Origin of the sequence: Pseudorhodobacter ferrugineus DSM 5888 (assembly GCF_000420745.1) — a bacterium.
Classification (GTDB): Bacteria; Pseudomonadota; Alphaproteobacteria; order Rhodobacterales; family Rhodobacteraceae; genus Pseudorhodobacter; species Pseudorhodobacter ferrugineus.
This window is the reverse complement of the sequence record NZ_ATVN01000020.1, coordinates 1-56592: the sequence shown is the minus strand read 5'-3', so window position 1 is coordinate 56592 and position 56592 is coordinate 1. Positions and strand designations below refer to the sequence as shown.

55 protein-coding genes, 2 tRNA genes and 4 pseudogenes (1 of these 61 only partly in view) are annotated in these 56592 nt (G+C 59.8%); 39 read left to right on the top strand and 22 right to left on the bottom strand.

Features of this window, described 5'->3' with window-relative positions:
• From G560_RS0115660 to G560_RS21100, 9 genes and pseudogenes are all read left to right on the top strand, one after another.
• A protein-coding gene (locus tag G560_RS0115660) for an SDR family NAD(P)-dependent oxidoreductase (RefSeq protein ID WP_022705244.1) crosses the window boundary here: on the top strand, positions 1-713 show its 3' portion. Its footprint begins 52 nt before the window's first position; 713 of the gene's 765 nt are visible here — the last part of the coding sequence; its start codon lies beyond the left edge, outside the window; the stop codon is at positions 711-713.
• Entirely contained in the window at positions 713-1726 is a 1014-nt protein-coding gene (locus G560_RS0115655; protein WP_022705243.1) for a LacI family DNA-binding transcriptional regulator, read from the top strand. The genes G560_RS0115660 and G560_RS0115655 overlap by 1 nt, the downstream gene beginning before the upstream one ends.
• A 2-nt stretch (positions 1727-1728) precedes the next feature.
• A complete protein-coding gene (locus tag G560_RS0115650) occupies positions 1729-2742 on the top strand; it encodes a nuclear transport factor 2 family protein (RefSeq protein WP_022705242.1) in 1014 nt (337 codons plus the stop codon).
• Entirely contained in the window at positions 2739-3707 is a 969-nt protein-coding gene (locus G560_RS0115645; RefSeq protein WP_022705241.1) for a nuclear transport factor 2 family protein, read from the top strand. Before G560_RS0115650 ends, G560_RS0115645 begins: the two co-directional genes overlap by 4 nt.
• Positions 3708-3782: 75 nt before the next feature.
• The gene (locus G560_RS0115640) at positions 3783-4748 is read left to right on the top strand and encodes a cupin domain-containing protein (RefSeq protein WP_022705240.1); all 966 of its coding nucleotides are present in this window, start codon (positions 3783-3785) and stop codon (positions 4746-4748) included.
• 93 nt (positions 4749-4841) lie between these two features.
• A complete protein-coding gene (locus G560_RS0115635; protein ID WP_022705239.1) occupies positions 4842-5969 on the top strand; it encodes a cobalamin-independent methionine synthase II family protein in 1128 nt (375 codons plus the stop codon).
• Positions 5966-6655 (top strand): alpha/beta fold hydrolase, encoded by a 690-nt coding sequence (locus tag G560_RS0115630; RefSeq protein ID WP_028914169.1) that lies wholly within the window; start codon positions 5966-5968, stop codon positions 6653-6655. Before G560_RS0115635 ends, G560_RS0115630 begins: the two co-directional genes overlap by 4 nt.
• The gene (locus G560_RS0115625) at positions 6655-7347 is read left to right on the top strand and encodes an RraA family protein (protein ID WP_022705237.1); all 693 of its coding nucleotides are present in this window, start codon (positions 6655-6657) and stop codon (positions 7345-7347) included. The genes G560_RS0115630 and G560_RS0115625 overlap by 1 nt, the downstream gene beginning before the upstream one ends.
• Before the next feature lie 127 nt (positions 7348-7474).
• Positions 7475-7969: pseudogene (locus G560_RS21100) on the top strand (IS3 family transposase); the annotation flags it as partial.
• 206 nt (positions 7970-8175) lie between these two features.
• On the opposite strand, the pseudogene G560_RS21725 reads toward G560_RS21100, so the two are convergent.
• Together G560_RS21725 and G560_RS0115615 are read right to left on the bottom strand one after the other, a co-directional pair.
• A pseudogene (locus G560_RS21725) lies at positions 8176-8352 on the bottom strand (DUF6538 domain-containing protein); the annotation flags it as partial.
• 82 nt (positions 8353-8434) lie between these two features.
• A tRNA-Thr gene (locus tag G560_RS0115615) sits at positions 8435-8509 on the bottom strand.
• Positions 8510-8620: 111 nt separating this feature from the next.
• Between G560_RS0115615 and G560_RS19495 the strand changes: the two genes are divergently transcribed.
• From G560_RS19495 to G560_RS0115525, 17 genes are all read left to right on the top strand, one after another.
• Entirely contained in the window at positions 8621-8812 is a 192-nt protein-coding gene (locus tag G560_RS19495; RefSeq protein WP_022705235.1) for a hypothetical protein, read from the top strand.
• Positions 8813-10081, top strand: a complete 1269-nt coding sequence (gene murA / locus G560_RS0115605) for a UDP-N-acetylglucosamine 1-carboxyvinyltransferase (RefSeq protein WP_022705234.1) — start codon at positions 8813-8815, stop codon at positions 10079-10081.
• Positions 10078-10551, top strand: coding sequence for a DUF2948 family protein (locus G560_RS0115600; RefSeq protein WP_022705233.1), 474 nt, complete (start codon positions 10078-10080; stop codon positions 10549-10551). The genes murA and G560_RS0115600 overlap by 4 nt, the downstream gene beginning before the upstream one ends.
• A 231-nt stretch (positions 10552-10782) precedes the next feature.
• Positions 10783-12084 (top strand): histidinol dehydrogenase, encoded by a 1302-nt coding sequence (gene hisD, locus G560_RS0115590; RefSeq protein ID WP_022705232.1) that lies wholly within the window; start codon positions 10783-10785, stop codon positions 12082-12084.
• Between the two features lie 87 nt (positions 12085-12171).
• Positions 12172-12648 carry a UPF0262 family protein gene (locus tag G560_RS0115585; RefSeq protein WP_022705231.1) on the top strand — a complete coding sequence of 159 codons (477 nt, stop codon included), beginning with the start codon at positions 12172-12174 and terminating at the stop codon, positions 12646-12648.
• Positions 12648-13112, top strand: a complete 465-nt coding sequence (locus G560_RS0115580; RefSeq protein WP_028914168.1) for an arsenate-mycothiol transferase ArsC — start codon at positions 12648-12650, stop codon at positions 13110-13112. The genes G560_RS0115585 and G560_RS0115580 overlap by 1 nt, the downstream gene beginning before the upstream one ends.
• Positions 13109-13504 carry a ketosteroid isomerase-related protein gene (locus G560_RS0115575; RefSeq protein ID WP_022705229.1) on the top strand — a complete coding sequence of 132 codons (396 nt, stop codon included), beginning with the start codon at positions 13109-13111 and terminating at the stop codon, positions 13502-13504. The genes G560_RS0115580 and G560_RS0115575 overlap by 4 nt, the downstream gene beginning before the upstream one ends.
• Positions 13501-14085 carry a GNAT family N-acetyltransferase gene (locus G560_RS0115570; protein ID WP_022705228.1) on the top strand — a complete coding sequence of 195 codons (585 nt, stop codon included), beginning with the start codon at positions 13501-13503 and terminating at the stop codon, positions 14083-14085. The genes G560_RS0115575 and G560_RS0115570 overlap by 4 nt, the downstream gene beginning before the upstream one ends.
• A gap of 12 nt (positions 14086-14097) precedes the next feature.
• Positions 14098-14964, top strand: coding sequence for a carbon-nitrogen hydrolase family protein (locus G560_RS0115565; protein WP_022705227.1), 867 nt, complete (start codon positions 14098-14100; stop codon positions 14962-14964).
• 241 nt (positions 14965-15205) lie between these two features.
• On the top strand, positions 15206-16213 hold the full coding sequence (locus tag G560_RS0115560; protein ID WP_022705226.1) for a substrate-binding domain-containing protein: 1008 nt from the start codon (positions 15206-15208) through the stop codon (positions 16211-16213).
• A 64-nt stretch (positions 16214-16277) separates the two neighbouring features.
• On the top strand, positions 16278-17534 hold the full coding sequence (pstC, locus tag G560_RS0115555; RefSeq protein ID WP_022705225.1) for a phosphate ABC transporter permease subunit PstC: 1257 nt from the start codon (positions 16278-16280) through the stop codon (positions 17532-17534).
• Positions 17531-18865 carry a phosphate ABC transporter permease PstA gene (gene pstA, locus G560_RS0115550; RefSeq protein ID WP_022705224.1) on the top strand — a complete coding sequence of 445 codons (1335 nt, stop codon included), beginning with the start codon at positions 17531-17533 and terminating at the stop codon, positions 18863-18865. The genes pstC and pstA overlap by 4 nt, the downstream gene beginning before the upstream one ends.
• A 19-nt stretch (positions 18866-18884) precedes the next feature.
• Complete coding sequence (gene pstB, locus G560_RS0115545; RefSeq protein WP_420835080.1) at positions 18885-19673, top strand: phosphate ABC transporter ATP-binding protein PstB; 789 nt, start codon at positions 18885-18887, stop codon at positions 19671-19673.
• Between the two features lie 32 nt (positions 19674-19705).
• Entirely contained in the window at positions 19706-20422 is a 717-nt protein-coding gene (gene phoU / locus G560_RS0115540) for a phosphate signaling complex protein PhoU (RefSeq protein ID WP_022705222.1), read from the top strand.
• On the top strand, positions 20419-21108 hold the full coding sequence (gene phoB / locus G560_RS0115535) for a phosphate regulon transcriptional regulator PhoB (protein WP_028914166.1): 690 nt from the start codon (positions 20419-20421) through the stop codon (positions 21106-21108). Before phoU ends, phoB begins: the two co-directional genes overlap by 4 nt.
• Before the next feature lie 75 nt (positions 21109-21183).
• A complete protein-coding gene (locus tag G560_RS0115530) occupies positions 21184-21762 on the top strand; it encodes a nitroreductase family protein (RefSeq protein ID WP_022705220.1) in 579 nt (192 codons plus the stop codon).
• The gene (locus tag G560_RS0115525; RefSeq protein WP_022705219.1) at positions 21747-22460 is read left to right on the top strand and encodes an EI24 domain-containing protein; all 714 of its coding nucleotides are present in this window, start codon (positions 21747-21749) and stop codon (positions 22458-22460) included. Before G560_RS0115530 ends, G560_RS0115525 begins: the two co-directional genes overlap by 16 nt.
• Here the strand turns inward: G560_RS0115525 and G560_RS0115520 are convergent, their stop codons facing one another.
• Both G560_RS0115520 and mce read right to left on the bottom strand, forming a co-directional pair.
• Complete coding sequence (locus tag G560_RS0115520) at positions 22461-22745, bottom strand: DUF1467 family protein (protein ID WP_022705218.1); 285 nt, start codon at positions 22743-22745, stop codon at positions 22461-22463.
• Positions 22742-23146: a methylmalonyl-CoA epimerase gene (gene mce / locus G560_RS0115515; RefSeq protein WP_022705217.1), complete on the bottom strand. Its 405-nt coding sequence runs from the start codon at positions 23144-23146 to the stop codon at positions 22742-22744. Before mce ends, G560_RS0115520 begins: the two co-directional genes overlap by 4 nt.
• Positions 23147-23328: 182 nt before the next feature.
• On the opposite strand from mce, the gene G560_RS0115510 reads away from it, so the two are divergent.
• Positions 23329-24063: a response regulator gene (locus tag G560_RS0115510; protein ID WP_050525252.1), complete on the top strand. Its 735-nt coding sequence runs from the start codon at positions 23329-23331 to the stop codon at positions 24061-24063.
• 2 nt (positions 24064-24065) lie between these two features.
• Here the strand turns inward: G560_RS0115510 and G560_RS0115505 are convergent, their stop codons facing one another.
• The 6 genes from G560_RS0115505 to rpoN form a co-directional block, all read right to left on the bottom strand.
• Complete coding sequence (locus G560_RS0115505; RefSeq protein WP_022705215.1) at positions 24066-24767, bottom strand: GNAT family N-acetyltransferase; 702 nt, start codon at positions 24765-24767, stop codon at positions 24066-24068.
• A 97-nt stretch (positions 24768-24864) separates the two neighbouring features.
• Positions 24865-26073, bottom strand: coding sequence for a DUF1501 domain-containing protein (locus tag G560_RS0115500; protein ID WP_028914163.1), 1209 nt, complete (start codon positions 26071-26073; stop codon positions 24865-24867).
• Positions 26074-26077: 4 nt separating this feature from the next.
• Positions 26078-27424, bottom strand: a complete 1347-nt coding sequence (locus tag G560_RS0115495; protein WP_022705213.1) for a DUF1800 domain-containing protein — start codon at positions 27422-27424, stop codon at positions 26078-26080.
• Between the two features lie 125 nt (positions 27425-27549).
• Positions 27550-27626: transfer RNA gene (locus G560_RS0115490), tRNA-Met, on the bottom strand.
• A gap of 116 nt (positions 27627-27742) precedes the next feature.
• A complete protein-coding gene (locus G560_RS19490) occupies positions 27743-29797 on the bottom strand; it encodes a hydantoinase/oxoprolinase N-terminal domain-containing protein (RefSeq protein ID WP_022705212.1) in 2055 nt (684 codons plus the stop codon).
• 117 nt (positions 29798-29914) lie between these two features.
• A complete protein-coding gene (gene rpoN, locus G560_RS0115480; protein WP_022705211.1) occupies positions 29915-31210 on the bottom strand; it encodes an RNA polymerase factor sigma-54 in 1296 nt (431 codons plus the stop codon).
• Between the two features lie 181 nt (positions 31211-31391).
• On the opposite strand from rpoN, the gene selD reads away from it, so the two are divergent.
• Positions 31392-33584 carry a selenide, water dikinase SelD gene (selD, locus tag G560_RS0115475; protein WP_022705210.1) on the top strand — a complete coding sequence of 731 codons (2193 nt, stop codon included), beginning with the start codon at positions 31392-31394 and terminating at the stop codon, positions 33582-33584.
• A 1-nt stretch (position 33585) separates the two neighbouring features.
• Here selD and G560_RS0115470 read toward each other — a convergent pair whose 3' ends face one another.
• A complete protein-coding gene (locus tag G560_RS0115470; RefSeq protein WP_022705209.1) occupies positions 33586-34548 on the bottom strand; it encodes a zinc ABC transporter substrate-binding protein in 963 nt (320 codons plus the stop codon).
• A gap of 91 nt (positions 34549-34639) precedes the next feature.
• Between G560_RS0115470 and G560_RS0115465 the strand changes: the two genes are divergently transcribed.
• The 5 genes from G560_RS0115465 to G560_RS0115440 all read left to right on the top strand — a co-directional run bounded on the left by G560_RS0115465 (position 34640) and on the right by G560_RS0115440 (position 40289).
• The gene (locus G560_RS0115465; protein WP_022705208.1) at positions 34640-35122 is read left to right on the top strand and encodes a Fur family transcriptional regulator; all 483 of its coding nucleotides are present in this window, start codon (positions 34640-34642) and stop codon (positions 35120-35122) included.
• Complete coding sequence (locus G560_RS0115460; RefSeq protein ID WP_022705207.1) at positions 35119-35922, top strand: metal ABC transporter ATP-binding protein; 804 nt, start codon at positions 35119-35121, stop codon at positions 35920-35922. Before G560_RS0115465 ends, G560_RS0115460 begins: the two co-directional genes overlap by 4 nt.
• The gene (locus G560_RS0115455) at positions 35915-36706 is read left to right on the top strand and encodes a metal ABC transporter permease (protein WP_022705206.1); all 792 of its coding nucleotides are present in this window, start codon (positions 35915-35917) and stop codon (positions 36704-36706) included. Before G560_RS0115460 ends, G560_RS0115455 begins: the two co-directional genes overlap by 8 nt.
• Before the next feature lie 347 nt (positions 36707-37053).
• The gene (locus G560_RS21095) at positions 37054-37608 is read left to right on the top strand and encodes a hypothetical protein (protein WP_162140875.1); all 555 of its coding nucleotides are present in this window, start codon (positions 37054-37056) and stop codon (positions 37606-37608) included.
• 182 nt (positions 37609-37790) lie between these two features.
• Complete coding sequence (locus tag G560_RS0115440) at positions 37791-40289, top strand: GcvT family protein (RefSeq protein ID WP_022705203.1); 2499 nt, start codon at positions 37791-37793, stop codon at positions 40287-40289.
• Positions 40290-40371: 82 nt separating this feature from the next.
• Here G560_RS0115440 and G560_RS0115435 read toward each other — a convergent pair whose 3' ends face one another.
• The 11 genes from G560_RS0115435 to G560_RS0115385 all read right to left on the bottom strand — a co-directional run bounded on the left by G560_RS0115435 (position 40372) and on the right by G560_RS0115385 (position 49449).
• A complete protein-coding gene (locus G560_RS0115435) occupies positions 40372-40644 on the bottom strand; it encodes a hypothetical protein (RefSeq protein ID WP_022705202.1) in 273 nt (90 codons plus the stop codon).
• Positions 40645-40757: 113 nt separating this feature from the next.
• Entirely contained in the window at positions 40758-41429 is a 672-nt protein-coding gene (locus G560_RS0115430) for a PspA/IM30 family protein (protein ID WP_022705201.1), read from the bottom strand.
• A 102-nt stretch (positions 41430-41531) separates the two neighbouring features.
• Complete coding sequence (locus tag G560_RS0115425; protein WP_022705200.1) at positions 41532-42149, bottom strand: TetR/AcrR family transcriptional regulator; 618 nt, start codon at positions 42147-42149, stop codon at positions 41532-41534.
• A gap of 56 nt (positions 42150-42205) precedes the next feature.
• On the bottom strand, positions 42206-43441 hold the full coding sequence (locus G560_RS0115420; protein WP_022705199.1) for a mandelate racemase/muconate lactonizing enzyme family protein: 1236 nt from the start codon (positions 43439-43441) through the stop codon (positions 42206-42208).
• Between the two features lie 80 nt (positions 43442-43521).
• Positions 43522-44745: a TCR/Tet family MFS transporter gene (locus G560_RS0115415; protein ID WP_022705198.1), complete on the bottom strand. Its 1224-nt coding sequence runs from the start codon at positions 44743-44745 to the stop codon at positions 43522-43524.
• Positions 44742-45413, bottom strand: a complete 672-nt coding sequence (locus G560_RS0115410) for an alpha/beta fold hydrolase (protein ID WP_022705197.1) — start codon at positions 45411-45413, stop codon at positions 44742-44744. Before G560_RS0115410 ends, G560_RS0115415 begins: the two co-directional genes overlap by 4 nt.
• Positions 45414-45479: 66 nt before the next feature.
• Positions 45480-46268, bottom strand: coding sequence for an alpha/beta fold hydrolase (locus G560_RS0115405; RefSeq protein ID WP_028914161.1), 789 nt, complete (start codon positions 46266-46268; stop codon positions 45480-45482).
• A 91-nt stretch (positions 46269-46359) separates the two neighbouring features.
• Positions 46360-46674: a hypothetical protein gene (locus tag G560_RS0115400; protein WP_028914160.1), complete on the bottom strand. Its 315-nt coding sequence runs from the start codon at positions 46672-46674 to the stop codon at positions 46360-46362.
• 166 nt (positions 46675-46840) lie between these two features.
• Positions 46841-47818, bottom strand: coding sequence for a threonine ammonia-lyase (locus G560_RS0115395; protein WP_022705194.1), 978 nt, complete (start codon positions 47816-47818; stop codon positions 46841-46843).
• A gap of 108 nt (positions 47819-47926) precedes the next feature.
• Positions 47927-48766 (bottom strand): alpha/beta fold hydrolase, encoded by an 840-nt coding sequence (locus G560_RS0115390; protein WP_022705193.1) that lies wholly within the window; start codon positions 48764-48766, stop codon positions 47927-47929.
• A complete protein-coding gene (locus G560_RS0115385) occupies positions 48763-49449 on the bottom strand; it encodes a haloacid dehalogenase type II (RefSeq protein ID WP_022705192.1) in 687 nt (228 codons plus the stop codon). The genes G560_RS0115390 and G560_RS0115385 overlap by 4 nt, the downstream gene beginning before the upstream one ends.
• Before the next feature lie 131 nt (positions 49450-49580).
• On the opposite strand from G560_RS0115385, the gene G560_RS0115375 reads away from it, so the two are divergent.
• From G560_RS0115375 to G560_RS0115350, 6 genes and pseudogenes are all read left to right on the top strand, one after another.
• Positions 49581-51365: an ABC transporter transmembrane domain-containing protein gene (locus tag G560_RS0115375; protein ID WP_022705190.1), complete on the top strand. Its 1785-nt coding sequence runs from the start codon at positions 49581-49583 to the stop codon at positions 51363-51365.
• Between the two features lie 152 nt (positions 51366-51517).
• A complete protein-coding gene (gene lysM, locus G560_RS0115370) occupies positions 51518-51958 on the top strand; it encodes a peptidoglycan-binding protein LysM (RefSeq protein WP_022705189.1) in 441 nt (146 codons plus the stop codon).
• Between the two features lie 173 nt (positions 51959-52131).
• The gene (locus G560_RS0115365) at positions 52132-54021 is read left to right on the top strand and encodes an acyl-CoA synthetase (protein ID WP_022705188.1); all 1890 of its coding nucleotides are present in this window, start codon (positions 52132-52134) and stop codon (positions 54019-54021) included.
• Between the two features lie 742 nt (positions 54022-54763).
• A pseudogene (gene tnpC, locus G560_RS20045) lies at positions 54764-56081 on the top strand (IS66 family transposase); the annotation flags it as partial.
• The gene (locus G560_RS0115355; RefSeq protein WP_022705187.1) at positions 56081-56377 is read left to right on the top strand and encodes a hypothetical protein; all 297 of its coding nucleotides are present in this window, start codon (positions 56081-56083) and stop codon (positions 56375-56377) included. The pseudogene tnpC and the gene G560_RS0115355, both read left to right, overlap by 1 nt.
• An 8-nt stretch (positions 56378-56385) precedes the next feature.
• Positions 56386-56592, top strand: a pseudogene (locus G560_RS0115350) (IS3 family transposase); the annotation flags it as partial.

The following is a 56592-nucleotide window of genomic DNA, read 5'->3' as shown; positions in this document are numbered from 1 at the left end:
TCACAGGTGCGTCGTCGGGTATCGGCGAAGGCTGCGCCGTGGCACTGGCCGAGGCGGGGGCCGAAGTGTGGCTGGCCGCGCGGGGGCTTGATAAACTCCATGCGCTTCAGGCCGAAATGGCCGCCGAAGGCTGGGTCACGCATGTGCTGGCAATGGATGTCGCCGATGTTGCCACCACGGACTCCCAGATCGCCGAACATGGTCCCTTTGACATTCTGGTCAATTCCGCAGGCCTCGCCCGCCACTCCCCCGCCGTCGATACCACGCTGGAAGATTACAACCAAGTCACCGACCTGAACGTGCGCGGCGCCTATTTCCTGACCCGCGCGGTGGCGCGCGGCCTGCTGGCGGCCCAAAAACCCGGCAGCCTGATCAATATCTCCAGCCAGATGGCCCATGTCGGCGGCATAGATCGCGGCGTCTATTGCGCCACCAAACACGCGGTTGAAGGGTTCACCAAATCCATGGCGATCGAATGGGGCTCCGCCCGCATTCGCGTCAACACCATCTGCCCCACCTTCATCCGCACGCCATTGGCCGAACAAACCTTGGCCATCCCCGAACGCCGCAAATGGATCGAGGAAAAAATCAAACTGGGCCGCGTGGGGGAAGTCACCGACATTATGGGCGGTGTCATTTATCTCGCGTCTGACGCCTCCGCATTGGTGACAGGCTCCAGCCTGCTCATCGACGGAGGTTGGACGGCAGACTGATGGGTGAGACAAAGATCACCAGTCAAGACGTGGCCCGCCTTGCAGGCGTAAGCCAATCAGCGGTCAGCCGCGTCTTTACCCCCGGCGCATCGGCCAGCAAGGCAACCATCGCCAAGGTCCGCGCCGCCGCCGAACAATTGGGCTATCGCCCCAACCCTTTGGCCCGTGCGATGATTACGGGCAAAAGCCGGATCATCGGCTTGGTCGTGGCCTATCTGGATAATCAATTCTACCCGTTGGCGCTGGAACGTCTGTCCAACGCGCTACAGGCCAAAGGCTACCACATTTTGGTCTTTACCGCCTCGAATTCCCAAGACGGGATTGAACGGGTAGTGCATGATCTTATGGATTATCAGGTGGATGGCATCATCACGGCCTCGGTCGCGATGTCGTCAAACCTGACCGAACGCTGTGCCGCGGCGGGCATTCCTGTGGTCATGTTCAACCGTGGCCAGCCGGGGGCAGGGCTGTCTTCGGTCACCTCGGCCAATGTCGAAGGCGGGCGCAAGGTGGCCGCGTTTTTGCTGGCAGGTGGTCACAGCCGCATCGCCCATATCGCAGGCTGGCAAGGGTCGAGCACCGGACGCGATCGCCAACGCGGCTTTGTCGAAGGACTGGCCGAAGGCGGGGCCGCCCCACATGCCCTTGTTGATGGCATGTTTGACCGCATCATCGCAGCACAAGCCGCGAAAGACATGATCGACAGCCCCACCCCTCCCGATGCGATTTTTGTCGGCAACGACCACATGGCCTTTGCCGTGATTGATCAGCTCCGTTCCAGCGGTCTGCGCGTGGGCACGGACGTGTCGATCATCGGCTATGATGATGTGCCATTGGCGGCATGGGGCGCTTATGATCTTACAACCGTCCGCCAACCGCTGAACCGCATGGTCGATGCGACCGTTGACACGCTGCTGGCGCAAATAAACGACCCCACCCGCGCCCCGCAAAAGATTGAAATCGATGGCCCGCTGATCCTGCGTTCCTCAGCCCGCTTACCGAAAGGACATTAGGCATGAAAGGCTTTGACCCGAAATGGCGTGACGTGCCACATTATATCAACGGCATTACACATGCGATTTGGGAACAGCGCCAAATCGGCAGCCTGCGAACCCTTTACGCACCCGGCTTGATCGTGCGCTCCCCTGCTTCGGTGGTGGTCGATAATTCCAACGTCATCGCCGCCACTATGGCCACGCTGGCCGAATTCCCCGATCGCGAACTGCTGGGCGAGGATGTGATTTGGTGTGACGACCCAGCGGGTGCGACTGCCACGTCCGATGCCTTTTTGTCCTCGCACCGCTTGATTTGTACTATGACCCATAGTTACGCAGGCGCATACGGCGCCGCGACAGGGGCGAACCTGCGCTACCGCATTCTGGCCGATTGCGCGATCCGCGATGGGGCAGTGTATGACGAATGGCTGGTGCGTGACCAATCGTCGATTGTGCGGCAAATGGGATATGACCCCAAAGATTGGACCCGCGACCAAATTGCGCGCGAGGGTGGCGCAGAAAATTGCGTGAAACCGATGACCCCCGCCAATGATGTGGCAGGGCCATACTCGCGCCAAGGCAATACAGATCAATGGGGGCAGCGCTATGCCGACACTCTGACGCGAATCATGGCCGCCGAAATGGACGTGATCCCACAGGCCTATGACCGTGCTGCAAACCTGCACTATCCCGGTGGGCAGGACGCTCTGGGTTGGCACGGTGCCGATCGGTTCTGGATGGGTCTGCGCGCGGCGTTTCCAACCGCCAGCTTCAAAATCGACCATGTAATTGGCCGAGAGGATCCTTTGCTACCACCCCGCGCGGCGCTTCGCTGGTCGCTGCATGGTACGCATTCTGGCTGGGGTCGCTTTGGCAGGCCCACAGGGGCGCAGATCTATATCATGGGCATTTGCCACGCCGAATACGGCCCCTACGGCCAAACCGGTAAGGCCGCCATCCGGCGCGAATACGCGCTGATCGACGAAACCGCGATCTGGAAACAGATTCTATTGGCCACAGGTGACCACCCATGAAGGGCTTTTCCAATCAGTTCCGCAACCTTCCCGACTATATACTGAAAATCACGCAAGAGATTTGGGAAGATCGCGGCCTTGCCACCCTCCACCACTATTATGCCCCCGATATCCCGATGCGTTTTCCATCCGGCCTTGCGCGCGGCAATCAAGGCGTGATCGACGGCACGCTTGCGACCCTCGCCGAATTCCCCGACCGTCAATTGCTGGGTGAAGATGTGATTTGGTCGGGTGATGCCGACACGGGCTTTCTGTCGTCACACCGCATCGTCACCACGGGCACACATACCGGGCATGGCGCATTTGGCCCCCCCACGGGCAAACGCTTTACCATCCGTGCGATGGCCGATTGCGCAGCGATAAACGACCAGATCAACGATGAATGGTTGGTGCGCGATGTCGGCGGAATTGCCCGCCAATTGGGCTTTGATCCGTCCGATTACGCCCGCCTGCAAATCTTGGGTGAGGGTGGCCCGGACAAAGCCATCCGCCCGTTCCACCCCAGCCACGACGTGCAAGGCCCCTACACAGGCCGTGGCAATGAAAATGAATGGGGCCAGCGGCTTGCCGATATCCTGACCCGCATCATGGACAAGGATTTCACCGTCATTCGCGCGGAATACGACCGCGCCGTGCGCACCGAACATTGGGGCACCCAAGGCGGTTGGTCGTGGGCGTTCCCAGAGACCCAGTGGATGCGCCTGCGGTCTTCCTTTCCCGCGGCAACGTTTGAGGTTCACCATCAAATCGGCCGCAACGATCCCGGCACCCCAAACCGCGCCGCCGTGCGCTGGTCACTGACCGGCAAGCATTCCGGCAACGGCTATTTCGGCGCGCCCACGGGGGCCGAAGTCCATGTGATGGGCATCACCCATGCCGAGTGGGGCGAGTGGGGCCTGCGCCGCGAATTCACCCTGATTGATGAGGTGGCAATCTGGAAACAGATCCATCTGCATGCTGGATAACGCACCCCCTAACGCGCGCCGGAATTGAGTATTTTTTGCAAAGATGAAGCCCAAAGTGGCTTAAGGAGACAGAAGATGACGCTGCAAGACATGGAATCCCGCATTGTTCGCTACGGCGATCTGCACCCTTGCAAAACCGCCTTTATTGATGCCCACACTCCGGGCAGCAACCAAAAGGAAAACTTCACCATCATCGGCGGCGGCGTGTCGGAAAGCCCCGATCAGCACGTGCATATCGCCATCCCGCACGGCTTCAACATCGGGGCCGCTGGCCAACCGCCAAAATGCCGCAACAGCTTGCACTCCCACCGCACCGCCGAGGTGTTCTTTGCCCTCAAAGGCCGCTGGCGGTTTTTCTGGGGCCGTCACGGCAACGCAGGCGAGGTGGTGCTGGAAGAAGGCGATATCATCAACATCCCCACCGGCATTTTCCGTGGCTTTGAAAACATCGGCACCGATTACGGGATGATCATGGCCGTTCTGGGCGGCGATGATGCCGGCGGTGGCGTGATCTGGGCACCGCAGGTCATTCAGGATGCGGCGGGCCACGGGCTTGTTCTTGGCCAAAACGGCAAGCTTTATGACACCAAAAAGGGCCAGACCTTGCCCGAAGGCGTGGCCCCCATGCCGCTGCTGACCGAAGACGAACTCAAGGCCTATCCCGAACCCACCACACATGATGTCGTGCCCCATTACGTCGCCCGTTATTGGGATCTTTACGCGATGGCCGACCGCAAACCCGCCATTGTGATCGGCGAAAACGGCAAGCTGCGTGACAAACCGGGGTTTGAGGTCAGCTTCGTCACCCGCGCCTCCGCCAGCGAGGACATGCACAGCCATCCTCACCCATCTGTCCTGATGCCGATGCGCGGCCATTGGCGGGTGACGTGGGCGGACGGCTCTGCCACCCTTGCGCCGGGCGACACAATGTCGGTGCCCGCCAACTTGGCCCACACCGCCGTGCCGTCTATGACTGGCGAGGCGTCGATGTACCACGTCGTCGCCACGTCCGATCCCGCTGGCCCCACTTGGAAAGGCTGATCGCCGCCCAAACCTGAAAGCAACCCGTATGTACAGATGTAATACGGATAACATACGGGTTGCATACACCGTTTTTGACAAGGATTTCTGACCATGACCGCCATTTTGACAACCCATGTCGGCTCTCTTCCCCGCACGCAGGAAGTGGTGGATTTCATCTTTGCCCGTGAACGCAACACGCCGTTTGCGCCAGTCGATTTTGATGCGGCGATGACCCGCGCCGTGTCGGAAACCGTTAAAAAACAAGTGGATGCAGGGGTGGATATCGTCTCGGACGGGGAAACATCCAAGATTAGCTACGCCACCTATGTCAAAGACCGCTACACCGGCTTTGATGGCGATAGCCCGCGCAATGCGCCCGCCGACCTGAAACTGTTCCCCAAGTTCTTGGAAAGATTGGCAAATGATGGCGGCACCCCCAAATATGCGCGCCCCATGTGCGTGGGTGAGGTGCGGTCAAAAGGCCAAGGCGAGCTGGAAAAAGACATCGCGAACCTAAAGGCCGCGATGGCCCAACACGGCGCCAAACGCGGCTTTATGAACGCCGCCAGCCCGGGTGTTATCTCGTTGTTTTTGCAGAATTCCTTTTATAAAAGCCGTGAGGCCTATCTGGCAGCCCTCGCCGATGCGATGAAGGCGGAATATGAAACCATCGTCGCATCCGGCCTTGATTTGCAGCTCGATTGCCCCGATCTCGCCCTGTCGCGTCATATGTTGTTTACCGATCTCAGCGATGCTGAGTTTGTCAAAGTCGCGAACAGCCATGTGGAGGCGCTGAATCACGCTTTATCCGGCATTCCCGCCGAAAAGGTCCGTATTCACATTTGCTGGGGTAATTATGAAGGCCCGCATGTCTGCGATATTCCGATGTCGAAAATGTTCGACACGCTGATGTCGGTGGATGCGCAGTATTTGTTGTTCGAAACCTCGAACCCGCGTCACGGGCATGAATGGGCCGTGTTCCGCGATCGGGCAGCCGATATTCCCGATGGTAAAGTGCTGTTTCCGGGCGTGGTCGATACGACGACGAATTTCGTCGAACACCCCGAACTTGTGGCGCAACGTCTTGAAAGATTTACGAATATTGTCGGCCAAGACCGTGTGATCGCAGGGTCTGACTGCGGCTTTGGCACCTTCGCTGGCTTTGGCTCGGTCGACCCCGATGTCGCCTATGCCAAGCTGTCCGCCTTGGCCGAAGGGGCGGCGCTCGCGTCAAAATGACCCCGCTTGTCCTCCTTCCCGGCATGATGTGCGACGGGCGTCTTTTTGGCCCGCAAATCGCAGCATTCGGAGCACGGCCCTTGCATCTGGCCCCCCTGACGGGGGCCGATACGGTGCAGGCTTTAGCGGCCCAAATCTTGGCGGATGCCCCCCCGCGTTTTGCCCTTGCGGGCCTGTCGATGGGCGGGATCGTGGCAATGGAAATCATGGCCCAAGCCCCTGATCGCGTTACACATTTGGCGCTGCTCGATACCAATTCACGCGCTGAACTGCCCGAGGTTCAGGCCCGCCGCGCGCCTCAAATAGCATCGGTTCACGCGGGTGGGCTCGACGCGGTGATGCGCGATGAGATGAAGCCGAATTACCTGACCGACGGCCCCAACCGCGCGGCCATTCTGGACCTGTGCATGGACATGGCCCTTGCCCTTGGCCCACAGGTATTTGTTAACCAATCGCTTGCCCTGCGCGACCGTCCCGACCAGCAAGAAACCCTTGCCCGGGTCACCGTTCCCACCCTTATCCTCTGCGGCCGCCAAGACATACTTTGCCCCGTTGAACGGCATGAACGCATGCACGAACTCATCCCCCAATCCACCCTGCATGTCGTTGAAAACGCAGGGCATTTGCCCACCCTTGAACAACCCGATGAAACCACAGCGGCCCTGCGCCGATGGCTGGAGGCCTAATGGATACTCAACTGCTAAACCTGCTTCGCAGCGTCGACACCCCTACCGTTTGCAATGCAATAGAGGTGGCCCAAGGCAAGCGCGGCTTTAACGCTTTTACCCGCGGCACGATGCAGGCCAGCGACCCGAAAGGCGTAATGGTTGGCTATGCCGTCACCGCCCAGATCGCCGCTCTTGCTCCGCCAACCGAGGATGCCGCAACCATCCGCACTCGCCGTATGGCCTATTACAAAGCGATGGCTGAGGCCCCTAAGCCCTCGGTTGCAGTGGTCGAAGATCTTGATGGCCCCAATGCCATCGGCGCTTTTTGGGGTGAGGTAAACACGACCATCCACAAAGGGTTTGGCATGTCGGGCGCGCTGACCAACGGGGTGATGCGCGACCTTGGTGACATGGCACCGGATTTCCCTGTCGTCGCGGGCAGCATCGGTCCCAGCCACGGATTTGTGCATGTTCGCAGCGTGAACCAGCCCATCCGCATCATGGGTATGGATGTGCGGACTGGCGATCTGATCCACGCCGACCGCCACGGCGCAGTTGTGATTCCGCCTGATGTGATTGGCCAACTTGCAGCTGCCATTGCGAAAATGCAAAGCACCGAGCGCCTTGTCCTTAATCCCGCCCGCGCGCCGGGCTTTGACTTTGCCGCATTTGAGGCGGCTTGGGCCGCGTTTGAGGCTGCGCGGGTGTAATTGCCAAGAGCCCCTGCGGTGCGGGGGCATGTGTCTCGCCCTTGTGCGTGGCAGGTCTGACCGCTGGGCCTGATGTGAATAGTCCCTTGTTTGCCGGAGACCTTCAACCTGACTAAGGATGAGGGCTATGGAAAAGAGTAAGATATCAAATCGTTATTCACCTGAGGTGCGGGCGCGCGCCGTCCGCATGGTGCTGGAGCATCAATGCTCCTATGAAACGCAGTCTGCGGCAGTCGCTGCGATTGGCCCCGCTGCCCGGCAGCGTATGTTTACATGCGCGAGAGGGGAAGATCATCGCGTGGTCCATGGAGTCGAGTCGATCTGCAGGGTGCTGCTGATTGCCCCATCCACTTACTACGCCTGCCTCGTTGTGCGCGCCGATCCGTCTAAGGCCTCGGCACGCCAGCAGCGGGATACGGTGTTGCGGCTCAAAATCCGATGCGTCTGGGATGCCAACTGGGAGGTTTACGGTGCCCGTAAAGCCTGGCGACAGCTGTGCCGTGAAGGTGAAGCCGTGGCGCGCTGCATCGTTGCTCGCCTCATGAAAGGTATGGGTTTACGCGGAATCGTTCGAGGAAAGGCCATGAAAACAACGATCGGGGCCTCTAGCCCTGCGGCAAGAAGAAGCGCGTCGGCTTCCTTGCCTTGCCATTTTTCAAGAGCAATCGGGTCTGCGCCGTTTGCGGTTTGAAGCTTCAAGACGGAATCCCATATACCGACTTCACCGGGTTCCTCGTTCAACATAGTATCGAGTTGTCTGCGGTACTCGCCAACAAGTGCCATGATTTGCTTGTGGGGCAGTGCGCTGGGCGTGGCGCGTAGAGACTGCCAGACTTTGGCTTGCTTCAAGACGGCCTCGGCATTGCGAATGATTGCTTCGCTCTCGACCTTCGTCGCTAGCGTCCAGCTGACTTCCGCTTTTCCGAACTTTTGGCGGAGGTCTGCAGGTGTTTTCTGCCGGAAATAGAAGACTCCTGTTTTGGGGTGTTTGTAAGGTCGGGGCATTTGTAAAACCATAGTGGTGTAGAACCGAGTCCAATCCAAACCACTGATAGCGCGTGTCTTTTTGATATAGAAGGAAAAAATATGGTGCTGTGAGAGAGGATTGAACTCTCGACCTCACCCTTACCAAGGGTGTGCTCTACCACTGAGCTACCACAGCATCTGGCGCGAACCTTAGGTATTGGGTTGGCGTGGCGGCTGATTAGTCGGAAAAAACAGATGGTGCAAGGGTAATCTGGACCCTTTTTGCTTTGCGTTGTAAGGAGGGGCCATGAATAGCGAAAAACCGAACATTGGCGGTACCGGTACGACTGGCGAAAAGCGCCAAAAAACCGGTGCCGAATTGCGGGAAGCGCGCCAGAAGGCAGCGCTCAAGGCCAATATGGCGCGGCGCAAAATGCAGGCAAAGGCCCGGATGGGCCAAGGCACAAACACAGACAACGACAAAAGTCAGGGGCAGTAAATGGATTCGATTCTGGTACGCGGCGGTGGTGAGTTGAACGGGGTGATCCCGATCGCGGGGGCAAAGAACGCGTGTCTGACGCTGATGCCCGCAACATTGCTGACAGAAGAGCCGCTGACGCTGACCAACGCGCCGCGCTTGTCCGATATTCGCACGATGACCGAGCTTTTGGGGTCATTGGGGGCTGAAGTGGCCAGCCTTCAGGGTGGTCAGGTCTTGGCGATGAGCAGCCATAACATCCACAATCACACCGCCGATTATGACATCGTGCGCAAAATGCGGGCGTCGATTTTGGTGCTGGGGCCGATGCTGGCGCGTGATGGCCATGCGATTGTGTCGCTGCCGGGTGGCTGTGCGATTGGCGCGCGGCCTGTCGATTTGCACCTGCAAGCGCTGGAGGCACTGGGCGCCGAGCTGGAGCTGCGGGACGGTTATGTCCATGCCAAGGCGATGGGCGGGCGGCTGCGCGGCGGGGTCATTGATTTCCCGCTGGTGTCGGTTGGGGCGACTGAAAATGCGCTGTTGGCTGCGACTTTGGCCAAGGGCACAACCGTGATCAAGAATGCCGCGCGCGAGCCGGAGATTGTGGACCTTGCCCAATGCCTGCGCCGCATGGGCGCGCAGATTGACGGCGAGGGCACCAGCACAATTACCATTCAAGGCGTGGACAGATTGAACGGTGCCACGCACCCCGTTGTCACCGACCGGATCGAACTTGGCACCTATATGCTGGCCCCTGCGATTTGTGGTGGCGAAGTGGAATGTTTGGGCGGGCGCATCGACCTTGTTGGCGCGTTTTGCGAAAAACTGGACGCGGCTGGCGTGTCGGTGGAAGAAACCGAGCGCGGCTTGAAGGTAAAGCGCAAGAACGGTCGCGTGAACGCTGTGGATGTAACGACCGAGCCTTTCCCGGGCTTTCCCACCGATTTGCAGGCGCAGATGATGGCGCTGCTGTGTACCGCCAATGGCAAAAGCGTTTTGGAAGAAAAGATCTTTGAAAACCGCTTTATGCATGCGCCCGAATTGATCCGCATGGGCGCCAAGATTGATGTACACGGCGGTCATGCCACGGTGACGGGCGTGGACAAGCTGAAAGGCGCACGGGTTATGGCGACCGATTTGCGTGCCTCCGTTAGCCTGATTTTGGCGGCAATGGCGGCCGAAGGCGAAACCGTGGTCAGCCGCGTCTATCACCTTGATCGCGGCTATGAGCGGGTTGAGGAAAAGCTGGGCGCGTGTGGCGCGCATATCGAACGTATCGCGACATGAGCGATGCAAAGTTTGAAGAGGGATCGGACGCGCCACTAGCGCTATTTGCCACGGATGCCGAAGATCTGGGCATCCTGTCCGCGCTGGTGCAAGACGCGGTGTTGGTGGCGTCGGATATGCGCTATGTCGCCAAGCGGCGCGAATTTGCCCTGCTTTTGAACCGTTTCCGTTGGGAAGACGGTGCCGCCGCCGAACGCGCAGGGCGCGCCTATGAGCGCGTGCGCTGCTTGCTGGTGTTCAATGATGTGCTGAGTGTGAAGTCACAAGGTGTGCATCAGCATGAGGCGGATACGGTGTTGTCCTTGTTGTCTGTAGCCTTTGAGCCGCGCGAGGATGGCATGGGGCGTGTGGTTCTGACCTTGGCCGGAGACGGTGAGGTCGCGTTGGAGGTTGAAAGCCTGAACGTCACGGCGCGCGATGTGACAAGGCCGTACCTCGCGCCATCACGTAAGATGCCCGAGCATCGGTAAGGGGGCGGGGGCGTAGCCCCCCTGCGCCTTGAGGCGCATTCACCCCCCTTGGCGATGGGTCTGTTGAGACGCGTTAGGTATTTGAGCCAAGATGAATGTGGGCGATGAGCGTTTTGCGGGCTGGTTCGGATGTTTCTGTGATTGGGTGCGGGCTTGAGGTGGCAGGCGTGGCGCGCTAAGTCGGTACCGAACGCCGACCGGAAACCACCCACACCATCGAAAGGGCACGTCATGCCTTTCTTTTTGTCTACCACTGATATGGATTTTGAAACGCGATTTGCCGCCCTTTTGGGGGCCAAGCGCGAAGACAGTGTGGACGTGGATGATGTCGTTGCAGGCATCATCGCCGATGTGCGGGCGCGGGGCGATGGGGCTGTGTTGGAGCTGACAGAGCGCTTTGACCGCTTGGCGTTAACGGCCGAAACCATGCGCTTTACCGCTGCCGAGATTGACGCGGAATGCGCCAAGGTTTCCCCCGAAGATCGTGCCGCCCTTGAACTGGCAGCGGAGCGTATCCGCGCCTATCACGACCGCCAGAAACCCGAAGACGCCATGTGGGAAGACGCTACCGGCGCGCGTTTGGGCTGGCGTTGGACGCCGGTTTCGGCGGCGGGATTGTATGTGCCGGGCGGGCTGGCGAGCTATCCGTCGTCTGTTTTGATGAACGCCATTCCTGCGCAGGTGGCGGGCGTGGAACGCCTTGTCATTTGCTGCCCCACGCCGGACGGGGTGGTGAACCCGTTGGTTTTGCTTGCGGCCCAAATTTCCGGCGTGGATGAGATTTACCGCATTGGCGGCGCGCAGGCGATTGCGGCGCTCGCGTATGGCACAAAAACCATTGCGCCGGTCGATAAAATCACCGGCCCCGGCAATGCCTTTGTGGCGGCAGCCAAGCGGCGGGTGTTTGGGCGTGTGGGTATTGATATGATCGCTGGGCCATCAGAGATTTTGGTAATCGCCGACCGCGATAATGACCCTGACTGGATCGCGCTGGACCTGTTGTCGCAGGCCGAACATGATGAAAGCGCGCAGAGCATTTTGATCACGGATGATGCGGCTTTTGCCGCGGCTGTGACGCAAGCCGTTGAAAAACGTCTTGAAACGCTGGAACGCCGCGCGATTGCGGGGGCCAGTTGGCGCGACAATGGCGTCGTAATCGTGACCCGCGATCTGGCCGAAGCTGCTACCCTGTCAAACCGCATGGCACCCGAACATCTGGAGCTGTGCGTGGCCGATCCCGAAGGCCTGTCGCAGCAAATCACCCATGCGGGGGCGATATTCTTGGGCCAATACACCCCCGAGGCGATTGGCGATTATGTCGGCGGTCCCAACCACGTGTTGCCCACGGCGCGCTCGGCCCGGTTTTCCAGCGGGCTTTCGGTGCTTGATTTCATGAAACGCACCACGCTGGCGCAAATGACGCCTGCCGCCTTGCGCGCGATTGGCCCCGCTGCCGTGCGGCTGGCAAAGTCCGAGAGCCTGCAAGCGCATGGCCTATCGGTGCAGGCACGGCTGGATCGGTTGAACGATTAACCCTAGTACTGGCCCCAGCATTGGCCCCCTTGCACCCATCCGCGCAACAGGCCATCAATTAGCCTTACCTGCCATGGAAATGATCCGATGACCCGCATATGCCACATCGAAATTGACGAAACCGGCCTTGCAGCCCCCACGCCCGAGATCGAGCAGGAGCGCAAAGTCGCGATCTTTGATCTGCTTGAAGAGAACAGCTTTGCCTTGCCCAAACGCGATGGCAAATCCGTGTCCGATGGCCCTTACCGGCTGGGATTGGCCATCCGTGAGGGACGTTTGGTGTTTGATATCACCACCGAAACTGCCGAAAAGGTGGGCGAGTTTCACCTGTCGTTGGGCCCGTTTCGGCAAGTGGTCAAAGACTATTTCCAGATCTGCGAAAGCTATTTCGAGGCGGTCAAACGCCTGCCGCCCAGCCAGATCGAGGCGATTGATATGGCACGGCGGGGCATCCACAACGAAGGCGCGCGCGTGCTGCAAGAGCGGCTGGACGGCAAAGCCGCCGTCGACATAGACACCGCCCGCCGCTTGTTCACCCTGATTTGCGTTTTGCACTGGGGGTGATGGTGGCGGCTTTCCCCCAATCGGTGCTGTTTTGCTGCGATCACAACGCTGTCCGGTCGCCCATGGCCGAGGGGTTGATGAAAAAGATGTACGGCCAAAAGGCCTATGTGCAATCGGCTGGCGTGAAAAATGATATGGAGATTGATGGCTTTTCCATCGCCGTTTGTCAGGAACTGGGGATCGAAATTTCGCGCCACCGCAGCCGGTCTTTCGAGGAAATGCAGGAATGGGGCGATGACCTGTCGCAGTTTGATCTCATCATCGCCCTGTCGCCCGCCAGCCAACGCATGGCGCTGGAATTGACCCGCTTTCACCATCTGGATATCGAATATTGGCCGATCCTTGACCCCACGGGCCTAGGTGACGCACGCGAGGCGAAACTTGCCGCATATCGGCAGTCACGCGACCAGATCCGTGCCAGAATGTTGGACCGGTTCGGCCCGCCAATAGAGGAAAACCCATGAGCAAAGATCTGATTTCACGCTATTATTCCGCGTTTAACGCAGGTGATGCGGCTGGCATGTTGGCCTGTGTAACTGATGATGTGGAACACCGCGTCAATGAGGGCGGCATCCGCCACGGCCGCGAAAAATTTGCCGAATTTTGCAGCCATATGGGTGTCAGCTACCGCGAGGAATTGCGCGATATTGTGGTTTTTGCCAGTGAAGACGGTAGCCGCGGGGCAGCGGAATTTGTGGTCCACGGCACCTATCTGCAAACCGATCCGGGCCTGCCGCAGGCGAACGGCCAAACCTATATCCTGCCCGCAGGCGCGTTTTTTGACCTGAAAGGCGGCAAAATCGCCCGCATTACCACGTTTTACAACCTCAACGACTGGATCGCCCAAGTCTCGTGACCCAGCTTCGCACCTTGACCGGCGCGGCATTGGATGCGGCGCTTGACGATGTCGCCGCCTTGCGCATCGCGGTGTTTCGCGACTGGCCCTATCTTTATGATGGCAGCCTTGACTATGAACGCCGCTATCTGGAAACCTATCGCACCAGCCCCAACGCCATTCTGGTCGGTGCGTTCGATGGCACGGCGCTGATCGGTGCCGCCACCGGCACCCCGATGGAAGATCACGCGGCTGAATTTTCCGCCGCTTTCGCAGGTCTGAACATCCCGCTGTCCCAAATTTTCTATTGCGCCGAATCCGTCCTGCTGCCCGCCTATCGTGGCCAAGGCATAGGTCACGGGTTTTTCGACCACCGAGAGGCGCACGCCCGTGCCTTGGGCCGCAGCCATATGGCGTTTTGCGCCGTGATGCGCCCTGATGACCACCCGCTGCGCCCCGCCACTGCGCGGTCAAATCATGCATTCTGGCGGGGCCGTGGCTATGCGCCCTTGCCGGGTGTTGTGGCCGAATTTGACTGGACGGATGTGGGCGAAACCGCCCCCATCCGCAAACCGCTCCAATTTTGGATGCGACTGTTATAAAAGGATTTTTACATGAAAATCGCTGCCGCCGCCTATCCCTTGACCTATTTCAACAGCTTTGCCGAATACGCCGCTAAAATCACAGCTTGGGTCGCCGATGCGGCGGGGCAGGGGGCGGATTTGCTGGTGTTCCCCGAATACGGCGCGATGGAACTGGCAAGCCTTGGTGGCCGTGATGTGGCCGCCGATATTGAGGCGGCGCTGCATGAGGTCGCGCGCCACGGTGCAGCAGTTGATGCGCTTCACAGCCAGCTTGCCGCACAACATGGTGTCTATATCCTTGGTGCGTCCGCCCCCTATTTCGCAGGAAAACGCCCTGTAAACCGCGCCACATTCTATGGCCCGAACGGCATAATCGGTTATCAAGACAAACAAATCATGACACGGTTTGAACGCGAGACATGGGATGTCGTGGCAGGCGCAGGCCTGCCCGTATTCGACACGCCCATCGGCAAAATCGGCATCGTCATCTGTTATGACAGCGAATTCCCCTTGCTCGCCCGCGCGATGGTCGAGGCGGGGGCCGAAATCCTCCTCGCCCCGTCCTGCACCGACAGTTTCGCAGGCTTTACGCGGGTGCGGGTTGGGTCCATGGCGCGGGCGTTGGAAAACCAGTGCATCGTGGTCCATGCGCCCACTGTGGGCGATTGTGATTTTTGCCCTGCGGTCGATGAAAACATCGGGTCCGCCGCGATTTATGGCCCACCCGACCGCGGCTTTCCCTCCAACGGGATTTTTGTTGAAACCCCGCTGAACGCCCCCGGCTGGGCCGTGGCCGAGCTGTCCCTTGCCGCCATCCATGACCTGCGCCGCGATGGTGGTGTTTTGAACCACCTACATTGGGCCGAACAAGCCGCCCGAATCGCGCAGGCCAAGTAAGAATCGGCAGCTTTAGAACGCAGCATGATGACGACACCGCCAGAGATTTGTGGTGTTTGTGTCAAAATCCTTAATTTGCGCGCCATATCATACCCGTTATAAATCAATAACTTAATCGCATAACCGCCATGCGCCCACCCTTCTATGTCATACCCTTGTTACAAAGGTTTCGCATAGCTGTCACAGCCCGCCGTTAGGCATCGCTCAAGCCAAACAGGCTGCCATTTGACAGGAGACGTCTATGAAAACCGCAATGCTCACCTCGGCAATCGCCATCGCCGCCCTTTCCGCCACCGCCGCCGTTGCACGCGATCAGGTGCAGGTCGCAGGGTCCTCGACCGTGCTGCCCTATGCCACCATCGTGGCCGAAGCCTTTGGCGAAAACACCGATTTCCCGACACCTGTTGTCGAATCCGGCGGTTCTTCGGCTGGTCTGAAAAAGTTCTGCGAAGGTGTCGGTGAAGGTACAATTGATGTGGCCAACGCCTCGCGTCCAATGAAGGACAGCGAAGTTGAAGTGTGCAAAACCAACGGCGTGACCGACATTTTGGAAGTGCGCTTTGGCTATGATGGCATCGTGTTTGCGTCCGATATCGCAGGCAACGCTTTCGCTTTCACGCCAGAAGATTGGTACAAAGCCATGGCTGCCGAAATCGTTGTCGATGGCAAGATCGTCGCCAACCCTTACACAATGTGGAACGAAGTGAACCCAGCACTGCCCGAGCAGGAAATCATGGCTTTCGTACCAGGCACCAAGCACGGCACCCGTGAAGTGTTTGAAGAGAAAGTCGTCATCGCTGGCTGCAAAACCACCGGCGCTGCTGACATTGTCAAAGCCGAGCGTGGCGATGAAAAGGCCTGTTCCGCCCTGCGCACCGATGGCCGCGCGGTTGATATTGATGGTGATTACACCGAAACGCTGGCACGGATTGAAAGCAACAAGAACGGGATCGGCGTGTTCGGTCTGTCGTTCTTTGAAAACAACACGGACAAGCTGCAAGTGGCCACGATGGGCGGGGTTATCCCGTCGACCGAAACCGTGGCCAGCGGCGATTACCCCGTGTCGCGCCCGCTGTATTTCTATGTGAAATCCCAGCATATCGGCGTGATCCCGGGCCTGAAAGAATACGCTGAATTCTTTGTGTCGGATGAGCTGGCAGGCCCCGATGGCCCGCTGGCCGCTTACGGGTTGGTCTCGGATCCAGCACTGGCCGATACTCAAGCCGCCGTTGCCGCCGCAGGCAACTAAGCCCTGAAAAACAGGGCAGTCCGGATTACGGGCTGCCCCTTTTCCTTTGCAGACGGACCCGCCTATGTCGCCCTTGATGATGCTGATTTCGGTTCTGGCCTTTGCGATTGCAGGCTATGTGATCGCCCGCAAACGTGCTGTCGGCATGGCAGGGGGTGACAGCCGGAAACTTGCCTCTCTGCCCGGATTTTACGGCCAGAACGCCGCCTATGCCGCCTTGATCCCTGGCTTTGCGGTGTTTCTGGCAGGCTCTATCCTGACCCGAATTTCCCTGAAAAATGATATGTTTGGCCTCTGGGCTGATTTGGTCACGCGCTTGCCCAACCTTGTCCCAACGCTGGCGGTGCTGGCCGCAGGCGCGGGCCTTGCCCATGCGATTTACCGCACCCGCCCCGAATTTCGCGCCCGTGTCGCGGCTGAATCTTGGGTGATGATCCTACTGATTGCCGCCGCGTCCGTGGCCATTCTGACCACCGTGGCTATTGTCTTTTCGATGCTGTTCGAAACCGTAAATTTCTTTGGCCAATACACTTGGACCGAATTTCTGTTCGGCACCACTTGGGCCCCCGATTTTCGCGGCAATTCCGCCCTCGGCATCCTGCCGCTCTTGTGGGGTACGCTTTATATCTCCGTCATCGCACTCCTCTTTGCCGTCCCCGTTGGCCTGTTTGCTGCGATCTACCTGTCGGAGTATGCCGGCCCCAAACTACGCGCTGTGGCCAAGCCGATGATCGAAATTCTGGCGGGCATCCCGACCATCGTTTACGGCCTGTTCGCCCTGATCACCGTGGGCCCGATGATCCGTGATTGGCTGGCCTTGCCCATGGGCCTCGGCTCCTCCGGCTCCTCGGTCCTGACCGCAGGGTTGGTCATGGGGGTAATGCTGATCCCCTTTGTGTCGTCGCTGTCGGATGACATCATCAACGCGGTCCCCCAAGCGATGCGCGATGGCAGCCTTGGCCTTGGTGCCACCAAATCCGAAACCATCCGACACGTTGTCATCCCCGCTGCCCTTCCCGGTATCGTCGGCGCGGTGCTGCTTGCCACCAGCCGCGCGATTGGCGAAACGATGATCGTGGTCTTGGGGGCAGGGGCCGCCGCCGCCCGCCTGAACCAAGGCCTCGGCGAAATGGTTAACCCGTTTGAGGCGATGACAACCGTCACCGTGAAAATTGTCAGCCAGCTGACCGGTGACACCGATTTCGCCGCGCCAGAAACGCTGGTCGCCTTTGCGCTGGGCCTGACGCTGTTCACCATGACCCTTGGCCTGAATGTCGCGGCCCTTATCATCGTGCGAAAATACCGGGAGCAATACGAATGAACACCCCCCGCAAAGGGTCGCTTTTGGTGCAAGACGCCCGCACCAAACGCCGCAACGCCGCCGAGGCGCGGTTCAAGGCTTATGGCCTGACCGCCATTGCCGTGGGCGTGTTGGCGCTGATTGTCCTTGTCACCTCGATCCTTGGCAACGGTCTTTCGGCCTTTCGCCAAACCGAGATTATGCTGACGGTGGAACTGCCCGAATCCAAGCTCGATAAATCCGGCACCCGTGATTTGGACGTGATGAAAAAGGTCACAACCCTGACCTATGGCCCCATTCTGGCCAAGGGTTTGAAAGATGTGATCGCCGCAAATGGTATTGAAATTGAAGGGCTTACCGCAAAAGATGTAGATGCCATGATTTCAAAAGAGGCATCTGCACAGTTGCGTGACCGCGTGCTGGCCGACCCGTCACTGGTGGGGCAAACGGTTGAAATCACCGTCCTCGCCTCGGGCCGGATTGATGGCTATTACAAAGGCCGCGTCAGCCTTGCCAGCGCCGAACTTGACAGCAATGTCACCCCCGCCCAGCTTCGCCTTGCCGATGCGCTCAAGGACAAAGGCATCCTTGTGACGAAACTCAACCCCGCCTTTATCACCGCCCCCGACGCATCTGACCAACGCCCCGAGGCAGCGGGCTTGGGCGTGGCCATCCTTGGCTCGGCCTATATGATGATCGTGGTTTTGGTACTGGCACTGCCCATCGGTGTCGCGGCCTCGATCTACCTTGAAGAATTTGCGCCGAAAAACCGCTGGACCGATCTGATCGAGGTGAATATCTCCAACCTCGCCGCCGTCCCTTCCATCGTGTTCGGCATCCTTGGCCTTGCGATTTTCATCAACTTTGGCGGCCTGCGTGCCTCGGCCCCTATCGTGGGCGGGCTGGTGCTGACGCTGATGACCTTGCCGACCATTATCATTTCCACCCGTGCTGCGCTTAAATCCGTACCGCCCTCTATTCGCGATGCGGCGCTGGGCGTGGGGGCATCAAAGATGCAGGCGGTGTTCCACCACGTACTGCCCCTTGCAGCCCCCGGTATCCTGACCGGTGCCATCATCGGGTTGGCGCAAGCTTTGGGCGAAACCGCGCCGCTTTTGCTGATCGGCATGGTCGCCTTTGTGCGCGAATATCCCGCCGCGTATTCCGCTGCCGATGGGTTGTTTGGCGAACCCTCGACCGCGCTGCCGGTGCAGGTGTTCAACTGGACCCAACGCGCCGACCCCGCGTTTTTTGAACGTGCCTCGGGGGCGATTATCGTGCTGTTGGTGTTTTTGCTGATCATGAACGCCGTGGCGATTATCCTGCGCCGCCGCTTTGAACGCCGCTGGTAAGGGGATACAAATGGATGACATGCGATATTTGGAGATTGATGTGACCGCCCAAACCAACAAAATGACCGCCCGTGGTGTGGATGTGTTTTACGGCGACACCCATGCAATCAAAGCGGTGGATGTGGACATCCTTGATAAAACTGTGACCGCCTTTATCGGCCCGTCGGGTTGCGGCAAATCCACCTTTCTGCGCTGCTTGAATCGGATGAATGACACGATTGATATCTGCCGCGTCAAAGGCACCATATTGCTGGACGGCGAAGATATCTATGACCCAAAGGTCGATTCCGTGCAACTGCGCGCCAAGGTCGGCATGGTGTTCCAAAAACCAAACCCGTTCCCCAAGTCGATCTATGACAATGTGGCCTATGGCCCCAAAATCCACGGCCTGACCCGCAATAAGGCCGAGCTGGATGAGGTGGTTGAGACATCGCTCCGCCGCGCCGCGATCTGGGATGAGGTAAAAGACCGCCTTCAATCCCCCGGCACCGGCCTGTCGGGTGGCCAGCAACAGCGCCTGTGCATCGCGCGCGCCATCGCCACCAGCCCCGAGGTGTTGCTGATGGATGAACCCTGTTCGGCGCTTGACCCCATCGCCACCGCACAGGTTGAAGAATTGATTGACGAACTCCGCAGCCAGTTTTCCGTGGTGATCGTCACCCATTCTATGCAACAAGCCGCCCGCGTCAGCCAGCGCACCGCGTTTTTCCACCTTGGAAACCTCGTGGAATACGGCGAAACGGGCCAGATTTTCACGGCCCCCAAAGACCCGCGCACCGAAAGCTATATCACGGGCCGCATCGGTTAAATTTGGGCTGAATTGGTTAAAGGATAGATACCATGCAAAAAGACCCCCATATCGCCCGCGCCTTTGACCGCGACCTAGAGGCCGTGCAAGCGCTGGTTCTGAAAATGGGCGGGCTGGTCGAGGCGGCTTTGCTCGACGCCGCCGTGGCCTTAGAGACCCGCGATGATGAACTCGCCGCCGCCATCCGCGCCGGTGACAAAGCCATCGACGCGCTGGAAGAACAGATTAACGTTGAGGCCGCGCGCATTATCGCCCTGCGCGCCCCCACGGCAGGCGATCTGCGCACCGTGCTGACGGTGATGAAAATCGCGGCGTCCTTGGAACGCTGCGGCGATTATGCCAAAAACCTCGCCAAACGCTCGGTCGTTCTGTCGCAAATGCCCCAAATCGGCGGGGCCGCAGGGGCAATCCGCCGTATGGCCAAGGCCGTGGAATCGCAGCTGAAAGACGCGCTCGACAGCCTGATCCAGCGCGATGTTGAACTGGCCGCCAACGTGCGCGCCCGTGACGCCGAGGTGGACCAGATGTATAACGCCCTGTTTCGCGAATTTCTGACGCATATGATGGAAGATCCGCGCAATATCAGTGCCTGCATGCACCTGCATTTCATCGCCAAAAACATCGAACGGGTGGGCGACCATGCCACGGGCATCGCCGAACAGGTGATCTATCTGGTCACAGGCGCGCTGCCCGAAGAGGCCCGCCCAAAGGCCGACATGACAACCAGCGTTAAAGGGGTGCAAAGCTGATGGCCGAAAAGCCCACCGTTTTACTGGTCGAGGATGAACCCGCCCAACGCGAAGTGCTGGCCTATAACCTTGCGGCCGAAGGCTTTACCGTGATCCAAGCCGCGGATGGCGAAGAAGCCTTGATGCTGGTCGCCGAATCCCCCCCCGACCTGATCGTGCTGGATTGGATGCTGCCGCTTGTGTCGGGGATAGAGGTGTGCCGCCGCTTGAAAGCTGCCCCCGAAACCCGCGCCATTGCCGTTATCATGCTATCCGCCCGCGCCGAGGAAGTGGACCGCGTGCGGGGGCTGGAAACAGGGGCGGATGACTACGTCGTCAAACCCTATTCGGTGGTCGAACTTATGGCGCGGGTGCGGGCAAACCTGCGCCGCGCGCGCCCCGCCACGATGGGCATCGTGCTGGAATATCAAGATATTAGGCTGGATGCCGAAACCCACCGTGTTTACCGAGGTGACAAGGTGCTGAAACTCGGCCCGACCGAATTTCGGTTGCTGTCCACCTTTATGGAAAAACCGGGCCGTGTGTTTGCGCGCGATCAACTGCTTGACCGCGTTTGGGGCCGCGATATTTACGTCGATACCCGCACGGTAGACGTGCATGTCGGCCGCTTGCGCAAAGCCTTGTGCCAACACGGCGGCGATGACCCTGTGCGCACCGTGCGCGGGGCGGGCTATGCGCTGGGCTAACGGCCTAGGCACAGCAGCCCCTTGACCTGCCGCCCGTAAACCCCGACATCAAGGGGGCAAAGTAAAGGGCGGCACATGGCACAGACAGACATCACAGCAACCAATTTCCTGCAAACCCGCCGCTCGGTGCCTGCCAAAATGCTGGGCCTACCTGTGCCCAACCGCGCGGCGCTGATGCCATTGCTCACCGCCGCCTTGCGCGTGCCCGATCATGGCAAGCTGGAACCCTGGCGGCTTTTGGTGCTGGAAAAAGGCGCTTTGGCGCGGATTGCAACCCTTGCCACGGCCCGCGCTGCCACATTGGGTTATGACGCCGAAAAAACCGCCAAGGGATCGGCGCAGTTCGAAACCGGAAACCTTGCGGTTGCCGTTATTTCCAGCCCCAAACCCTCCGATAAAATCCCCGCCGTCGAACAGGTCTATTCCGCCGGTGCCGTGTGCCTGTCCTTACTGAACGCGGCACTGGCCGCTGGTTGGGGCGCGAACTGGTTGTCGGGTTGGCCGTCACATGACGCAGGTTTCACCAATGCCGCCTTTGGTACAGCCCCCCATGAAACCGTCGCAGGCATCATCCACATCGGCACCCCCACCAACATGCCCCCCGAACGCCCGCGCCCCGACCTTGGCGCAGTGGTCGAATGGGTGGCCCAGTGATCTTTTCCGATTTCCTCAAGGCGCTCGGCCAACTTTCCGCCCCCCGCTTTCGCCGCGTCCTTTTGTGGGGCTTGGGCCTAACGCTGGCGCTGCTCATAGGCGTTTACGCGGGCTTCCTTGCGGCCATCCAAGCCTTTGTCCCTGACAGCATCACTATCCCCTTTGTCGGCCCCGTCGCGGGCGTCGACACGCTCCTCAGCTGGGGCTCGGCACTGCTGATGATCGTGCTCTCGGTTTTCCTGATGATGCCCGTCGCCTCGGCCTTTACCTCACTGTTCCTCGATGACGTGGCCCAAGCGGTCGAGGATGCGCATTATCCCGCCCTTGGCCCCGCGCAAAAGCAAGGCTTTGGCGATGCGGCCATTGATACGCTGAATTTCTTTGCCCTACTGGTCACCGTCAACGTGCTGGCGCTGATCCTCTACGCTTTTGCGGGGCCGTTCATCCCTGTGGTGTTTTGGGCGGTGAACGGGCTGTTGCTGGGCCGTGAATATTTCACTCTGATCGCGGCACGGCGCATGGGGCGACAGGCCGCAAAAGCGCTGCGCAAACGCCATTGGCTGACGGTGTGGTGGGCAGGCGGGCTGATGGCCGCCCCCTTATCCATCCCCTTCGTCAACCTGCTGATCCCGGTGTTGGGCGCCGCAACCTTTACCCATCTGTTCCACCGCTTGCACGCGATGGAACAGCAACGATAATCAGTTCAGCGTCGTCGCGGGTGGCATCCGGTCCATAAAGTCGAAATCGCGCACCGAAATTTTGCCCGACAGGATGATGGCGCACAAGATCAGCCAGATCACGGTGGCGGCAATGGTGGTGATCCATGCTTTGCGCTTCACCACAAATCCGGCAGGCGCGCTGGCGGGCGTTCCGGGCACGACAACCCCTAGATCTCCTTGCGATTTGAACCGCAGCGGTAACACGACGAAAAACGTCATGAACCAACACACGGCAAACATAACGATGGCGGCGGAAATGCTCATACTTGCTCCAGTTCGACCAGACAGCCGTTAAAATCCTTGGGGTGCAGGAATAGCACAGGCTTGCCATGTGCGCCAATCTTTGGCTCTCCGCTGCCCAAAACCCGCGCGCCGCTGGCTAGCAGATGATCACGCGCGGCCAGAATATCATCCACCTCATAGCAGATATGGTGAATCCCGCCGCTCGGGTTTTTTTCCAAAAACCCGTTGATGGGCGAGTTTTCCCCCAAGGGATACAGCAACTCGATTTTGGTGTTGGGCAAGGTGATAAACACCACCGTCACCCCGTGGGCGGGTTCATCTTGTGCAGGGCCCACAGTGGCCCCCAGCGTGTTGCGATACTGCGCCGCAGCCGCGTCCAGATCGGGCACAGCTATGGCAACATGGTTTAGTCGTCCAATCATAGGGGGCTCCGTGGTGACGAATGTCCTCGCTTTATGCGGTTTGTGCGGGCGCAGGGCAAGAGGGCGGACTGCCGCAGGAAACCTTGTGACCAAAGTCGTTTTTTTTGGGATTGATTCACCAATCCTTAGGGGGTTTGGGCGTCAGATAAGCGGGTGGTTTCCCAATGGCGAAGGATCTAAATATGCCATCTCCGCTCCCGTTCTCGCTGCCCGCAGGGCCTGGCTTTGCCGCAATCCGTCCTGCAAACCTGTTGCCTTTGTCTGGCGTCACTATGCTTGCGGTCGAAGACAGCCGTTTCGCGTCTGAGGCGTTGCGCCTTTTGTGCCAGCGCAGTGGCGTGCGATTGCGCCGTGCCGAAACACTGGCTGCCGCGCGCCGCCATCTGGCTGTCTACCGCCCCGATGTGGTGCTGGTCGATCTTGGCTTGCCTGATGGTAACGGTGTCGATCTTATCCGCGAGCTTACGAAGCACGACGCAGGCGCATGTGTCGTCTTGGCGACCAGCGGCGACCCCGATGGTTGGTCAGGTGCCATGCGTGCAGGGGCTGCGGGGTTCTTGGAAAAGCCGTTGGACAGTCTGGCAGGGTTTCAAAGCGCGGTTTTGCAACATCTGACAGGGCAGGTACCGCCACCCGCACCGCTGGCAAAACAAACCATCCACCCCGACACCCAAGCGTTGCAAGATGATCTGATCCATGCTGCCGACATGGTCGCAAATGGCGTTCTTGGCCCGAAAAGCTATGTCATGAATTTCATCCGCGGTATTGCCCGCAGTTGCCACGATACGGCGCTTGAAGGGGCTGCCGCACAGGCCCAAACCTCGGATGCGGCATTGGCAGGCTTGGGCCATATCTTGCAGCAAAGAATCCGCTCGCTCGGCGATCCTTTTGCCGCAAATCCAAGCGACCCGTTATAGGGTCAGCCGCGCAAACCCGGGTCATCATTGGCCCGCACCAACCGCGTCAAGTCGCTCAGGCTTTCACGCTGCTGGCCGTTTGGGCCAAAATTCGACGGGGCAAGCCAAGCCAAAAACGCCTCGCGCAGCGCTGGCCATTCGCTGTCGATCACCGAAAACCACGCGGTGTCACGGTTGCGTCCTTTAATCACGGCCGCTTGCCGGAAAATCCCTTCATAGGAAAACCCGAACCGCTGTGCCGCGCGGCGTGACGCCATGTTGGCCGCGTTGCATTTCCATTCGTACCGCCGATAGCCCGCATCAAACGCCCATTGCATCATCAAAAACATCGCCTCGGTCGCATGAACCGATTTTTGCAGTTCGGGGCTGATGCAGATATGCCCCACCTCGATTGATCCCGCCGCAGGGGTAATGCGCAAATAACTGGCAATCCCGCCGCAATGGCCCGTGGCCACATTGCGCAACACATAAAAATGCGGGTCGTCCAGCGCCGCCATTTCCTTGGCCCAACGGTGATAGGCTGCTGCAGATGTAAACGGCCCGTAAGGCATATAATCCCACAGCGCATCATGGCCGGTAAAGGCGCGGTGCAAATCGGCCGCGTGCAAATCGGCATCCAACCGCTCCAACACCACATGCGGCCCTGTCAGCATGGCCCCCGCAGGGGCCGCTGGCGGCACCCAATTTGAAAGGTCTTTGGTCATGAAATGCGCGCCCCGTACACAGGAAAGGTGCCATCGTTATGCGGCGCAGGCGCCCAAACGACAATAGCCATCTGCGCCACCTGACCGTTGGATACGGCTATAAAATCAACTTGGGGTCCGCCCCCATATCCAGCCCCGGAAACACAGCGCGTTCCAACACAGCGCGCTCCAGCCCGAACAGCCCGCGCATGGACCACGCAGCCCAGGCCCGCACGTCCGACGTCGGCATCAGGTCACGGCGGTCATAGAGGGCAGCCTCAGACAGCCCGGGCCAATCACCATAAACCGACCCGCCGCGCAGCGCACCGCCCGCCAGCACCATCGCGCCGCCTGTGCCGTGATCGGTTCCGCCCGTTCCATTTTGCCGCACGGTGCGGCCAAATTCGGTCATCGCAATCAGGGTCGTTCGGCCCCAAACATCGGCCCCCATCTGCGCCTGCATCCGCAAAATAACCCGCTGCAACCGCGACAAGGGCCGCGCAATTGCGCCGTTCTGGTTGCGGTGCGTATCCCATCCTGCCAATGAGAACGCCGCGATCCGCGTGTCACCCACCAACCGGCCAGCAGCAAAATCGACCAACCCGTCGATATCGGGCCACGCGCGGTCCTCGCCCAATCCCTTGCCACCCGACACTTCGCGCGCGGCGCGCGGCGCACGGCCCGACAGCTCGGACGACAGCTCCAAAGCCTCCATCCCCGCCTCGCGGAACAAATCATCTTCGTGGTAAATATGGTCCAGCAACCCCTGCGCCTGCGACGACAGCACAAGGCTGACATCCGGCGTCCAGGCGCGGCTTGGGCCCCGCCCCGCCAGCAACGGCAACGCCTCTCGTCCCACCGCATAGGCGGTTTCCGCCGATAATCCAGGCACCGTTTGCAGCATCCGGTTCAACCACCCATCGCGCTGCGCGCCCAATGCCACATCCATGCCTGTGCCCGCTTCCAGCAGCGATTGCCCGTCAAAATGGCTGCGTTTGTCGCGGTAAGGCGTTGATGTTGCCTGTACAAACCCCAGCTGCCCCGCCTGCCACAACCCTTGCAGCCCGCCCAGCGCAGGGTGCAGCGCGAATGGTCCGCTTAACATCATCGCACTGGCGGGCAAATCCGGCCGCAGCCCCGCGAAATCACGGTCGCCCACAGGCTGTACCACATCCAACCCGTCCATCGCCCCGCGCAAAATGACCACCACAAGCCGGTTTTCCCCCAAACCGCGCCCCGTCGCCAAAGTAACCGAGGTCAAAAGCGGATGCGCCGCTGCCGAACACCCCGCCACCGTCATTCCGCGCAAAAACTGGCGTCTGTCCACAGCCCTACCTCCGGTTAAACGCGGGCGCGGCAAGGACCAGCCCCACCCCTTCGCGCGTCGATTCCGCCCGTGCCACGGCCCACAGCACCCGCTCGTCTGCCGCAGACCCCAGCGCGCGGCGGGCAAACGCCACCGGATCGGGCATCGGCCGCACCAGCCGCCCCGGCACCTCCATCGCCCAAGTGATCCGCGCACTTAACCCCTGCGGCGTGATCCAGGCCTCGGCCTCTTCGGCCCAACCATCCGGCCCCACGGGCTGTTGCCAATCCTGCCCCATCCGGCCCATCGGCTTTAAAATCATCCGCGAAAACGGCCCGCTGCCCATGCGCTGTAAATCATCCCCCGTCATGCCCAGCGAGCGCAATGCCGCCAGCACAAATTCAACCGGTTGTCGCGCTTTCATCAACTCCGGCACCCATGCCGACGGATGGTTCAGCATCGAGCCATAAACTGCCAGCAAGTCGCCGTCCGTTTCCAGATAGGTCGCGGTCATCGCGCGCACCAAATCGGGGTCGGGCGCATCCGACACAAAATGCACCGCCAGTTTTCCCGCAATATGCGCCGCCGTTGCGGGGTGGCGGGCAAGGTCGGTCAGCGCGGCCTTGATCGGGTCCAGCCCGTCACCGCCATAAGATGTCCCCAAAACCACCTCGGCCCCCGGTTCGGCGCGGTCGGGGTGGAACACAAAACCGTCGCGCAAATTGCTGTCCAATCCCGTCAACAGCAAGGCCATTTGCCGCACATCGGCTTGCCCGTAATCGGCTGTCACGCCAAGGCTGTGCAGCTCCATCACCTCGCGCGCAAGGTTTTCATTCACCCCGCGATTGCGCCGTTTACCCACCGGCGACAAGGGTCCGACAGATGCCGACTGGTCCAAAAACACCAGCATCGCAGGGTGCAAGGTGGCCGCAATCAGCATATCCGCAAACCGCCCCGTCACATGCGGGCGCAGCGCATCATGCACCAGCGTCCCGGGCAGGGGGCGTTCGGCAGCCGACCGCGCCTTGGTGGTGAAATGATCGGCCCAAAAGGCGGTCAGCCGCTCGCGAAACCCAATCGGTGCATCCAGACAGCGCGCAAACTGCGCCCGCACACCGGCCTCGGCGGCAGCCGTCACCTCGCGTATGGCGGTTCTATAGGCAGCGCGCTGTGTCGCATCTTGGCGCAACATTTTTCGTGCCTCATGCGCCCGCGCCATCAGGGGCAGGGCATCGCCAAGCCCGATCGTCTGGTGTCGCGCGGCCATATCATCCGGTGCAAACAATCCTGCCAGCACAGCATCGGCCGTGGCCGCCCCCGCAGGCAAGCCATATCCAAACCGGAACGCGGCAAGTGTCGGTATATCCATCATGCGTGACCCGCTACCATCATGCCACGGACACTAGCCGATATTATCCCCGCTTTCATCCTGCCAAAATTGCAGGCGCAGACCCATCGGCGCAACACCGCCAAACTGCAATTCGAAAAGGGGGTAAGTGGTGGCGAGAGACGGACTTGAACCGTCGACCCCACGATTATGAGTCGTGTGCTCTAACCAGCTGAGCTACCTCGCCACTTAAGGCGGGTGGTTAAGGGGGTGGGCGCGGGGCGTCAAGAGGGAATCGGCGGGTTTCCTGCACGTCGCAGCAATTGCCCCCTAATTCGGGCCGCCCCAATTCGGCACCCGATTTTACACAGCCCCGTAAACCGTCCCGCGCACACCGACCTCGCCGTCCACCACAGCCTCGGTCGCATGGGCCACCCGTGGCCGCCCCGATGCGGTAACGCTGATTGTGGCCTCGATAAACATCGCACGCCCTTCCACCTCGGCCTCACGCACATCCTTGGTGGTTGTGATCAGCAACTCATCCGCCCCCGCCAGCCGCGCGCGCGCCGCTGCATCGTCGGTCAATGCCGCCAACATCGCGCCCATCGCGGCCTCTTTGGTGGTGAACCGTTCGGGGCCGTAAGCCAAGTGTGCGGTGAACTGCCCTTCACCCGCTGATGATACCACACCTGTCGCGCGTTGGCTGATTTGGCCGACCACCGCGCCAATCGCATTGGCCACGCCGGCATGTTCGGGCAAGATCATCTTGGCCCCCAACCGCACCCCAACCGCGCCATAGTAATAGGGCGCAGACGCCCCAAGCCCGATGACAGGCACGCCAATCCGCGCGGAAACCTCAATAATCCCGCGATGTTGGGCCAATCCCGCCCGCAACAGCGGGTGCTGGGCCAACACAGCGCCATCCTCGCCCGCAAAGGCAGGGTCTTCGCCAAACGCCGCTTCCAACAGGCAAGTCGCGGTTTGTTCGGTCAACTGATCCACAATCGCTTGCGCAAGCGTTGGCGCATCCGGTGCCACCCGTTCACCGCGCCCGTTGCGCCGTTTTGCCAGCAATCGCACGGCCTTTTCCGCCGCCACCCCGTCCCAATCCGTCAGCCCGCCCAGCACATGGCTGGCATCCGATGGCGTAACCCCTGCCAGCATCACCAACCCGCGCGCGACTAGTCGGTCCATCGCCGCCACCTCCAGCCGCGATGTAAACGCGGCGGCCAGTGGCATCGGCTGGGTGATCCGCGCCAGCAACCCTGCCTCGCGCGCCGTCAGCCCGTTCGCCTCAAATCCCATCGGCACCACGAACCGCCCGTCATGTTCGCCCACCGCGTCTTGTGACAGCGCGCGGTCCAGCGCGTCATGCACCATCGGCCCGTGATCGACCGCCAGCAGCGACACAGGGATCAACCGCCGTGGCCCAAGGGTGAACCCGCCGTCCAACCCTTCCGTAATCAAATGCGCCTCGCTGTCCCCCCCAAGGCCCGTGGTCCGCATCGCCACCGCCTCAACCATCGTGCGGTATCCGCCCACCCGCGCGCCCAAGGGGTCAATCTCGGGCAATCCGTCCTTTAGCAGCGCCACATCCGTGGTCGTCCCGCCAATATCCGACACCAGCGCATCATCGGCCCCCGTCAACCAGCGTGCCCCCACAATCGACGCGGCAGGGCCGGACAGAATCGTCTCGATCGGCCGTTCACGCACCATTGCCGCCGAAATCAGCGCCCCGTCACCGCGCACCACCATCAAGGGGGCGGTAATCCCGCGCTTGGTGTTGTGGCTTTCGCAAGCCGTCACCAAACGGTCGATCATCCCGATCAACCGCGCATTCAGCACCGCCGTCAACGCCCGTTTCGGCCCGTTCAGATTGGCCGACAATTCATGCGAACAGGTCACAGGCCGCCCCGTGATGCGCCGGATCATCTCACGCGCGGCCAGTTCATGCGCGGGGTTGCGGGTGGCAAACCGCGACGCCACGGCAAAGCCCATGACCCCGTGATCGACCAGCGCCAGTTGCAGCCCCGCAAGGTCCAGCGGCGCAAACTCCTGCCCCGCATGGCCATGCCCGCCCGCAATCCGGATAACCGGATCGCCACCCAGCGCCTCACGCAACCCGCCGCGTTCCAGATCGCCGTCATCAAACCCGATGAACACCAGCGCGACACGCCCGCCTTGCCCCTCGACCAGCGCATTGGTCGCCAGGGTCGTCGACAGCGACACCATCGCCACATCCTGCGGGGCCACCTGTGCTGCCGCAAGTGCGGCATCGACCGCGCGGCCAATCCCCTGCGACAAATCCTTGCGCGTGGTCAGGGACTTGGCCTTGCCCATCACCTGATCCGTTTCGCTGTTCAAGATCACGGCATCCGTATAGGTTCCGCCCGTATCAACACCCAGAAAAAGACCCATGTCGCGCTTATGTCCTCTGCCGCCCGTCATCCCGGACCTGTGCGATTTAGGACGGATTCTGACCCTTTGGCCAGCCGCAACCGACCAAATCTGCCGCAACTGTGCAAAATGACTGTCTTAAACCCTGTTCGCCTGCTTGCGCCGCTGATGCGCAGGCGGAATGTTCAACAAGGCGCGGTATTTGGCGATCGTTCGGCGCGCGACAGGCGCGTCCGGCTGCGAAAGCGCCTCGGCCAGGACCTGATCGCTTTGCACATGCTTCGGGTCCTCGGCGCGGATCAGGTTCAGCAACCGCGCGCGGATCGCCCCCCCCGCTACCCCGCCTGTCCCATCTCCCAAACCCGCCGTGAACATCGCGCGTATCCAAACCGTGCCACGCGGGCCATCGACAGACACACCCGCCACCGCGCGGCTTATCGTGCTGACATGCAAATCCAACCCATCGGCGATCTCTTGCATCGTCATTGGCTTCAGCGCAACAAATCCTTGGGTGATTATGTCTTCTTGCCGCTTCAAAATATCTTGCGAAATGCGCAACAAGGTGTGGTTGCGGCTGGCCACAATGCGCTGCACATCCCGCGCGGCGGTCAAACTGCCAGCCCCGCCCTCTGCATCATCATTGATCTGCACATCCGGCAAGGCCGAACGGTTCAGGCTGACCATCCACCCCGTCGGGCCGCGCGTCACCATCAAATCAGGTTCGCGCACAGGGGCTGCATTCTGGCCGAACTGCGCCCCGGGCTTGGGGTCAAACCCGCGAATCCGCCGCAACCGCAGCATAATTTCGGGCGGCCCTACACCGCACAGCGTGGCAAGCCGCTCAATCTCGCCCGAGGCAAGCATATCCAGATGCTCCAACACGCAGGCCATCACGGGGTCAAGGCACTCTGCCTCCTCGGCCTGCAAGCGCAGGCATTCCGCCAAATTGCGCGCGAAAAGCCCCGTGGGTTCAATCCCTTGCAACCTTTGCAACACGCGCAATCCGTCCGCCGCGCTAAACCCCGCTTCGGCAGCGATGGCATCAACGTTGCGCCCCAACCACCCCGACGGCTCCAACGCCTGCATCAACGCAAAGGCAATATTGCGGTCGCTTGCACTGGTCACCGACTGTTCAATTTCGCGCGTGACATGGGCAATCAGCCCCAGCGTGGGGGCCTGCAACAGCGCACCGCTGTCCGGTCCGTCATATCTGCTGACCCCCTGCGCGGCAAAGGCGGTGGTCCAGCGCGGCAACCATTGCGCGGGGTCAACAGGCGAAGGGGCAATCACCAGATGCGGGTTCGTGCTGGCTTGTTCTTCCAGATAGCGCGTCAACCCCGACGCATCAAAGCGCAACACGCGGATTGACGCGGCAAGCGATCCGTTCAACCGCAGCTTTTGGGTGACACTAAGGCGGTTGGCCTGACGGGCCATCGGGGTGTTCCTTGTTCGGGTTCGCGGGCCTAAAGGCAGGCTGCCAACCAGCCTAGCGCGCGACACACCCGTCACGCAACTGTGGCCCCGTGCCCTATCGCAATTTCTGCGGCGCAGGGGTAGGGTCGCCCCCAAAGCCGAACGCCGCCTTCAAACCCCGACCCCAAAAGCGAACCCCAAAATGCACGCCCAAACATGGCCCCAACTGAAAGATCTCGTGCTGATCGGCGGCGGCCACGCCCATGCGCTTGTCTTGCGCAAATGGGGGATGACCCCCCAGCCGGGCACCCGCGTCACGGTTATCAACCCCGGCCCCGTCGCCCCCTATACCGGCATGCTGCCCGGCCATATCGCAGGCCATTACACACGGGCCGAGATGATGATCGACCTTGTGCGCCTTGGCCGTTTCGCAGGCGCGCGTGTGGTCATGGGCCGCGCTGTGGGGCTGGACCGCACCGCCCAGCAGGTGATTTTGCAAAATGGCCGCCGCTTGCACTATGATGTTGCCTCTATCGACATCGGCATCGCGTCAAACCTGCCCGATCTGGCGGGCTTTGATGATAATGCCGTCGCTGCCAAACCGCTTGGCGGCTATGCCGAACGCTGGGAAACCTTTGTAAAATCGGCCCCGCAAGCGCCGCAATTGGTCATCATCGGGGCAGGGGTGGGCGGGGTCGAACTTGCCTTGGCCTCGGCCCACCGTTTGCAAACCAGCGGGCGCACTCCCTACATTACCTTGCTGGAACGGGCAGATACCGTCTTGCCGAATATCGGCGCAGGCGCGCGCGCCGCCCTTTTGGCCCAGCTTGCGCATTACGGTGTGACCTTGCTGACCGGCGTTGAACCCAGCACCATCGCCCCGCACAGCGTAACCTTGACCAATGGCCAAACCCTGCCATCCGATTTCACCCTGTCGGTCGCAGGCGCGCAGCCACAGGCGTGGTTGGCAGATACCGGCCTGACCTTGCACAACGGCTTTGTCACCATCTCGCCCAGCCTGCAAAGCTCGGATCCCGCGATCTTTGCCACAGGTGACTGCGCCCATATGGCCTATGCCCCGCGCCCCAAAGCGGGCGTTTTCGCGGTGCGCCAAGCGCCTTTCCTGTTTCACAACCTGCGTGCAGCGCTGTCCGGTGCGCCCTTGCGCCAGTATCAGCCCCAGCGCGACTATCTCAAACTTATCTCGACAGGCCGAAAACACGCCGTGGCCGATAAGCTCGGCCTGCGGTTTGAGGGCGCATGGCTGTGGCGCTGGAAAGACGGGATCGACCGCAAATTCATGGCGAAATTTGCCGATTACCCAACCATGCCCCTGCCTGCGCTGCCCAAAGACGCCGTGGCGGGTCTGGCCGATGCCTTGGGCGAAAAGCCCCTGTGTGGCGGTTGCGGTGCCAAGGTTGCGGGGGCCACCTTGGGCACTGCCCTTCAAAACCTGCCCGCCCCAACGCGCCCCGATGTCCTGTCCGGTCCGGGCGATGATGCGGGTATTTTGCAACTGGCCAAAGGTGTCCAAGTCCTGACCACCGACCATCTGCGCGCCTTCACCCATGATGCCGCTTTGATGGCACGGATCACCGCCATTCACGCGCTGGGCGACATTTGGGCGATGGGCGCACATCCGCAATCGGCCCTGTCACAAATCACGTTGCCCCGCCTTGGCGCGGCGCTTCAGGCTGACATGCTGGCCGAAATTCTAACCGCTGCTGCCGATGTGTTTGGCGCAGCGGGGGCTGATATCCTTGGCGGTCACACCTCGATCGGGGCCGAACTGACCATCGGGTTTTCGATCACGGGTCTGGCCGACACCCCCATCCGCAAAACCGGCGCGCAGGTTGGCGATGCGATTATCCTGACCAAACCCATCGGCACCGGCACCATCCTTGCCGCCGAAATGGCCACCGCACGCTTGGATGACAGGATGCTGGGCGAGGTGGTCACAGCTTGCTTTGCCTCCATGCAGCACCCGCTTGCCACGGCGTCCCAAATCCTGTCCCCCCACGCCACCGCCATGACCGATGTCACCGGCTTTGGCCTTGCGGGGCACCTGTTGGAAATGCTGCAAGGGGCGGGGCTGTCGGCCACGATTGACCTGAACGCCGTCCCACTGCTTGCGGGCGCGCAGGCCTTGGCCGACCAAGGCTATGCCTCCTCGATCGCGCCCGCCAACCGCGCGCTGTGCTTGGGGCAAATCGCTGCGCCCATCGGCCCCCGCACCGCCTTGCTCTATGATCCGCAAACCGCAGGCGGTTTGCTGGCGACCGTGCCGCAGGACCACGCACAAACCATTCTGAAAACGCTAATCGCCGCAGGCGAACCCGCGGCGATTATTGGTTACACAGATGCAGGCCCCGCCATGCTGCGGGTGACTGACTGACCTATTGCGCGACCATGCAATCGGCCAGCGACTTGGCCAACCCCAGCAGCAGGGCACCGTACAAATCAGCACCGGGGGCAATCGCCGTGCCTTCGGGGTCCAGCGGCGCACCGATCCGCACACCCGTTGCCTCGGCCATCTGCGCCACGCTTTCGGCGCTGTGATTGGCCTCGGGGAACAGACAGACCACGCCATCCTCCTGCAACGTCTTTTGCAAGGCCGCAATATGCGCCGCACCCGATGCCGCTGCATCACTCTCGCGCAGGCTGCCTGCAAATTTCAGGCCGAAATGATCCACGAAATAGCCATAGGCGGCGTGGTTGGTCGCAAAGGCCTTCCCCTCTACGGGCGCAAGCATTGCGCGCGCCTCAGCCTCGATCCCGTCAACTTTGGCCTGCGCCGCGACAGCGTTTGCCCGATAGACAGCGGCCTGTGCTGGGTCTGCAGCGGCCAATGCCTCGGCAATCAGGCCCAACCAGATTTGCGCGTTCTGCGGGTTCAACCACGCATGCGGATCCACCCCGTCATGCGAATGCTCATGCTCCTCTGCATGTTCATCCTTGGCCTCATCCGCGTGGTCATGGCCCTTATGCTCATCCGCATCGCCCTCGGCCATTTCGGCCGTCTCGGCAAAGCTGCGCGTCAGCGTCCCCGGCGCGTCCAACAGCGCCAAGCCTTCGCCTTTGCCCAAACCGTCCATTGCGCGGCCCAGCCACGGCGTCATCTCGGGCCCAACCCAAATGATCAGATCCGCCGCTGCCAAACTTTGCGCCTGACTTGGGCGCAACTGGAAATCATGCGCATTGCCGCCCATCGGCAGCAAAACCTCGGGCGCGCCCAAATCGCCCATCACCATCGACACCAAGGAATGCACGGGGCCAAAGTCTGTTACCACCTTGGGGGCGTCGGCCAATGCTGATTGGCCAATCAGCACGGCCGCTGCACATGTTATTAAGGTACGCATCGAAAAACTCCTGTCTTGTAGTACCGCGCCAAGCGGCTTATGTTATGCTATAACCTAAAATACGTTATGCTATAACATGTCAAGAGGCGAAATGCCAAACCAACCCAACGCGTTCGACACCCACGATCACAGCCATTGCACCACCGATGGCCTTGCCCGCGCCGAAGGCATTCTTGCCCTGCGCAAACAACGCCTCACGCCCGTGCGCCGCCAAACCCTGCAAATCCTGCTGGCCGAACACCGCGCCCTTGGTGCGTATGAGGTGCTGGACAAGTTGGCCGAGGCGGGCTTTGGCAAACAGCCGCCCGTCGCCTACCGCGCGCTGGAATTTCTGGTCGAACACGGGCTGGCCCACAAGGTCCGCCGCCTCAACGCCTTTGCCGCCTGTATGCACCCCGAAACCGACCACGCGCCCGTGTTCCTGATCTGCCGCGGCTGCAACGCGCTGGCCGAAACCGCCGCCGAACCCGTCCGCGCCGCATTGGATGCCGCAGCCCATGCGGCAGGCTTTACCGTAGAACGCACCAGCATCGAGGCATTGGGTCTTTGCCCCAAATGCAAGGTCGCCGCATGACCCTGATTGCCGCCCAAAACATCACCGTCCGCTTTGGCAGCACAGATATATTGTCCGGCGTCTCTTTGGCTGTTCAACCCGCTGAAATCGTTACCATTGTTGGCCCCAACGGCTCGGGAAAATCCACCCTTCTACGCGCCATTCTGGGCATTCAACCGCTGGCCGCAGGCACCCTCAACCGCGCGCCAAACCTGCGCATCGGCTATGTCCCGCAACGCCTGCACATCGACCGCCCCATCCCGATGACCGCGCGGCGGTTCCTCTCGCTCCCCCAGCGCTGCACCGATGCGCAGGCCACGGCGGTTCTTGCCCGCTGCGGCGTGGCGGGCGTTGAAAACCGCCAACTCGCGGACCTTTCGGGGGGCCAGCTTCAACGCGTCCTCCTCGCCCGCGCCTTGCTCAATGAACCCGACATCCTGATCCTCGACGAACCCACCCAAGGCCTTGACCAACCGGGTGAGGCGGCGTTTTACCAACTCATCGCCGATGTCCGCCGTGATACCGGTGCCGCAGTCTTGCTCGTCAGCCACGACCTGCACGTCGTCATGGCCGCATCCGACCGCGTGATCTGCCTGAACGGCCATATCTGCTGCGAAGGCACGCCGGATGTGGTGCGCGATGCCCCCGAATACCGCGCCCTGTTCGGCTTTGGCACCCAAGGCGCGCTGGCGCTCTACCGTCACGACCATGACCACAGCCACGGGCCCAGCCTGACGCATGTACACGGCCCCAACTGCGGTCATGACCACGGGCACAGCCACCACACCGAAACCCAAAAAGAGCCGCACAAACATGCTTGATGATTTCCTAACCCGCGCCGCCCTTGCAGGCATCGGCGTGGCCGTGGCCACTGGCCCGCTTGGCGCTTTTGTCGTCTGGCGGCGCATGGCCTATTTCGGCGATGCGACCAGCCACGCGGCGATCCTTGGCGTGGCGCTGGCACTGGCGCTGTCGCTGCCCATCGGGCTTGGCACGATGTTCGTAGCGCTGGCCATGGCGTTGACCGTCTCGGCGCTGTCGGCGCGCGGCTGGGCGGTCGATACCACGCTTGGCGTGCTGGCACACTCTGCGCTGGCCTTCGGCCTTGTCGCCATCAGCTTTGTACCGGGTGTGCGCGCCGATCTGTCGGGCCTGTTGTTCGGTGACATCCTTGCTGTGTCCAGAACCGACCTCGCCTATGTCTGGGCTGGGGCCGCCGTCATCACAGCCTTGCTCCTCTGGCGCTGGCAAGCGCTGCTCACCACAACCCTGTCCGAAGATCTCGCCCACGCCTCCGGCCTCAACCCCGACCGTGAACGCCTTGCCCTGACCGTAGCACTTGCCATCACCGTCGCCGTCGCCCTCAAAATCGTCGGCGCCCTCCTCATCTCCGCCATGCTCATCATCCCCGCAGCCAGCGCCCGCAGCCTGTCCCGCAGCCCCGAGGTCATGGCGCTGCTGGCCGTCATAATCGGCGCAGTCTCGGTGCTGGCAGGCCTGCAACTGTCCTTGCATTTCGACACCCCCGCTGGCCCCTCGATCATCGCCGTCGCCGCCCTGATCTTCACCGCATCGGTGGTCATCGCCCCCCTGAAATCCCGCTAAACCTCCTCTCGCAACCTGTGGTGCGCGACCTCGAAGAACGGCCCCCCAAACATGCCACAACGCCCCAAAACCTTGTCAGCCTGTGCAACGCTCCTCGCGGGAATGCTCATCACCCTGCAGGCCCTCGCGCAACCTGTCACAGCCGATCCGGAACGCTACAACAAGTGGCAAGATATGTGCCAAGAGCATGCCTGCGCAGACTTTCCGATGGATCATCTCACAGCAAGTTTTGGCGGGCAGTATACTACTTTCCAATGCGCAGACTGACCTATCCTGATTGACAGACAATTGACCCCAAGAAAGAGCGGCTGGAGCTGTTTGGCGGAAATCTGGAAGAAACGCCTGATATGCCAAGGCGCAAATTCAGCAATCTCGGAATTCAGTTTAGCAAATGTTGTGGCGAATTGTTTCAATGGTTTGGGATGGATGAGGCGGCTGAACGAAACCGGTATTCCAACCTTATGTGGGTCTATCCATACCTATACCCGTTTCGCTTGGGATCGAGTAAATACTCATTGCTCGATTCACTGCGCTATTACGTTTACAACGACGAAACAGCTACGCTTCCTGAAATTGACCCACCGCAAATTCCAGAGGCGCTGAGAACCGATTTCAGCCCGTCATTTTGGCGGTTGGCCGATTCCTATTATGACAAGATGCTCGTCTCCAAGAAACCTATATTGGCAGAAAGTTATGTCTTCATGCGGTGCAGGCCGGAGCTTTGTGATGTCCTCACGCTGCGACCCGCAAACGGCGACAATATTCCTCCTCCATTGCGTGTCTACATTCAACTCTGGTCGCCCGTTTTGGGAAAAGGCGAAGGCGCCGAAGAATTGGCCTCATATCTTCAAGACCTAGATAAAATGCTGCGTTTGGCGCGCAGTCACCCGAAGGAACGTTAGGCCCAGACAGTCCATCCCCCATTTCATCTTGGCCCAAATACCTAAATCCCGCCCGCGCCCCACGCCAAACCCCATCAGAACGCGGCCAATGTCGTTTTTATCTGCAATCGGTCGGGCCATATTGCCCAGCCACCTCACAATCGGGCACATATGGGCAAAATTCGCGCTCAGGGAGTCGCCTCATGAAAACGCATGTCAAAGCTTTGGTCGTCGGCGGTGGTGCCGTCGGAAACGGGATCGCCTATCATCTGGCCAAGGCGGGCTGGGACACGATGCTGGTCGAACGCGATGAACTCACCTCCGGCTCCACATGGCACGCGGCGGGCCTTTTGCCCTTGTTCAACATGTCCTACGCCACGACCCATATCCACAAATATTCCGTTGATTTCTATAAATCATTGGAGGCAGAAACAGGCCTGAACGCCGGTTTCGCCGTGGTTGGCAACCTGCGCATGGCCCAACATCAGGCCCGCATGGATGAATACATGCTCTATTCCGCCGTTGCCGACAGCGCCGATGTTTACCACGAATTCATGACGCCCGCGCAGATCAAGGAACGCTGGCCACTGGTGCGCACTGATGATCTTGTGGGTGCACTTTTCCACCCACAAGACGGCTACATCAACCCTGCCGATGTGACCCAAGCTATGGCCAAAGGGGCCCGCCAACATGGCGCGACGATCGAGCGTAAAATCCAAGTTGATGCCTACCGCTGGACCGGTACCGAATGGATCGTGTCTTGCACCAAGATGGTTGATAAAGGCGGCAACCTGATCCCATCCGAAGAAACGTTTGAGATTCACGCCGAACATGTCGTCACCGCCACCGGCAACCACGCCCAACGCACCGCCCGCCTGCTGGGCATCAAAATTCCCGCGATCCCGGTGGAACACCAGTTCATCGTCACCGAACCCGACCCGATGCTGGTCGAATACCGCAAAAACAACCCCGAACACCCCGTGCTGCGCGACGCCGATGCGAAATGGTACGTCCGCGAAGAACGTGGCGGCTGGATCCTTGGCCCCTATGAAAAAGGCGCACCTGCGCGTTTCGAATACGGCGTCCCCGACAGCTTCCGCGCCGATCTGTTCCCCCTTGCCTTGGACCGGATCGAACAGGAATACATGGACTTCATCCACCGCCTGCCATCCAGCGAACCCGTTGGTTTGAAAGATGATTTCAACGGCCCGATCTGCTATACCCCCGATGGTAACCCGCTGGTCGGCCCCGTGCCCGGCCTGCGCAACATGTGGATCGCCGAAGGCTTTTCCTTCGGTATCACCGCCGCTGGCGGCACCGGCTATTACCTCGCCCAACTGATGACGCAAGGCGAGGCCGAGATTGACATGGCCTCCCTCGACCCGCGCCGCTATGGCAGTTGGATGACCACCGAATACGCCGCCCGCAAGAATGAAGAATGTTACGACCACGTCTTCATCCTCCACCACCCCGATGAGGAACGCGAGGCCTGCCGCCCCCTACGCACCACCCCCGTTTACGACAAACAAATCGCTTTGGGCGCGCAAATGGGTTTCGTGAACGGCTGGGAGCGCCCCAACTATTACGGCCCGCTGGACGCCCCTGCCGATTTCGACCATAATTCCCGCAGCTTCCGCCGTGGCGACTGGTGGCAATACGCCAAGGCCGAGGCAACGGCCCTGCGCGATACCGCTGGCCTCATCGACGCCTCCGCCTTCACCAAACACACCGTGCGCGGGGCAGGGGCCACGGCCTTCCTCGACTGGTTCACCTGCAACAAATTGCCCAGCATTGGCCGCATCAACCTGACCTATGCGCTGACGCCAACAGGCACCACCCGCACCGAATACACCATCGTTCGCAATGCGGAAAATGACTATTACCTCGTGTCCGCTGGCGCATGGACCAGCTATGACGCCGATTATATGCGCAAATCCGCCGAAGATTTCATCGCGGCAGGCGGCGCGCATGTGGAAATCAACGACGTCACCACCCAATGGGGCGTCTTCGCCATCGCTGGCCCCAACGCCCGCAAAATCCTGCGTGAAATCGTCAAGGATGCCGATGCTGACACGGTTCTTTCAAACAAACGCTTCCCATGGCTGACCGCGCGCAAGCTCGAACTCGGCATGTGCCCCGTCAACGCGATCCGCGTGGCCTATACGGGCGAACTCGGCTGGGAACTCCACCACCCGATTGAGATGAACCGCTACCTGTGGGATCTCCTGCTAAAAGCGGGCGAGAAACATGGCATGAAACTCGTCGGTGCCCGCGCCCAAAACTGGCTGCGTCAGGAAAAATCTTACCGCGCTTTCGGCACCGAACTTGGCCGTGATGCCACGCCGATGGAGGCAGGGCTTGACCGTTTCATCGACCTCTCCAAAGACTTCCAAGGCAAACAGGCCATGATCGACACAGGCATCCGTGCCAAATGCGTGACCGTCCTGATCGACGGCCCAGAGGATGCCGACCCGTGGGGCAAAGAGGCGATTTTTGTGAACGGCAAAAAAGTGGGCCGCCTCACCTCCGGCGGCTGGTCGGTCGCGTTCAACAAACAAATCGGCATGGGCTATGTCACGCCCGATTTGGCCGCCGTTGGCACCAAGCTAAAGGTAAAAATGCTGCTGAAAGAATGGGACGCTGTGGTGGTCGAAGACAGCCCGTTCGATCCCGCCAACGAACGGATCCGTATCAACGGTTAACGCGAACCGCCAGAACAGCAAAAAGGCCCCGCACGCGCTGCGGGGCCTTTTCGCATCTCAAATCTGGCCAAAAGCCAAACGCTCACTTTTCCCCAATATACTCCGCCATCAGCTTTTCGTTCTTGGCATCTTCCAACCGCGCCAAACGGTCCTCGGCGATTTTCGTGTCAAAGCGGTATTTGACAAAGTTCACCAAAGACAGCGTCAAAAGCAGGATCCCAAGACCCCAATAGCCTTTGGTCGACAGATCCACAGGGGCCAACCAGATCGACAGGGCAAGCATGCCGTAGGCAATGGCCACGCCAACGCCGTTAAAGAACATGATGGCAGATGTATCGGATTTTTGTGCAGACATGATAAAGTTCCTTTATGTGGGTATTTGATGTGCCCGATCAGGTCAGGCGGATTTCAGGATGTATGTACGCATGGCATACGGATGACATACGCAAACTGTACGGTCGTTTTGGGTCAGGCTTTGGCTTTCAGGCGGGCCAGAACATCGGCAGCGGTGACGCGGGTGGACGGGCCAAACCCTGCATCGGCCATCCGGTCGGCCAGCCCGTCATGCGACAATTCACGGTTGATGCCGCGCAGAATATCCGACCTCTCGAACGGGTCGTCGGCATTGGTGACACGGGTAATCAGCGCCTCGGCCTCTTCAATCGCAGACGCCTCGCCATTGGGCAGTTTCTTGATCAAGGCTTGTTCGCGGCGAATGGCGCGGGCAGTCGTAGCGCCTTGTTTCAAATCGATAATCCTGCGGTGCCCTGCTTCAACCGATTGGCGCAGGCGCACGGTTTTCGTCTCCAGCCGCAGCACGGTTTCGACCCGCAAAACACGTTCGTTTTCCATCTGGGCCAGCGCATCGGCGGCTGGGGTGGCAAGGTCTTCGCGGCCTTGTTCCAAGGCTTCGGTGGCACGGCGGGTCATGTCCGCGATGCGCTGATCCAGCGTCGCCAGCAGCCGCTCTTCGCTGCGTTGACGTTGAATTAAACTTGCCAAAGTACCCTTGGCCGCGCGCAAGCCTTCATCGGCCTCGCGGATTTTCTGGTCGATAAGTTCGATTGCGTAAGTGTCGCGGATGGTTTCTTCGGCGCGGGCATTGGCGCCAAGGATCAGGGTGCGTAGGGTTCCAAACATCAGTCGCTCCTTTTCATGTGGTTCATGTTGAACCTTGTTCATGAATTGAACGTACCGATATCTGAACGCTGTTCAATATTAATTTTGAACGATGTTCAGGAATTATGCTTGTGACGTTACGTTCGACAGCAAAATCGCGATCATGTCTTCGATTTTGTCCAGCGGAACACCCGAAATTCGCTTTTGCAGGCCCAAAAGAACGATTCCATGCACGGATGAGAACAAAGCACGGGTCATCAATTCCAATTCATGCCGCGTATAGTTGGGAAAAACCCGCGCCAATGGGGCCGCGATCAGGGCAAACAGCTTGCCCAATTCGGCCAGATACCACTGCGGAACATCCATTTCTGTCGACATTTCAAGGTCAAACAGGGCGCGCCACAGGTTCGTATTTTCGGCAGCGAATCGCAAATAGGCATGCGACATGGTGATCAATTCAGCCTGCGGCGCGTTCTGTGGGGCCGCCGCGACCGAGGCCGCAACCACTTTGCCCAAAGACTGAAACGTGCGGCCATTCACCGCCATAATCAAACCATTCAGGTCAGGGAACACGTTATAGATCGCACCAACGGCACAATCCGCTTCACGTGCCAATTCGCGGGCTTTGATCGCAGGCAGGCCCTCGTCCCGTATCCGCGTCTCGGCAATATCAATCAGGCGGGCGCGCAGATCTTCGCGTCGCAGATCGGCTTTGCTGGGCTTTTTGGCAGTGTCGGGCATAGTCTGAACCTCATTGAACGAGGTTCAGACTAGCCTGTGCGCGCAGGAATGGAAAGTTAGGTACTGCTTGGCGCGCCGCCTTCAAAGCGGTTGCCGTTGGAATAGTCACACGGCGCTTCTTGCATCTCCAGATGCAGGCGGGTGCCGGTGTAGGGATGGGCGCGGGCAAGGTCTTCGTCGAAGTCAATCCCAAGGCCGGGACCTTCGGGCGGGATGATGTAGCCGCGTTCCCATTTGATCGAATTCTTGATCAGGGCTAGGTGAAAACTGCCACCTGTTTCAATGGTTTCTGCGATCAGCAGGTTCGGGATGGACGTGGCAAGATGGATATTCGCCGCCCATTCCACGGGGCCTGCATAAAGATGCGGGGCCATTTCGGCGTTGAAAACTTCGGCCATGGCCGCGATTTTCTTGGCCTCCCAAATTCCGCCGACGCGCCCCAAAGCGGGTTGCAGGATCTTGACCCCGCCATGCCGCAACAGCGCGCCAAACTCGGCTTTGGTCGTCATCCGTTCGCCCGTGGCCAGCGGGATGCGGACATGTTTGGCGACCTCGGCGAATTCCAAAAGGTTGTCCGGCGGGATCGGTTCCTCGTACCAAAGGGGGGAATAGGGTTCCAAAGCCTGCCCTAACCGGATGGCGCCCGGGGTGGTGAATTGGCCGTGGGTGCCGAACAAAAGGTCGGCGCGGTCGCCCACGGCCTCGCGGATGGCTTTGCAAAACGCAACCGAGCGGGTGATGTCGGACATTGCCGGATGGTGCCCGCCGCGAATGGTATAGGGGCCTGCGGGGTCGAATTTCACGGCTGTGAACCCAAGGTCGACAAAGCGGATCGCCGCCTCGGCTGCGGCATCGGGGGACACCCAGAAATCGGCGCTTTCCTTGCCCGGTTCGGGGTAAAGATAGGTGTAGGACCGAATACGGGCATTCATTTTGCCACCCAACATCGCCCAGACCGGCCTGTTGCGTGCTTTGCCGACAATATCCCAACAGGCCATTTCCAGCCCTGAAAACGCGCCGATCACGGTGGGGTCAGGGCGCTGGGTGAATCCCGAGGAATAGGCGCGGCGAAACATCAGCTCGATGTTTTCAGGGTTTTCGCCTTCCATGTGGCGGGCAAAGACATCTTCGATAACCGCGTGCATCGCCTTGGGGCCCACGGTCGAGGCATAACATTCGCCAATGCCTGTGATGCCGCAAGCGGTGGTCAGCTTGGTGAATATCCAATAGCGGCCGCCCCATCCGGGGGCTGGGGGGGCGACGGTAAAGATTTCGAGCGATTGCAGGCGCATTGGTGGGCTTTCCGATTGTAGCACGTGCCGGGGGCTTCACGCCCCCGGACCCCCGTGAGGTATTTGGTCCAAGATGAAGCCTAGGCGCTGTTTTTATGGGTTTCCAGCGGTTTCGCGACATGAAGAGCGATGGCTGCGACCATAAGGAGGGCGGCGAGCAGGAACGGCGCTCCAGGGGCGAAGATGGGGGCGTCAGGTGCTGTGAAGGCGGCAAAGGTGGACGTCATCACCAAGGGCGCCACGATCATTGCAATGGCGTTCAGGGAGGACAGCACGCCTTGCAATTCGCCTTGGGCATTGTCGGGCGTATCGCGCGACAGGATGGCTTGGAGCGCTGGTGTGACCACACCACCAAGGGCGGTGATCGGGGTTAACAACAGAGCAATCGCGCCAGAGGTGACAAGCCCGAGTGCGGTGAGCGTGATAACGTCAATCCACATGCCAATATGGGCGGCGCGGTGTTCGCCAAACCGTTTGATGAGTGGTCCCACAAGGAAGGCTTGACCGATCCCGTAGCTGAGCCCGTAAAGCGCCAGCGAATAGCCGATGGTTTCGGTGTCCCAGTCAAAGCGGGCCTTACCAAAGAACGCCCAGATCGCGGGATAGACATTCATCGCAAGGGCGACGATCAGAAAGGTGATCAGGGGGCGTTTCAGGCCGGGCAGTTTGCTGACGGCACGTAACGCCCCGATTGGGTTGCCACGCGCCCATGTGAAGGGGCGGCGGGTCCGGTCGGTCACAGTTTCGGGCAGGACGATCAGCCCGAGGATCAGATTGGCAAGGGCCATTGCACCGGCGGCATAAAACGGTGCGCGGGTATCAAGGGTTGCGACCAAGCCGCCGATCAATGGTCCCAGCACAAACCCTATGCCAAAGCAGGCCCCAATCAGGCCAAAGCGGCGGCCTCTGTCTTGGGCTGGTGTGATATCGGCGATAAATGCCGTGGCGGTGGAATGGGTCGCGGCTGCAATACCCGCCAATACGCGGGCGAGCACCAAAAGCCAAATGCTGGGGGCCAAGGCCATGCACAGATAGGCGAATGCCATAACCCCGAGCGAGACGAGCAGGACAGGGCGGCGGCCATACCAATCCGACAGCGACCCGATCACGGGGCCAAAGATAAACTGCATCACAGCAAAGGACGTGGTCAACAGGCCGCCCCACAAAGCCGCAGTTGCCAGAGTGCCGCCAGTTACGTCTTCAATCAAATCAGGCATCACAGGGAAAATCAGGCCAATGCCGATGGCATCGAGCGTGACGGTCATCAGAATAAAGCTGAGCGCGAGGCGGGGTGTGGGTGTCACAAAATGGCCTTTGCAAGCGCTTGGGGGGTTGAGAAAAACGGCGAATGGCTGCTGTTGAGGTGTCTGACGTCATCCCAACCTTGGGACATTGTGGCCTGATAGTCGGGCGGGATCGCGCGGTCATCGCGGCACAGGATATAGCGCTTTGGAACCGTCACGGTATCAAAGAAAAGCGGCGTGCTTTGCGGCAAAATGGCCTGCGGCCCAAGATGTGCCTGAGCGTAACGCACCACCTCGGGCAGGCAATCGTGATACAGTTTGTCGGCAACCATTTCGGGGCGGAACGAAAACGATTTACGGTCTGCGCTGGTTTCAATCGCCTCCAGCAAGGGTTGGCTTGGCCCTGCGCGGCGCATATCGGCAAGGCTTTGCCCCGACTGCGGCACATAGGCGCAAACGTAGACCAGCCGTGCGATCTTTTCGGGCGCGCGTAAGGCGGCGGCGGTTATCGGATAGCCCGCCATGGAATGCCCGACCAAAACCGTAGGCACCGTGATCGCATCAAGAATTGCCTCGACATATAGATCAAGGGTGATCTGGTCGATGGGGGTGCTGTCTTGGCCATGGCCTGGCAAGTCGATGGCGCGGGTGTCCGGCAGGTGGGGCAATGTATCGCGCCAGCACCATGCCCCGTGGCACGAGCCGTGGATCAGAAGGATGGTCTGCATCGGGGGCGTTCCTGTATCCAGTGCGAAGGGCACGTTTGCCGGATTGGAGCCAAGGGTCAACCACAATCAACCATGCCCTATGGACCCAAGAAAGGATGTCAGCGCGCTTGCAAACTCTGCGGGTTGTTCGATCATGGGCAAGTGCCCTGCCTTACGGATCAAATGGAAGCGGGCAGATGGGATAAGTTCAGCCAATTCGCGGACCATATCGGCAGGGGTTACCGCGTCATGGCTGCTGGCGATTATCAAGGCGGGCAGGTGCAAACTGGCCGTGGTGGTGTAAAAATCGGTGCCCGCAATGGCGGCGGCACAGCCCAAAAAACCCTCTAACCGCTGTGTGCGAAGGAGCGTGGCCCAAGGCGCAATCGCTGCAGTTTCGCGAAAATCACGGGAGAAGGTTTGCGCCAGATCAGCCTCGTGGCGCGCCTCGATCCCATCGGCTTTTGTTGCCTCAATCAGCCGTGCCCATGTGTCCTTGGTGCCCATTTTGGTCACGCTATTGGCGATCACCAGCGCGCGGATTTGGTCCAAACGTTTGACGGCAAGCCCTTGGGCCACCATCCCGCCGATGGAACTGCCGACAAACACACAGTCGCGGATATTCAGATTGTCCAGCAGACCCTCGGCATCGCGCACCAAGGCGCCCATCGAATAGGGCGCAGGCGGGGTTGCGGATGCGCCATGCCCGCGCAAATCATAGCGGATGATCCGCAGGGTTTGCGGCAGATAGGGGATGATGGCATCCCAAACGCTGTGGTCTAGCCCCATCGCATGCGCAAACACAACTGCGGGGCCTGTCTGTGCCCCTTGGTCACGATAGGCAATCTGGTGATCGCCGCATTGGGCATAAGACATCGGCACGTGCATCACGGGGGTCCATTGGCAACTTCAAGCGCTGTTGTCCGGCAATGGCGCGCGCGCTGCAACCCTGTTTTGCAACCAGTCTTTAGTGATTGACCATCATAAGCCCGACCACAACCAAACCCGCGCCGCCGATTTGGCGCAGTGTCATCGCCTCGCCGATATACCACGCGTAAAGCATGACGATCAGGGACTCGACCCCGATAATGGCAATATAGACAGGCCCCAAATTGGTTCCGCGCAACACCGGCATTTCCCCGAAAACGGCTGCGGCAAGCCCGATGGCCATACCCAACACGGCAAGGCCCGTTAGCGCGGATGATCCCATCTTCATGCGGATAGTCGCCGCGCTGTAACCGAAAGCCGCAACCAAAATCAGGATGAGGTTTGCCGGTTGCAAAAGGGAAAGCGTTGGCGACGTTATCGGAGGTTTCCAAATTAAAGGGCCAGCTCGTCGCGAAAATTGCGACAAGCCGGCGTTAAAAAGGATTGTTGAAAACAAATTTTATCTGTCAAAAAATCGTCATGTCGGGTTGGGCAATGCCCCAACCCTGCGTAAAAAGATATTAGTCGGCCAATCTAGCCAAAGCGCGGGCAAAGATATCGGGATCGACATTTCCCCCTGATGCAACACATATCACATCCGGTGTGGTGATCTGTTCCCCATGGAACAGCGCCGCCGCCAAAGCCACAGCGCCGCCCGGTTCCAACACGATTTTCAGCCGCAACCATGCCAGCGCCATAGCCCGCAGCGCCTCATCATCCGTCACAACGATGCCGGGGCCACACATCCGCTGCATGATGGGAAGCGTAATCTCGCCTGGTGTGGGGGTGACAATCGCGTCACACAGCGATCCGGACATGGTGGCGTTTTTCTGGCGTGTGCCAGTGGCAAGGCTGCGGGTTACATCGTCAAAGCCAACGGGTTCGGCAGGGCGCGCACGCAAACCGGTGCTGCGCGCAGCAAGCGCCAAAGCTATCCCCGAGGTCAGCCCGCCGCCCCCGCAACACACCACGACATCGGCCTTGGTTATTCCCAGCTCAGCCGCTTGTTCGGCAATCTCAAGCCCGGTGGTGCCCTGGCCTGCGATCACCATTTCGTCGTCGAACGGCTTAATCAGGGTCAGCCCGCGCTCGGTTGAAAGGCGGTCGCCAATCGCGTCACGGTCTTCGGTCTCGCGGTCATACAGCACCACTTCGGCCCCAAGAGCGCGGGTGTTTTCGATTTTGATCCGAGGTGCATCCATTGGCATGATGATCACGGCTGGCGCATCGTGCAACTTGGCTGCAAGGGCGACACCTTGGGCATGGTTGCCCGACGAAAAAGCAATCACCCCTTTGGCGCGCAAACCGGGCGCCAAGGCAGACAGCGCCGACCACGCACCCCGAAATTTAAACGACCCTGTGTGTTGCAAGCATTCGGCTTTCACAAACACCCGCCGCCCGGCAATTTCATCCAGAAAGGGCGAGGACAGCAGTGGTGTGCGGCGCGCATGTCCCTTCAGGCGAAGGGCGGCGGCTTCGATATCGGTAATGTCTGGCATGTGTTCCAGCTTTCTTTGCAATGTCGCCGTATTGCTGACCTTTACAGATAAAACAGTCAATCTTTAGATGATGATTTTACGCCCTGTATAGGCCCTCAAATCCGCGTCCTAGGCGGTTGCCTGCGCCATTGCGGCTGCCAAGAAGTCGCGCAAAACCGCAACCGCTTCGGGCTCATCCAGAAACGGAATATGCGCACGGTCGGGCACATTGCCGAAGGCCATGGCGGGACGGCGGCGGCGCATTTCATCCGCGCAAGTTTGGGTGAGCAGGTCCGAATTTGCCCCACGGATCAGCGCCAAGGGAATGTCGGGGCAGGCGTCAAACAGCGGCCACAGGTCAACCTCAGGGCCCTTGAACGCGGCCAGAAAACTGTCGCGCAAGGCAGGGTCATAGGTGATTTTCAAACCCTCCGGCGTGGCAGTATAGTGCAGGCGCGCTTCCTCGAGCCAGCGGCTGTGGGTCACATTGGCAAAGCCGGGCATATTGGCAGGTAAGGCATCGGCCAGCGCCTCATGCGTTTTGACGCGCGGGTTGCGCCCGACGTAATCCATAATACGTTCCAACCCCGGCTTGTGAATTTCGGGGCCGATGTCGTTGAAACAGATCCCCAACAAACGATCCGGCGCCGTGGCCGCCAGCATCATCGCGATCAGCCCGCCGCGCGATGTGCCCAGCAATGCCGCCTTTGCGACCCCCAGATGATCCAGCAATTCCAACGCATCCTTGGCCTCTTGCGGCACGGTATAGGTTTCGGCCCCCGTCCATTGGCTTGCCCCGCGCCCGCGATAATCCATCCGGATCAGGCGACACGGCGGCAGATGTGGGGCCATATAGTCAAAGTCCCCCATCGTGCGGGTCAGACCGGGCAGGCAGAACAACGGCGTGCCCTCGCCCTCATCACGAAAGGCAATGCGCGTGCCGTCAGATGTGGTGAAAAACTGCGTCATAGGGCACCTGCGATTTGGGGAATGGTGGTCAGGTCGGGCAAAACATGGGCGGGCTGTGCGGGCAAGCGGTCCATCGGCAGGCCCGCGCGGTTCACCCAAGCCGTTTGAAACCCGAAACCGGCGGCGGAGCACACATCCCACCCGTTTGACGATACGAACAAAACCTGCTCGGGCCGCGTGCCGAAGTGGCCACCCACCAAGTCGTAGACCCGGCCTGAAGGTTTAAAAACCCCAACGCTTTCCACCGACAGTACCGCATCCAGATCGGCACCGAGTCCAGCCGAGGCAACGGCAGATGCCAGCATGTCAGGGCTGCCATTCGACAAAATTGCTGTGGCAAATCCCTTCGCTTTCAACCCATGCAGCATCGCGGGCACCTCGGCGTAGGCGGGCAATTCATCATAAAGCGCCATCAAGCGCACCCGCAGCGCCGGGTCGGACAGCGCCGCCGCTTCCATCGCCCAATCCAGCCCGTCAGCCGTAACCTGCCGGAAATCCACATGATCGCCGGTAATCGCGCGCAGCCATGTGTATTCCAACTGCTTACGCCGCCAATCCTCGGCCAGACGCGGCCATAAGGTGGCCAGCACCTCTTGCCCCGGTTCGGCGGCGGCTATGCGCGCGGCCCCTGCCACATCAAACAAGGTGCCATAGGCATCGAAAACGCAGGTGGAAATAGTCATGGTGCAGCCCTTTTGTTTTGCTGAAACTGGCACAGCACGACTGTTTACGAAAGGGGGCGCGGCAAATGGGATGCTTGCGACCTGCGCCTGCAACGCCTAAAGGGAAGCGTTGCAAATAAGGGCGGTTGGTGATGGCGCGGAATACGACAATTTTGGAAGAGCGCGAAAAATCGAAAAAGATGGGCGCGTTGCGCGGCTTGGTGCCGTTCTTGGCACCCTACCGCAGGCTGGTGATCGGGGCGATCCTTGCGCTGATCCTGACGGCCTGCGTGTCGCTTGCCTTGCCGCTTGCTGTGCGTCGTGTGGTTGATGGCTTTGCCGCCGATAATGCCAGCCTGCTAGACCAGTATTTCTTTGCAGCCCTCATGATTGCCATGCTTTTGGCGCTGGGCACCGGCGCGCGGTATTATCTTGTAACACGGCTGGGCGAACGGGTTGTCGCCGATATTCGCAAAGCCTTGTTTGACAAGGTGATGGGGATGAGCCCCGCCTTCTTTGAACGCCTGATGACCGGCGAAGTCCTGAGCCGGTTAACAACAGATACCACGCTGATCTTGTCGGTGATCGGGTCGTCTGTGTCGATTGCCCTGCGCAACCTGTTGATTTTCTTGGGCGGGATGGTGGCCTTGCTGCTGACATCGGCCAAGCTGACCGGATTGGTGCTGCTGATTGTGCCGGCGGTGATTATTCCGATTATTGTTCTGGGGCGCCGCTTGCGGGTACTTAGCCGCGAAAACCAAGATCTGATCGCCACCAGCTCGGGCAACGCATCCGAGGCGCTGTTGTCGGTGCAGGCCGTGCAAGCCTTTACCCACGAAGACCCGTCGCGCGCGGCCTTCGCCGATTTGACCGAACAGTCCTTTGTGTCGGCGCAAAAACGCATCGGCACACGGGCCTTGATGACCGTCATCGTGATTTTTCTGATCTTCACCGGCGTTGTCTGTGTGTTGTGGATTGGCGCGCGCGATGTGCGGGCAGGGGCGATGAGCCCGGGCGAGTTGGTGCAGTTCCTGATTTACTCCGTAATGGTGGCCGGTGCCGTTGGCGCCTTGTCCGAAATTTGGGGGGAATTGCAACGCGCAGCAGGCGCGACCGAACGCTTGGTCGAATTACTGGTCACAACCGATAGCGTCAAAGACCCTGTGTCCCCCGTGGCCCTGCCGCGCCCTGTTAAAGGCGAAATCAGCTTTGATGCTGTGCATTTTCAATACCCCGCACGGCCAGAAACCAGCGCCTTGGACGGTATTGATCTGACCGTGGCACCGGGCGAAACGGTGGCCCTTGTTGGTCCGTCTGGCGCAGGGAAAACCACGATTTTGCAGCTGATCCTGCGGTTTTATGATCCCCAGAAGGGGCGCATCACCTTTGACGGTGTAAATCTGCAAGATATGACGCGCTCTGAATTTCGCCGCGCGATCGCGCTTGTGCCGCAAGACCCGGTGATTTTTGGCGCCACCGCGCGCGAAAATATCCGTTTTGGCCGCCCCGAGGCCACGGATGCAGAAATTGAGGCCGCAGCAAAAGCCGCCGCCGCCCATGACTTCCTGACCGCCTTGCCGCAAGGCTATGACACCTATGTCGGTGAACGCGGCGTGATGCTGTCGGGTGGCCAAAAACAACGCATCGCGATTGCCCGCGCGATTTTGCGGGATGCCCCGGTGCTGTTGCTGGACGAGGCGACAAGTGCCTTGGACGCGGAATCCGAACGGCTTGTGCAGGCGGCAGTGGATGAGCTGTCCAAAACCCGCACCACCATCGTCGTCGCCCACCGCCTTGCCACGGTGAAAAAGGCCGACCGGATTGTGGTCTTTGACGCGGGCCGCATTGTGGCCACGGGCACCCATGACGAGCTGGTTCAGCAAGACGGCCTTTATGCGCGCCTTGCACGTTTGCAGTTCACCGACGGGCAGGCCTAGGCCGCGGCCAAATGCGTGCAAGACGGGCCATTGGGGGAATTTTTTGGATTTTTCCCTCCAAGCATCGTTAATCCGCCATTGCGTGCCACGGTCCCTGCGTCATACTGCACGGCGTAAAGGGCCGCAGGCCCCACTGGTAAAGGGAGACGTTCATGGGTGTTTGGAGCTTTGTAAAAGACGCAGGCAAGTCGCTGTTCGGTGGTAAGGCCGAAGCCGCAGAGACGCCGAAAGAAGACGTGCTGAAGCAAGAGGTCAAAGATCTTGGCCTTGATACCACTGGTTTGGATATCAAAGTGGGTGCTGATGGCAAAGTTGTCGTGTCGGGCAATGCCGTAAGCCAAGAAGTCAAAGAAAAGGTCATCTTGGCCGTTGGCAACGTCGCTGGCGTTGGCGAAGTGCAAGATGATGTGCCGGATGCGGGTGCAGCACCTGTGTTCCACGAGGTCAAGAAAGGCGATACGCTGTCTGCGGTTGCCAAGAAAACCTTGGGCAATGCCAACCGCTACAATGAGATTTTCGAAGCGAACCGCCCGATGCTCAGCCACCCTGACAAAATCTATCCTGGCCAGATGCTGCGTATTCCGCAAAAGTAAATCTGACCAACGTGACGACAAAAGGGGCGCATCATGCGCCTCTTTTGCATTTAGGCCTATGACGTTGCGTTTTTTCGCCCGCTCTTGCTTGCGAGAACCACAAAAACTCCCCATCTTTGATCAAATAATAAGCCCAGTGATAAAAATCGCGGGCACTTAGGGGAGGAATAGGAATGAAGGCCTTTGCGTCTGTTGCGGATCGTGATGCGATTGAATCGGAAAAACCTTGGGCCGAACGCGATGTCGCGCGGTCAATGTATCAGTATTTAAGCCGCGCGCGCGATGGCCATGCCAACAAGCCCGCGATCAGCTTTCAGCTGCAATCTGGCCCAACGGACAGCGCCGAAACCCTGACTTGGGCGCAGTACCATGCCAAGGTGACCCAAGCCGCAAATATGTTCCGCAGTCTGGGCGTGGGGCCGAATGACGTTGTCGCCTATGTGCTGCCCAATTGTACGGAAACAGCGATTACGGTTCTTGGTGCGTCGGTTGCGGGTATTGTGAACCCGATCAATCCCTTGCTCGATGCCGATCAAATCAGCTCTATCTTGCGCGAAACCAAGGCCAAGGTCGTGGTTACGCTGAAATCTTTTCCGAAAACCGAGGTGGCGCAACGCGTGGCCGAAGCGGTGCGCCATGCCCCCGCTGTGAAAACCGTGTTGGAAATTGACCTAACGCGCTATTTGAGCCCGCCCAAAAGCTGGATTGTGCCGTTGGTTCGGCCGAAAAACCCAGTGTCCCACAATGCCGCGGTTTTGAGTTTCAACGCCGAATGCGCAAAGCACCCGTCTGACAAACTGATGTTCGAAGACGTTCTGACCGACCGCGTGGGGGCCTATTTTCACACCGGCGGCACCACAGGCATGCCCAAAGTGGCGCAGCACAAGGTGTCGGGGATGGTCTATAATGGCTGGCTTGGGTCGCAGTTGATTTTCGAAAAATCCGATGTGGTGATTTGCCCGTTGCCCATGTTCCACGTCTTTGCGATTTATCCGATTTTGATGTCGATGATCGGCAGCGGCGCGCATGTGGTGTTTCCAACGCCTGCGGGCTATCGCGGCGACGGGGTTTTCGACAATTTTTGGAAACTGGTTGAACGCTGGAAAGTGACCTATATGATCACCGTTCCAACGGCCCTGTCCGCCCTGATGCAGCGCCCCGTGAATGCTGATGTCAGCACCTTGCGCGGTGCGTTTTCGGGGTCGGCCCCCTTGCCGTTGGAATTGTACAAAAGGTTCGAAAAAGCCACGGGGGTGGCAATCATCGAAGGCTATGGATTGACCGAATGCACGTGTCTTGTGTCGTGTAACCCACCACAAGGGAACAAGAAAATCGGTTCCGTCGGCATTCCCTTGCCCTATACCCATGTTCGAATTCTGCACCATGATGCGGCAGGCAAGGCAACCGATTGCGGCATTGATCAGGTCGGCGAGATTTGCGTATCCAACCCCGGCGTCTTTCCCGGTTCTACCTATACCGAAGAGGATAAGAACCATGATCTGTTTGCCGAGGGCCTGTATTTGCGCACGGGCGATCTGGGGCGGATGGACGCGGACGGGTATCTTTACATCACAGGGCGCGCCAAGGATCTGATCATTCGCGGTGGCCACAATATTGACCCCGCCGAGATTGAAGAGGCGCTTGCTGGACATGAAGCCGTGGCAATGGTGGGCGCTATCGGCCAACCGGATTTGCACGCGGGTGAAATTCCCTGCGCCTATGTCGAACTGGTCAAGGATGCCGATGTGACGGTCGGTATCTTGATGGAATTTGCCCGCAAGCACATCCACGAACGCGCCGCTGTGCCGAAAACGATCGAGATTTTGGCCGAATTGCCGAAAACAGCGGTGGGTAAGGTGTTCAAGCCCGATCTTCGCCGTCTTGCCATTACCCGCGTTTACAACGAAGCGCTGACGGCAGCGAACTTGCCTGTGCAAGTCGACGCCGTGGTCGAGGATAAGAAGCGCGGTTTGGTTGCACAAATCACGCGGGCCGATGGAGTAAGTGACGCAGCCGTGACCGAGGTATTGGGGCAGTACATTCGGCCATGGGAATGGGCCTGATCCGACCTATTGGTCTTGGCTGGTAATGGGGGGCAATCTGCCCCCTCCTTTTCAGCCGGACCCTTGCGGCCTTGTGTATCTGCACGCCAACAAACATGAGTTGCGCACACACTGACTTTGCGGCCTTGCCCCCATTCCGGACAACAAAGTTGACAACGCCTTGGCCTTACATAAAGATGACTGCCGCACCACACTAACGGGTTGGCGCGCGTCGCAATATGGTGACGTCGGTTTGCCTTTGGTGATGTGCGGCGGACTCTGTGGAATGCGCTAGGGGTGCGGCCCAAGTTTCGCAGCCCTTATGTAAGCCCGTGAGGCTTGCATGAATCAAACGCCGAAATCATGAAAGCGTTATGAGCAACCTTTGCTGGCCGAGCAAAGTGCAAATTGCCAACGTTCCAAAGGTGGCTTCAAGAAAAGCGCCCAAATGACAAACGGGGCATTGCATATGCAATGGCCCGAGAGGGCCAAATCAGCGCAGTGCCCTCTTGCCCCCTTATTTTCGAAACCGTAACGCGACTGTCGGGCAGCGGATCGAGGCCATGACACTGATTTGGTTCCGAAAAACGTAAGGCAACAAAGGCCTAAAGTCTCGTATCCCCAGCCGGAAGCCCCGCACAAAGCCCGTGAAATATGATAAGCACTCATTCAAACGCCGTAACATGTTGATTGTCACTGAGAACTGACCCGGCGGGGGTGCGGACGAAAACGTGGGCTATCTTGGAGAAGTTCACGTATCGCTACGAATACGACCCCGCGCGAACGCCGTGAACTGGAACCCGGCACCTGCTGCCCTGACTGCGGCGGCGATCTGCACGTGGTGGGTGAGGATGTCAGCGAACTCCTCGACATGATTGCTGCCCAGATGAAGGTGATCCAGATCGCCCGGATCAAGAAATCCTGCCGCCGTTGTGAGCGGATGGTGCAGGAACCAGCACCCAGCCGTCCGATCCCCGGCAGTATGGCTGGGCCGAACCTGCTGGCGCATGTGCCCCCTCTCGGCGCTGCAAGCAGCGCCTGCCGGGCTACGGGTCTCGAAGTTCGACGACCACCTTCCGTTATATCGCCAACACGAGATCTTCGAACGCATGGGGGCAGACATCCCAGAAAGCACGCTGGTGGGCTGGTGTGGCCGCGCCATGAAGACCCTGTCGCCGCTGATCGAACGGATCGAGGCGGACATCATGGCCAGCGATCTGTTGCACGCAGATGACACGCCGATCCGGGTGCTGGACCGGTCATTACGCGACAAGGGACTTGGCAAAGGGGTCAGGCAAGGCCGGATCTGGGCCTATGTGCGCGATCAACGCCCTTGGTCGGGGGCATCGCCACCGGGTGCTGTCTATCGCTTTGCGCCAGACTGGAAGGAAGAGCATGTTCTCGGCCATCTGTCCAACGCCCGCGGCATCCTTCAGGCTGACGGCTACAAGGGTTATGCCAAGCTCTATGAGCCTGGCCCCGATGGCACGCAGCGATTGCGCGAAGCGGCCTGTTGGGCTCACCTGCGCCGAGACTTCCACGGTTTTTGGGCGTCGACCAAGTCCGAGATCGCCCGCGAGGCGCTCGACCGGATCGGTAAGTTCTACGATATTGAACGCGACATCACCGGTCAGCCCGCTGACGTCCGCTATGCGGCGCGGCAAAAGCTGAGCCGACCAAAGGTCGAGGCCTTTTTTGCCTGGTCCGAACAGCAGCTCCTGCGCATTCTAGGCAAGAACGACTTGGCCAAGGCCTTCCGCTACGGCCTCAGTCGGCAAGAGGCCTTCAGCCTGTTCCTGACCGATGGGCGTGTGGCCATCGATAACAATCCCGCCGAGCGCGCCCTGCGTCCGATTGGAATAGGACGGAAAAACTGGCTATTTGCAGGGGCTGATACCGGCGCGGAAACCCTCGCACGTGCCATGACCATCATTGAAACCGCCAAGCTGAACGGCCTCGACCCACAGGCCTACCTCGCTGACATTCTCGACCGTATCCACGATCACAAGATCAACCGGCTGGATGAACTGCTGCCGTGGAATTGGGTGCCGCTGGCCGCTGCCCATTCACAGGCCGCCTGATGGCTGCGGTGACACATGTCTGCAGTATCGACTACGTCGCCAAAATGTTGGGCGAGGATGCCGAACTTCTTGAAGCGATCATCTACAACGACGACAACCTGACCTATGGAAACATCGTCAGCGTTTACGTCGGACTCGACGAAACAGTCACCGCACTGACCGATGACGGGATCGAAAAGCTGACGGACATGATCCGCGCCGCTCGTATCACCAACAAAACCTGGCATGAGTTCCTTGATGACTTCGTGGATGACACCGATCTCGCGGCGCGCATCAAAGCTAAATCGCCGGGGTAACAATGGGGCGGTTACGTTACAGCTCATACTTGGGAAAGATTAGCCCCGCGCCGGGGAACATCATCAACCGTGACTTCCAGGCTTCCGCGCCCAATGAGAAATGGCTGACAGACATCATCGAGTTCCACATCCGCGCTGGAAAGGTGTATCTTTCTCCTATCATCGATTGTCTCAAAGGCCTCGTCATCAGTTGGGCCATCGGGATTAAACCGGAC

What these genes read in the sequence shown, in the direction of transcription:
- G560_RS0115655 (WP_022705243.1), top strand. Translation starts at nt 713, where the DNA reads ATGGGTGAGACAAAGATCACCAGTCAAGACGTGGCCCGCCTTGCAGGC.
- G560_RS0115650 (WP_022705242.1), top strand. Translation starts at nt 1,729, where the DNA reads ATGAAAGGCTTTGACCCGAAATGGCGTGACGTGCCACATTATATCAAC.
- G560_RS0115645 (WP_022705241.1), top strand. Translation starts at nt 2,739, where the DNA reads ATGAAGGGCTTTTCCAATCAGTTCCGCAACCTTCCCGACTATATACTG.
- G560_RS0115640 (WP_022705240.1), top strand. Translation starts at nt 3,783, where the DNA reads ATGACGCTGCAAGACATGGAATCCCGCATTGTTCGCTACGGCGATCTG.
- G560_RS0115635 (WP_022705239.1), top strand. Translation starts at nt 4,842, where the DNA reads ATGACCGCCATTTTGACAACCCATGTCGGCTCTCTTCCCCGCACGCAG.
- G560_RS0115630 (WP_028914169.1), top strand. Translation starts at nt 5,966, where the DNA reads ATGACCCCGCTTGTCCTCCTTCCCGGCATGATGTGCGACGGGCGTCTT.
- G560_RS0115625 (WP_022705237.1), top strand. Translation starts at nt 6,655, where the DNA reads ATGGATACTCAACTGCTAAACCTGCTTCGCAGCGTCGACACCCCTACC.
- G560_RS19495 (WP_022705235.1), top strand. Translation starts at nt 8,621, where the DNA reads ATGAATAGCGAAAAACCGAACATTGGCGGTACCGGTACGACTGGCGAA.
- murA (WP_022705234.1), top strand. Translation starts at nt 8,813, where the DNA reads ATGGATTCGATTCTGGTACGCGGCGGTGGTGAGTTGAACGGGGTGATC.
- G560_RS0115600 (WP_022705233.1), top strand. Translation starts at nt 10,078, where the DNA reads ATGAGCGATGCAAAGTTTGAAGAGGGATCGGACGCGCCACTAGCGCTA.
- hisD (WP_022705232.1), top strand. Translation starts at nt 10,783, where the DNA reads ATGCCTTTCTTTTTGTCTACCACTGATATGGATTTTGAAACGCGATTT.
- G560_RS0115585 (WP_022705231.1), top strand. Translation starts at nt 12,172, where the DNA reads ATGACCCGCATATGCCACATCGAAATTGACGAAACCGGCCTTGCAGCC.
- G560_RS0115580 (WP_028914168.1), top strand. Translation starts at nt 12,648, where the DNA reads ATGGTGGCGGCTTTCCCCCAATCGGTGCTGTTTTGCTGCGATCACAAC.
- G560_RS0115575 (WP_022705229.1), top strand. Translation starts at nt 13,109, where the DNA reads ATGAGCAAAGATCTGATTTCACGCTATTATTCCGCGTTTAACGCAGGT.
- G560_RS0115565 (WP_022705227.1), top strand. Translation starts at nt 14,098, where the DNA reads ATGAAAATCGCTGCCGCCGCCTATCCCTTGACCTATTTCAACAGCTTT.
- G560_RS0115560 (WP_022705226.1), top strand. Translation starts at nt 15,206, where the DNA reads ATGAAAACCGCAATGCTCACCTCGGCAATCGCCATCGCCGCCCTTTCC.
- pstC (WP_022705225.1), top strand. Translation starts at nt 16,278, where the DNA reads ATGTCGCCCTTGATGATGCTGATTTCGGTTCTGGCCTTTGCGATTGCA.
- pstA (WP_022705224.1), top strand. Translation starts at nt 17,531, where the DNA reads ATGAACACCCCCCGCAAAGGGTCGCTTTTGGTGCAAGACGCCCGCACC.
- pstB (WP_420835080.1), top strand. Translation starts at nt 18,885, where the DNA reads ATGCGATATTTGGAGATTGATGTGACCGCCCAAACCAACAAAATGACC.
- phoU (WP_022705222.1), top strand. Translation starts at nt 19,706, where the DNA reads ATGCAAAAAGACCCCCATATCGCCCGCGCCTTTGACCGCGACCTAGAG.
- G560_RS0115530 (WP_022705220.1), top strand. Translation starts at nt 21,184, where the DNA reads ATGGCACAGACAGACATCACAGCAACCAATTTCCTGCAAACCCGCCGC.
- G560_RS0115525 (WP_022705219.1), top strand. Translation starts at nt 21,747, where the DNA reads ATGGGTGGCCCAGTGATCTTTTCCGATTTCCTCAAGGCGCTCGGCCAA.
- G560_RS0115520 (WP_022705218.1), bottom strand. Translation starts at nt 22,745, where the DNA reads ATGAGCATTTCCGCCGCCATCGTTATGTTTGCCGTGTGTTGGTTCATG.
- mce (WP_022705217.1), bottom strand. Translation starts at nt 23,146, where the DNA reads ATGATTGGACGACTAAACCATGTTGCCATAGCTGTGCCCGATCTGGAC.
- G560_RS0115510 (WP_050525252.1), top strand. Translation starts at nt 23,329, where the DNA reads ATGCCATCTCCGCTCCCGTTCTCGCTGCCCGCAGGGCCTGGCTTTGCC.
- G560_RS0115505 (WP_022705215.1), bottom strand. Translation starts at nt 24,767, where the DNA reads ATGACCAAAGACCTTTCAAATTGGGTGCCGCCAGCGGCCCCTGCGGGG.
- G560_RS0115495 (WP_022705213.1), bottom strand. Translation starts at nt 27,424, where the DNA reads ATGATGGATATACCGACACTTGCCGCGTTCCGGTTTGGATATGGCTTG.
- G560_RS19490 (WP_022705212.1), bottom strand. Translation starts at nt 29,797, where the DNA reads ATGGGTCTTTTTCTGGGTGTTGATACGGGCGGAACCTATACGGATGCC.
- rpoN (WP_022705211.1), bottom strand. Translation starts at nt 31,210, where the DNA reads ATGGCCCGTCAGGCCAACCGCCTTAGTGTCACCCAAAAGCTGCGGTTG.
- selD (WP_022705210.1), top strand. Translation starts at nt 31,392, where the DNA reads ATGCACGCCCAAACATGGCCCCAACTGAAAGATCTCGTGCTGATCGGC.
- G560_RS0115470 (WP_022705209.1), bottom strand. Translation starts at nt 34,548, where the DNA reads ATGCGTACCTTAATAACATGTGCAGCGGCCGTGCTGATTGGCCAATCA.
- G560_RS0115465 (WP_022705208.1), top strand. Translation starts at nt 34,640, where the DNA reads ATGCCAAACCAACCCAACGCGTTCGACACCCACGATCACAGCCATTGC.
- G560_RS0115460 (WP_022705207.1), top strand. Translation starts at nt 35,119, where the DNA reads ATGACCCTGATTGCCGCCCAAAACATCACCGTCCGCTTTGGCAGCACA.
- G560_RS0115455 (WP_022705206.1), top strand. Translation starts at nt 35,915, where the DNA reads ATGCTTGATGATTTCCTAACCCGCGCCGCCCTTGCAGGCATCGGCGTG.
- G560_RS21095 (WP_162140875.1), top strand. Translation starts at nt 37,054, where the DNA reads ATGCCAAGGCGCAAATTCAGCAATCTCGGAATTCAGTTTAGCAAATGT.
- G560_RS0115440 (WP_022705203.1), top strand. Translation starts at nt 37,791, where the DNA reads ATGAAAACGCATGTCAAAGCTTTGGTCGTCGGCGGTGGTGCCGTCGGA.
- G560_RS0115435 (WP_022705202.1), bottom strand. Translation starts at nt 40,644, where the DNA reads ATGTCTGCACAAAAATCCGATACATCTGCCATCATGTTCTTTAACGGC.
- G560_RS0115430 (WP_022705201.1), bottom strand. Translation starts at nt 41,429, where the DNA reads ATGTTTGGAACCCTACGCACCCTGATCCTTGGCGCCAATGCCCGCGCC.
- G560_RS0115425 (WP_022705200.1), bottom strand. Translation starts at nt 42,149, where the DNA reads ATGCCCGACACTGCCAAAAAGCCCAGCAAAGCCGATCTGCGACGCGAA.
- G560_RS0115420 (WP_022705199.1), bottom strand. Translation starts at nt 43,441, where the DNA reads ATGCGCCTGCAATCGCTCGAAATCTTTACCGTCGCCCCCCCAGCCCCC.
- G560_RS0115410 (WP_022705197.1), bottom strand. Translation starts at nt 45,413, where the DNA reads ATGCAGACCATCCTTCTGATCCACGGCTCGTGCCACGGGGCATGGTGC.
- G560_RS0115405 (WP_028914161.1), bottom strand. Translation starts at nt 46,268, where the DNA reads ATGTCTTATGCCCAATGCGGCGATCACCAGATTGCCTATCGTGACCAA.
- G560_RS0115395 (WP_022705194.1), bottom strand. Translation starts at nt 47,818, where the DNA reads ATGCCAGACATTACCGATATCGAAGCCGCCGCCCTTCGCCTGAAGGGA.
- G560_RS0115390 (WP_022705193.1), bottom strand. Translation starts at nt 48,766, where the DNA reads ATGACGCAGTTTTTCACCACATCTGACGGCACGCGCATTGCCTTTCGT.
- G560_RS0115385 (WP_022705192.1), bottom strand. Translation starts at nt 49,449, where the DNA reads ATGACTATTTCCACCTGCGTTTTCGATGCCTATGGCACCTTGTTTGAT.
- G560_RS0115375 (WP_022705190.1), top strand. Translation starts at nt 49,581, where the DNA reads ATGGCGCGGAATACGACAATTTTGGAAGAGCGCGAAAAATCGAAAAAG.
- lysM (WP_022705189.1), top strand. Translation starts at nt 51,518, where the DNA reads ATGGGTGTTTGGAGCTTTGTAAAAGACGCAGGCAAGTCGCTGTTCGGT.
- G560_RS0115365 (WP_022705188.1), top strand. Translation starts at nt 52,132, where the DNA reads ATGAAGGCCTTTGCGTCTGTTGCGGATCGTGATGCGATTGAATCGGAA.
- G560_RS0115355 (WP_022705187.1), top strand. Translation starts at nt 56,081, where the DNA reads ATGGCTGCGGTGACACATGTCTGCAGTATCGACTACGTCGCCAAAATG.